Raw genomic sequence first — 55,616 nt, forward strand, 5'->3', positions numbered from 1 at the left:
CCTTCCGTACCCACTTCCCGGGCCACGCGGGTCACTTCCGAGGCGAAGGAGTTCAGCTGGTCCACCATCGTGTTGATGGTGTTCTTCAGCTCCAGCACCTCGCCCTTCACGTCCACGGTGATCTTGCGGCTCAGGTCGCCATTGGCCACCGCGGTGGTCACATCGGCGATGTTCCGCACCTGGCCCGTCAGGTTCGCGGCCATGAAGTTCACGTTGTCGGTCAGGTCCTTCCAGGTGCCGGCCACACCCTTCACCTGCGCCTGGCCGCCCAGCTTCCCTTCGGTGCCCACTTCCCGCGCCACCCGGGTCACTTCCGAGGCGAACGAGCCAAGCTGGCCCACCATGGTGTTCACGACCTTGCCGATCCGCAGGAACTCGCCCCGCAGCGGGCGCTCCTCGTTCTCGAGGTCCATGGTCTGTGACAGGTCGCCCTTGGCCACGGCGCCGATCACGCGGGCCATTTCGGCGGTGGGGTGGACCATGTCCGTGATCAGGGTGTTCACCGCGTCGACGGCGAACGACCACGACCCCTGAGCGCCGGGCAGCTTGGCGCGGTGGCTGATCTTGCCCTGACGTCCCACCGTGTCGCCCAGCCGCTCGAATTCGCGGGTCATACGGTCATTGAGCTCGACGACGTCGTTGAAGGCTTCCGCCAGCTCGCCCGCGACACCCGTCAGCCCCCGCGGCATACGCACCGAGAAGTCGCCCCGGCGAAACGCGCGGAGCGCGGCAAGAAGCTGGCCGGTGTCGACATCCGTAGCCGCCGCTTGGGCGCGGCGCGGCTTGCTGGCCTTTGCGGTCTTCGCAACGACGTTGGCAGACATATTTCCCCCGAGGGCATGCGATTGCTGCTTGGGGGGAGATACCCGGCCGCCGTTGAACCTTCTGCAGGCTCATCACGACGCCAAGACACACCCCGCCCGCCTGGGACAACGTAGGCGCCTGCGGCGAGTTCCAGCTTGGCTGAAAATAAATTTTTCAGAGGGTTGCGTGGCGTGGAAGGTACTGCATCCGGCCCGCGCCGCCAACCGGGGCGACCTCGGAACTTGGCCTTCCGGGCGCCGTTTGGGCACGGGGCGTCAGGTCCCATGAAGCCTCAGGATTGGTGAAACCTCACGCGCATGTCGCAGCCCTATGACGCCGCAGCCTTTGAACCGCCGCCGGACGCCGAAGCGTTCTACGCCGAGAGCCTCCGGCTGCTGAACGAGTCGGGGATCCCCTACCTCCTGTCAGGCACCTACGCCGTGAGCGCCTATACCGGCATCGTCCGGCCGACCAAGGACCTCGACGTGTTTTGCAAGGCGGGGGACTATCCGAAGATCCTCGCCTACTTCCAGGAGCGCGGCTACCGCACCGACGTCGAGGACGAACGCTGGATCGCCAAGGTCTGGCAGGAGAACCGCTTCTTCGACGTGATCTTCGCCATGTCGAACGGCACCGCCCCTGTGACCGACGCCTGGTTCCAGAACAACGACACGATCAAGGTCTATGGCACCGTCGCCAAGATCACGCCGCCGACCGAGCTGCTGATCTCCAAGATGTTCATCCAGGACCGCTACCGCTACGACGGCGCGGATGTGGTCCATGTGATCCTGCGGGCCAACGACCACATCGATTGGCAGCGGCTCATGACCTACATGGAGCCGTACTGGGAGGTGCTGCTGACCCACCTCCTGAACTTCCGCTTCATCTATCCCACCGAGCGCGACCTGATCCCGCGCTGGGTGATGGACGAGCTCAGCACCCGCCTGCAGGCCCAGGTGGGTCTGCCGCCGGCGCGGGTTAAGGTCTGCCGCGGTCGTCTGTTCAGCCCGCGGGACTACGTCATGGACATCAGCGAATGGGGCTTCGCCGACGTCGTCGGCAAGGGCCTGGAGGAGCGGCATGAGCCTATCGCCTGACGGATCGTCGACGACCCCCTGAAGGTCGCGGCGATCGGCGACCTGCACGTGGGCGAAAACCATAAGCATCCCTACCGTGACCTGTTCTCGAAGATCAGCCAGGAAGCCGACGTGCTCGCCCTCTGCGGCGACCTCACCAACTTCGGCAAGACCCCCCGAGGCCGAGATCCTGGCCGAGGACCTGATGGCCTGCTCGATCCCCGTCGTGGGCGTGCTCGGCAACCACGACTATGAGTGCGGTCAGCCGCAGGAGGTCGCCCGCATCCTCCACCAGGCCGGGCTGAAGGTGCTGGACGGCGAAGCCTTCGAGATCGAGGGCGTAGGCTTCGCCGGCTGCAAGGGCTTCATCGGAGGCTTTGGACGCTACATGCTTTCGGCCTTCGGCGAGCCCGAGATCAAGTCGTTCGTCCAGGCCGCGGTCGACGAGAACCTCAAGCTGGAGACGAGCCTGCGCATGCTGCGCACCGAACGCATCGTGGTGGTCACGCACTATTCGCCGGTCGTCGAGACGGTCGAGGGCGAACCGCCGGAGATCTTCCCCTTCCTCGGCTCGGCGCGGATGGGCGAGACCATCGATCGCTTCGAAGGCGTGAAGCTCGCCTTCCACGGCCATGCGCACCGCGGCGCCTACGAGGGCCGCACGGCGCGAGGCGTCCCCGTCTACAATGTCGCCAAGCCGGTTCTGAACCGCGACGTGGGCGTGGAATACGCCCTCTTTGAGGTCTGAGGGTTCGAGGGTCTGAGCGCGCAGAGGCTTAGCCCCGGTCGGCGTCGCGGCTCCCGGGCCCGGCGTCCACATCCAGTTCCTGCAGCACGGCTTCCGGCGCGACCTCGCGGCTGATCTCTTCGATCTCGGGGCGGCGGACGTCCACCCCGACCTTCTCTGCGATCGCCGTCGTCAGCTTCACCAATTGCGTGATCTCGTACTCGGCGAGCAGGTCGATCTGCAGATCCAGAGCCGCCCGCTTGTCGGCCAGCGCCGAGATGCGGTTCTGGCTGATCAGCACGAAGGTCGAGAGGAAGATCGCCTCCACCGACGCAACTGTGGCGAGGATCACGAACGAGGGATCGAACGGCCGCAGGCCGGGCGCCGCGCCCAGATTGACCATGGTCCACGCCGCCACCAGGAGGAGGTGGACGTAGACGAAGATGAGTGAGCCGGTGAACCGGGTGATCCGCTCGGCGATCCGTTCACCGGGTTTCGCCGTCTCTTCCTCACGTCGGCGCTGCGCCCGCATCGCCTCGATGTTGCGGCGCAAGACCGCCGCCATGTCCTGCGCCCCACCGTCCGGGGCTGGGTAGGTGAGACCGCCGGGAGGGTCCGACGCGGTCATGACCGCCTCCGATCGAAGCTCAGGCGCTGAGGCGCAGTCCCTCTCCGCGCCGCTTGCCCGGCGCGCCGTCCCGCGCCTCGAACCATGCGATGGTGGCTCGCAGTCCCATCTCCAGCGGCGTCGACGGCTGCCAGCCCAGAAGCCGTTGCGCCTTCTCGATGTCGGGCCGTCGACGCCTCGGGTCGTCCGTCGGCAGCGGCCGGTACGCCACCTCCGAGGTCGAGCCCGTCAGCGCCAGGACCAGGTCGACCAGTTCCAGGATGGTCCGCTCGGCCGGATTTCCGATGTTCACCGGCCCCGGCTGCGGGCCGTTGTACTCCATCAGCCGGACCAGCCCGTCGATCTCGTCGTCGACGTAGCAGAAGGACCGGGTCTGCGAGCCGTCGCCGAAGACGGTGATGTCCTCGCCCGCCAGGGCCTGGCTGACCACGTTCGACACCACCCGGCCGTCGCTGGCGTCCAGCCGCGGTCCATAGGTGTTGAAGATCCGCACCACCCGCACCTCGGCCCGCCCGAGCCGGTCGTAGTCGAAGCATAGCGTCTCGGCCGCCCGCTTGCCCTCGTCGTAGCAGGCCCGCGGCCCCGTGCAGTTGACGTTGCCCCAGTAGCTCTCCGGCTGCGGATGGCTTTCGGGGTCGCCGTAGATCTCGCTGGTCGAGGCCTGCAGGAACCGCGCCCTGCTGGCCTCCGCCAGCTTCAGCAGGTGCTGGGTTCCCAGCACGCTCGTCAGCAAGGTGTGCTCGGGATCGGCCTGATACAGCGGCGGCGAGGCGGCGCAGGCCAGGTTGTAGATCCGGTCAAAGCGCATCTGCGTGACCTTCGCCGGCAGCGGATCCACCACGTCGGCCTTCACAAACGTGAAGCCGTCACGCCCCTCCAATTTGCGGAGGTTCTCGCGCCGTCCTGTCTGCAGGTTGTCCAGGCAGACCACGTTCGCGCCGTCGGCCATCAGGCGCTCGCAGAGATGCGAGCCCAGGAAGCCCGCGCCGCCGGCGACCAGCACCGTCTTCTGATGTCCGTTCTTCATGCGAAAACCCCTTCCGCCCGTCCCCGGTGTCCGGCGGTCGCCGCCGTGAGATGTGTTTCGAGTTCGGCCGCCCGGTGGGCCGCCGTGTGTCCATCGAGGATCCGCGCCCGCGCCCGTTCGGCCTGCGCGTCCCGGGCGGCCTCAGGCATGTGGAGGGCGGCCAACACCGCCTCAGGGCTCTCGGCCAGCACGATCTCCGCGCCTGGCGCGAACAGCGTCTCGAGGCCCTCCCAGACATCCGAGACGATCGGCGTCCCGCAGGCTCCGGCCTCGAAAAGCCGCACGCTCGGGCTCCAGCCGGCCGCGATCATGTCGGCGCGCGTGACGTTCAGCGTGAACCGGCTGGCGGCATAGAACGCCGGGTGATCCGCCGGCCCCACATGCTCCACCCGCTCGATGTTCGCCGGCCACGCGATGTCAGCCGGGTATTGCGGTCCGGCGACGCAGAACCTCAGCTGCGGCGCACGCCGGGCGGGCTCGATCAGCAGCCTCTCCAGGGTCGGCTGCCGGTCCGGGCTGTAGGTGCCGAGATAGCTCAGGTCCCAGCGCCGCTCGACCTGCAGAGGCCGGTAGGCGGCGTCGTCGACCGAGCAGTACAGCGCCCGCGCCGCCGGCGACCCGTAGCGCCGCTCCAGTTCGGTCAGCGTCGGCCCGCCGGTGAAGGACAGATAGACGTCGTAGCCGGCGATCAACTCGGGCGTCAGGTACTCGTGGTCGCCTGCCGCCAGCTTGGCGAGCGTCACCGGCGTGTCGATGTCGTAGAAGGCCTTCACGCCGCGGGCCGTCGCCTGCACCCAGCGGCCCACCTCGACGCCATCGGGCACGTAGGAGCCGACGATGACCGCATCGGCGCGTTCGACCTCGCCACGCCAGTGGGTCTTCAGCTCGTCGAGGTCGCGGTACAGCGCCAGCTGGCAGAAGTCCGGCTCGGCCAGGTCGCGGTGGCTGGCGTACCAAGGCACGTCCCGCTCCAGGAACGTCACCTGATGACCCCGCGCGGCGAAGGCTCGCAGCAGCGCCCGATAGGTCGTCGCGTGGCCGTTGCCCCACGAGGACGACAGCGAAAGACCGAGGACCAGGAGCTTCATGCCAAGCTCCTCTCGCGTTTGGCGGCGGCTTCCTGCTTCAGCAGGGCGTCCACCTCGACCGCGCGGCGGGCGTAGGTGTGTTCGGCCAGGATCCGCTGCCGCGCGGCCTCCCCGATCGCCCTCCCCCGTTCCGGCGTCAGCGCTTCCAGGTGCTCGGCCACGTCCTGGCCGTCGCGGGCGACAAGCACCTCCTCGCCGGGCGTCAGGAACAGCTCCACGCCCTCCCACGCGTCGGTGATCAGGCAGGCGCCCGCGCCCGCCGCCTCGAACACCCGTGTGGCCGGCGAGAAGCCCACGTCGGCCATGGAGTCCCGGGCCACGTTCAGCACCGCCAGGCCCGAGCGGTTGAAGGCGTTGTGATCGCCCGTGCCGACGTGGCCCAGCCGCCGGACGTTCTCCGGCATCGGCTTGTCGTCCCAGCCGGCGCCGCCCAGCACGAACCGCCGGTCCGGCAGCCTGGCCGCTGCGTCCAGGAAGAACCGCTCCACCCGCGCCTCGCGGTCCGGCAGCCGGTTGGCGAGGAAATTCAGGTCGCCCGCGAACCTCGGATCGGACGGCGCCGGCCTATGGGTGCTCGGGTCCAGCGCATTGTAGATCGGCCGGCACACACGGGCGCCTGCGCCTTCGTAGGCGCGCACCACCGGGGGGCCGCCGCCGTAGGTCAGCACCATGTCCAGCCTCGGCAGCACGCGGGCGAGCGTCGCTTCGTCGCCGGCCCTCAGCGCCGCCAGCGTGGCCGGCGCATCCACGTCCCAGAAGATCTTCACCGCATGCGGCCGCGCCTGGGCCATGACCCCGTCCAGCAGCAGGTCGTCGAAGACGCCGACGCCGCTGGCCTTCACCACCACGTCGGCCTCGGCCGCCGCGCCGATCACCGCCTCCGCCGCGGTCTCGGTGGCGGGGTAGACAACGACCGTCGCCCAGTCGGGCGGATCGATGTCGCGGTGCTTCTGCCGGTCGAAGGCGTCCGGCTCGTAGAAGGTGATCTCGTAGCCCCGCCGCGCCAGCTCGCTCAGCATGCCGCGGTAGTAGGTCGCCGCGCCGTTCCAGTAGGCGGACAGCAGGCTCGATCCGTAGAACGCAATCTTCATTCGACGGCTTCCACTTCCACTTCAGGCGCGGCCAGCCGGCGCACGACGGCCATCAGCTCGTCGGCACGGTGGGCGCAGGTGTGTCGGTTGCGGATGGTCTCGAGACCTGAGCGGGCCAGCGCCGCCCGCAGCTCCGGGTCGGCGGCGAGGTCGCGCAGGTGAGCGGCCATCTCGTTGCTGTCATGGGCGAACAGGAAATCCGCGCCGGGCCGGAACAGCCCCTCGCTGTCGGCCCACGGCGCCGAGACCAGCGGAATGCCGCAGGCCAGCGCCTCGAACACCCGGATGGTTGGAATGCCCGGCAGCACCCGAGTGTAGAACCGCCGCGGCACGTGCACCGTCGCCAGATGTCGGGCGAACACCTCCGGCGCACGGGCGTTCGGCAGCCAGCCGCGATAGCTGGCGCCGTGCCGCCGGATCATGGCCTTGGCGGCCTCGGGATAGCGGACGCCATAGATGTCGAGCGGAAGGTCTGCGGCCTTGGCCGGCGCAAACAGGAAGCTCTCCAGCTCAGCCGTCCGTTCCCCGTCGCCCCAGTTGCCGATCCAGACGAGGCCTGCACGCGCGCCCTCTTCGGCCGGCGGTCGGAACAGCGTCACATCCGCCGCCTCGTGCCAGACGAACACGCGCTGGCCCCAGCCCCAGCCGCGGTAGACCTCGGCCAGGGTTTCTCCGAACGCCAGCACGCCGTCATAGGCGTCGAGGTCGAACGCGCGGATCGCGTCCGGCTCGCTGACGGCGCGGTGATGGGTGTCGTGGAACAGCAGAGTGAAGCGCCCGCCCCTGGCCCGCTCACGCCCGATGGCGGCGACTAGCTTCGGATCGTTCCACTCGTGGACGATCACCAGGTCCGCCCCGTCGAGTATGGCGGCGAGGTCCGGCGTCGCGCCGAAGGTGGTCGAACTCAGCTCCGGATAGGCCGCCCTGTAGGGGTCAAGCCCCGCTTCTCCGTGGTCCGCCAGGAGGTTCTCGAGGCTCCAGGCGGCCTCAGGCTCGAAGACCCGGACATCGTGGCCCTGTCGAACCAGCTGCCGCAGCACGCCGCGTAGGAAGTGGGCGTTGCCGTGGTTCCAGCAGGAGGCCAGCGAGTGGGTGAAGTAGACGATCCTCATGCCGCCGCGAGCTCCGGATGAAGCTGGCGATAGAGATCGAGCACGCCGGAGGTCATGGCTTCGACCGAGTAGCGCTGCGCCCGCGCCAGCGCCTTGGCGGCCAGCGCTTCGCGACCCGCCGCGTCGTCGACAAGCTGTTCCAGCGCGGCGGCGAACCCTCGCGCATCCGTGGGATCGATGAAGACAGCCGCCTCGTCCCAAAGCTCGCGAAAGGTCGGGATGTCGGAGAGCACGAGCGCGCAGCCCGCCTGCGCCGCCTCCAGCACACCCAGTCCGAATGGCTCGTACAGCGCCGAGGAAGCGTAGACCGGAGCTCGCGCCAGCCACTCGGCCACGTCGTGCGACGACAGCCGGCCCAGCACCCGCGCGTGCTTCAGTCGCACGCCGGCGTCGTTCGGGCCCTGCTCCGGTCCCGCCGCATGGAGCGGCGCCGACATGAGGCTTGCCGCCTCGTCCAGGACGGCGAGATTCTTGCCCTCGTCCCACAACCGGCCGGAGGTGAAGACCATCCGCTCCCGGTGCGAGGCCTTCGCCGCGCCGGGGTTACGGCCGTTCCAGACGGCGTGCGGCCGCGGCAGGTCGTAGGCGGCCGCTGTCTCGTCGGCAAAGGCCCGGGTGGGGGCGATCAACGCGTCGCAGGCATGCAGGCCCTGCCAAAGGGCCTGGGTCCGCCAGCGGAAGTCCGCCGGCATCGGGCCGTCCTTCACCGCGCTCCACCAGGTGGCGAGACAGGAGTGGCAGACGCCGACCACCGGAGCCGGGAAGTCGCCGACGCTGGCGAACGCCGGGCTGTTCAGATGGATCAGGTCGGCCCGGACGCCACGGGCGAGGCCGCGCAGCGCAGCGCCGACCTCGAGGATCTCGGCGGGCTCGGTGGCCATCCAGTCGAGCGGCAGGCCGGTTTCGAGCAAGGTGAGGCCCGGAACGGCATGCGCCGCCCGCACCTGGTCCGGTGACGGCGCAGGCCCCACGACCGCCAGCGTGGTGCGCACGCCTGCGCCCCCGAGCGCACGGGCCAGATCGAGCGCATAGGTCCAGACGCCGCCCACCGCATCGGCGGTCATCAGGACGCGCATCACATGGCCTCGGCGGGTTGCCGCGCCGGGGCGTGGCCGCGTTCCACCGCCAGCCAGTCGGCCAGCGCCGCGACGCCTGCGCGCCATTCCCGCGGCTCCGGCAGTTGCAGCTCGCGACGCGCAAGCGAGGGATCGGAGACGTAGTAGCGCTGGTCCCCCGCCCGCCATTCGGAGAAGCCGCCTTCAACCTTTCGCCCGGTGAGCTCCTCGATGTAGGCGACGAGTTGCAGCAGGCTGATCGCATTGGCCGGCCCGCCCCCCAGGTTGAAGGCGCGCCCTGAAACCTGGCCGATCCGCTTCCAGGCGGACAGGTAGGCCTGCACCGCATCGCCAACGTCGAGGATGTCCCGCACCTGGCGTCCGTCGCCGTAGATGACGATGGGTTGGCCCTCGAGCGCGCGGATCAGGAAGTGGGCGACCCAGCCCTGGTCCTCAGTGCCCATCTGACGCGGACCGTAGATGCAGCTCATCCGCAGCACGCACGTCGGCAGGCCAAAGCTGCGCGCATAGTCCAGCACGTACTGATCGGCCGCGCCCTTGGAGCAGCCATAGGGCGTGTGAAAGTCCAGCGGCCGCTGCTCGGAAACGCCGCGCGCTCGCAGGCTTGCGTCCTGCGGGCGGTAGGCCTCTCCCACCAGGTCCAACGGCACGTCGGCCAGATCGCCATAGACCTTGTTGGTGCTGGCGAAGATGACGGGGGTGTTCTCCCGCCGCGCCGCCTCCAGCACGTTCAGCGCGCCGCGGACGTTGATCTCGAAGTCGTCGACCGGATCCACCAGGCTGGTGGTGACCGCCACCTGCGCGGCGAGATGGAAGACGACGTCGACCTTGCGCGCAGCTTCCGCGACCGCCCGGCCGTCACGCACATCCGCCCGCACATCGATGATCTTGGAGCCGTGCCGGTCCTGCAGCCAGGTGAGATTCCGCTCCACGCCCGGCCGGGCCAGCGCGTCGAACACCACGACCTCGCAGCCTTCGCCGGCCAGCCGGTCGGCGAGGTTGGACCCGATGAACCCCGCGCCGCCTGTGATCAGCGCCCTCATGCGACCAGCCCGCGCATCTCGAGCTCGCGGCGGGCCTCCTGCACGCGGTCCTCGGCCTCCTGTCGCGCCACCCACTCGGCCAGCTCGGCGAGACCTTCGCCGAAGTCCTCTTGCGCCTCGTACCCGAGGACGCCGCGCGCCTTCGCCAGATCTGGAATGCAGTGACGGATGTCCCCGGCCCGCGCCTTGCCTGCGATGTCAGGCTTCAGGTCCGGTCGGCCCATGGCCTCCGCCTGCAGGCGCGCAACCTCTTCGACCGTGCGATCGACGCCAGACCCGATGTTGAACACCTCTCCGTCGGCCTCAGGGTTGTCGAGCGCCAGGAGGAAGGCCCGGGCGACATCGCGGACGTGCACGAAGTCGCGTCGCTGCTGGCCGTCCTCGAACACCATCGGGGCCTGGCCGTTGGCGATGCGCGAGGCGAAGATCGCCAGCACACCGGTATAGGGATTGGAGAGCGCCTGACCGGGGCCGTAGGCGTTCCAGAGCCGCAGCGCAGACCCGCCCATGCCGTACTGTCGGGTCAGGGTCAGCGTCAGCCGCTCCTGCACGAACTTGCCGATCGCGTAGACGGACTTGAGGCCGTTGGCCTTGGTCTCGGGCGTGTGGACGGGGACCATCGGCCGGCCCTCGGCGTCGAGCGGATCCCAACTGCCGTCCGGATTGCGGCCGCCGCGCACCACGTCCTCCATCAGGACGCCGTCCCGAGTGCGGTAGAGGCCCTCGCCGTAGATCGACATCGACGAGGCGACGACCACGCGTTCGACCGGATTGTCGATCAGTTGCTGGAACAGCACCGCCGTTCCGTAGTCGTTGACCGAGGTGTAGCGGTCGACGGCGTACATGCTCTGCCCGACCCCAACCTCGGCTGCGAGGTGGATCACCTGGTCGACACCCGAGAGCGCCTTCAGCACAGCGGCCTCATCGCGGACGTCGCCAACGATGAGCTCGGCGTCGGCCGCCAGTTCCGTCGGCCGGCTGCGGGTCGGATGCACCTGCTCGATCAGGCTGTCGAGGATACGGACGTGGTCGCCGCGCTGCAGCAGCGCCTGGGCGACGTGTCGGCCGATGAAGCCGGCTCCGCCGGTGATCAGGATGGTCTTGGCCACGGCGCTTAGCCCCTGGCCGTGGTGGGTGTTTGGTTTGCTTGCATGGGTCCCTCGGCGTCCACTCCCGCCAAGCTAACCCTTCATCTACATGTAAGTTCCGGCACCTGATCAGTATTCAGATCAGGCTTTACCTTATGTCGGCGACGCGACGGGATCAAGATTAGCATTTGCAACATAGCAAATGAGATAATTGTCCGCCGTACAATTGTTATCGAGGTTCCGGCGCTGAGATTTGCGAGGAACAAAGCTTTGGCAAAGCTGTTTCCGAGGTACTTACGTGCGAGGGGTTTCGATGAGCCGCAGGAAGCTTCGAGTGGGCATCGTCGGCGTGGGCAACTGCGCTTCGTCATTTGTCCAGGGCTTGACGCACTACGCCGATGCGCCAGCCAACGAGCCGCCGCCAGGCCTCATGCACGTGGAGCTGGGCGGGTACCACGTCGGCGACATCGAGGTCGCCTCGGCCTTCGACATCCACGCGGGCAAGGTGGGCCGCGACGTGTCCGAAGCGATCCTCGCGGAGCCCAACAACACCCTCGTTTTCGCCAGACCTCAGGCGACGGGCGCGACGGTCCGCCGGGGACCGACCCTGGATGGGCTGGGCCGCTATCTCGCCGGCGACATCCCCGAAGCGGACGGCCCCGCCGTAGACGTGGCGGAGGAGCTTCGCCGCACCGGGACGGATATCCTGGTCTCATACCTGCCGGTGGGGTCCCAGGCGGCCACCGAGTTCTATGCAGCTCAAGCGCTGGAGGCCGGTTGCGCCTTCGTGAACTGCATCCCCGTCTTCATCGCGTCCGATCCCACGTGGGCCAAGCGGTTCGAGCAGCGCGGGCTCCCGATCATCGGGGACGACATCAAGAGCCAGGTCGGCGCCACCATCGTCCACCGCGTGCTGGCCAACCTGTTCCGGGAACGCGGCGTGCGGATCGACCGCACGTACCAGCTTAACTTTGGCGGCAACACCGACTTCAAGAACATGCTGGAGCGCGAGCGGCTGCACTCTAAGAAGGTGTCCAAGACCCAGGCCGTCACCAGCCAGTTCGACGTGCCCCTCGACGCCGACGATGTGCATGTCGGCCCCAGCGACTTCGTGCCGTGGCTGTCCGATCGCAAGTGGGCCCACATCCGCCTGGAAGGCACGACGTTCGGCGGGGCGCCGCTCAACATCGAGCTGAAACTGGAGGTCTGGGACAGCCCCAACTCCGCCGGCATCGTCATCGACGCGGTGCGGTGCGCCAAGCTCGGCCTGGACCGCCGGCTGGGTGGTCCCCTGCTCGGCCCCTCGAGCTACTTCATGAAATCGCCGCCCGAGCAGTACACCGACAACGAGGCGCGCGAGCGGACCCTGGAGTTCATCGCAGGACCGGGGCCGGCGGCTCCGAAGGTCCGCGCCAAGGTGCGGCTGGCGTCCTGATGACCGGTCTGTCCCAGGCGGAGATCCGCGACCGCGCGGCCGAGCTCGGCCCGTGGTTCCACAACATCGACCTCGGTGGCGTGCCCACCGCGCCCGACCATTTCCTGAACGACTATCCCAACGTGAAGTGGCGTCGCTTCCAGCACGCCATCCCGGAAGACCTGACCGGCCGGACCGTGCTGGATATCGGGTGCAACGCGGGCTTCTACTCCATCGAGATGAAGCGCCGCGGCGCGGACCGCGTCCTAGGCGTCGACTTCGACGACCGGTACCTCGAACAGGCCCGTTTCGCCGCCGAGGTGAAGGGCGCCGACATCGAATTCCGCAAGCTGTCGGTCTATGACGTCGCCGACCTGGGGGAGCGGTTCGACATCGTCCTCTTCATGGGCGTGCTCTATCACCTGCGCCACCCGCTGCTCGCGCTGGACCTGATCCACGACCATGTCGCGGGCGACCTCATGATCTATCAGTCGATGCAGCGCGGCTCGCCCGAGGAGCCGCCCGTCCGGGCGGATTACGACTTCTTCGAGCAGGATCACTTCGACGCGCCGGGCTATCCCAAGCTGCACTTCATCGAGCACGAGTACGCGGGCGACTGGACGAACTGGTGGGCGCCGAACGCCGCCTGTTCGGCCGCCATGCTGCGCAGCTCCGGCTTCGAGATCCTGGAACACCCCGAGGAGGAGGTGTTCGTCTGCCGCGTGACCGAACGGCCGAAGCCGTGGGGCGCGGTGTACCCGGCAAGACCGAAGACCAATGGCGCTGGGAGGGGAGCCGCATGATCGAGGCCGCGAAGATCTGGAACGAGCCGAACAACAAGTCGCACTGGGACCCGAACCTCGATCCGGAGTGGGACCTGTTTGCGCGCATGACGTGTCTGGCGGGCCAGGCCATCGCGGCGGAGAACTCGGCGCTCACGCGGGTGCTTGGCGGCATGTCGCCGATCGACCCGCATTTCGTCCGGCGCCTCGAGGCCCGCGGCGTCCTGGAGAACATCGACGTGGTCGCGGTCCACGGCTTTCCGTTGGACTGGAACCTGTGGTCGATCGACGAGTGGCCGTCGAAAGTGGATGAGATTGCGGCCGTCACGGACAAGCCGATCTGGATCACGGAGGTCGGCGTCTCGTCCTTCGGCTCCGAAGAGGTCCAGGCGTGGGGCGTGAGGAAGACGGCTGAGCTGCTGATCGGCAAGGTCCCCTCGATCCACTGGTACTCGCTGTACGACCTGCCCCGGACCTGGGAGGCCACCACCCGTCACAAGGAAGCCGAAGGCTCGTCGTACTACCGGCACTTCCACATGGGCCTGCTGCGGGAGGACGGCTCTCCCAAGCCGGCGGTCGAGGCCTACGCGCCCTATGCCGCCGAGATGGGCCTCTGCCAGTGGTTCCACTTCGAGGATCACCGGCTGGAGGACGCCGTCGCCTGGATGAAGCGGCTGGGCGTCCGGCAGCTTCGAACGGGCCTCTCCTGGGCCGACAGCTTCCGCCCGGACGCCGACCGCTGGTTCGATCGGCAGATGGAGGCGCTGGAGGACTTCGACGTCACCGTCACCTTCTGCTTCACGCCTGAGCACAGGGGCATCGAGCCGCATCACACGAGCCCACCGCAGGTCGCGGAGGAATTCGCGGAGTTCTGCGCGCGGATGGTGCGTCGCTACGCGCCGGCGTCCGCGACCCGGGCGTCCTACGCGGCGGAATAGGATGCGCCGGTCGGGGCCGAACTTCAGCTGGATCACACCCGACCTCGCCGTCGGCGGCGCCTTTCCCCGCGGTCACGCCAGGGCCCTGGCGCGGGACCACGGCGTCGGCGCCGTGGTGGATGTGCGCGTAGAAGAATGCGACGACCCGGAGGAGCTCGCCGCGTGCGGGCTGATGTTCCTGCACCTGCCGACCGAGGACCTGCGCGGCGTCAGCCAAGCGATGCTGGACGAAGGCGTTCGCTTCGCCCGCGACGCGGCCTCGCAAGACCGGCGCCTGCTGATCCACTGCCAGCATGGTATCGGCCGCTCGGCCACGGTGGCTTTGTGCGTGCTGGTCGACCGAGGCCTTTCACCGATGGACGCCCTGATCACCGCCAAGGACGCCCGAGCCCTCGTCTCCCCGAGCCAGTCCCAGTTCGAGGCCTGGGCGGCCTGGATGCGGCGACGCAAGCCTCACCTGCCGGCGCCCAGCTATCACGAGTTCGGCTGCGTCGCTTACCGCCACCTCGCCCAACAGGCCTGAGCCATGCTGGTCTACGGCGACCGCCACCGGGAGGTCGCGACGCGGGACATCCTGTCCTCCGGCGATTTCTTCCAGGCCGCCGAACTGGCGCAGGGGCTGGTGGACGCCGAGTTCCAAGCCCGTGGGATCGATGAGCTGACGCCCCTTCACCTCGCCGCTGTGGAGCACCTGCGCGAGCTCGCCGCCGGGCGCGCCGCAGACGCGCTGACGCGGCGGATGCTGCCGCGGCGCGTCACGGTGAAGGAGCCCGAGGGCTACGCCTTCTACGCGGTTGCGCCTGAGGCCTACGCCGACGCCGCGAGGCAGGTGGCCTGGCCCTCGCCGCCCCTGGTCATAGGACTGCGCAGCATCGGACTGAGCCTGGCGGCGGTGGTCGCGGAGGCTGTCGGGGCGGACTTCGTCGTCAGCGTACGACCGGTGGGGCCGCCCTTTCGACGCGAGCTACGCCTGTCGGACCGACTTCGCGCTCGGCTCGCCGCCCACGATGGGCCCTACGCGGTGGTCGATGAAGGCCCGGGACTGTCAGGGAGCGCCTTCGGCGCGGTCCTGAGGGAGCTCGAAAGGCTTGGGGTCGGACCGGAGCGCATCACGCTGTTCCCCAGCCACGCCGGCGCCCCGGGCGCGGAGGCCTCTGCGGACGTGCGCCGCCTCTGGAACGCCGTCCGCAGGGTCGTCGCCCCTCCCTTGGGCATCGATGGCCTGTTCGATGATCTCATCGGCCCGACCGCGCAGGTCGAAGACTTGTCGGGCGGCGCCTGGCGGCGGGGGCGTGGGCTGCCGTCCTTCCCGCAGCAGGAGCGGCTGAAGTTCCGCCTCAGCACGCCGCAAGGCGTCTGGCTGGCCCGGTTCGCAGGGCTGGGCGAGGCCGGCGGCGCAAAGCTGAACCTGGCCAGGAGGCTCCACGCGGCAGGCATGGGGCCAGAGCCCGTTGCGCTCCGTCAAGGCTTCCTGCTGAGCCGGTGGGTGGACGGCGGGACCGCCCGGCCGTCGGCCAGCGAACTCGCCGCCTACCTTGACCTGCGACGCCGCCAACCCGCGGAGCCGGGCGCCTCACTGGAGAGCCTCGCCGAGATGGTCAGGGTCAATGCCGCCGAGCTGGGACTGAAACTGTCGCCGGAGCCGCCCGCCGACGCCGGATCGCCCGTCGCGATCGACGGCCGGCTGCACGCGTGGGAATGGCTGCGCACGCCAGAGGGTCGCCTCGTCAAGGTCGACGGCCTGGATCATCACCGAGCGCACGACCTCATCGGTGGACAGGACATCGCGTGGGACGTCGCGGGCGCGGCCGTGGAACTGGGTCTGGACGATGTCGGCGTGGACGCCTTGTGCGCCCGGCTGGGCGCGAACGCGAGGCTCGTAGCCTTCCATCGCCTCGCCTACCCCGCCTTCCAGGCCGGCCTCTGGAGCTTCGCCGGTGACCCTGCGCAGGTCGCCCGCTACCGCGGCGTCCTGGCAACCGCCGCGGGCCTGGACGGTTCTCCGACGGAGAGGAGCCGGACATGCCTGAGCCGCCAGACCTGAATCCCGGGGACGAGGTGAAACCCGGCACGCCACAGAGCGGCGAACATGTCTGCCCCGCCTGCAGCGGCTTCGGCCAAGTCGCCGGCGCGCCTTGTCGTCAATGCGGCGGGACCGGGCGTATCACCGCTCTGATCGGCGACGCATAGCTGCGCCGAGGCGCTGAAGAGCGCCCGCCAAAAAAAACGGCCGCGTCCGGAGACGCGGCCGAAAGTCATAGGGAGGAAACGCCCAAAAGGGCGAGACCTTCATGCGCCTTTGCTGCACTGCACGCAAGTCACAAATTCATGTCGGTGTGAAATCTGGCGTTACCCCACCCAGTCGCGGGCGAGACGACGCGACGCCAGTGCGAACAGCGCGGCGCTGACCAGATAGAAGCCGAGACCGCAGTAGATGGCGTAACGTAGCGATTCCGCTCCGAAATGTGGTGTCAGCGCATCTGACACCGCCCCGAAGAACCAGGTGCCCAGGCCGAGGCCGATCAGGTTGTTCACAAACAGGAAGCAGGCGGAGGCGGTGGAGCGCTGCGCCGGTGCGACAAGATGCTGCACCGCAGTAATGACCGGCCCCAGCCAGACCAGGTTCAGGCCCGTCGGGACGATGAACAGCAGGAACGCCAGCCAGAGCGACTTGGCCTGGATGGCGAGGAAGAAGCAGGGCAGTGCGACCAGGAAGGCCACCGCCGGCACGAGCAGATAGTAGGCTGGCTTCGCCCGTCCCAGCCGATCGCCGAGGTAACCGCCCAGCCAGACGCCGGCGACCCCGCCGATCAGCGTCATTGACCCCAGGAAGAGCGAGCGGTCGACGAGGTCCATGCCGAGGCTGCGCTCGAAGAACGAAGGCAGCCAGAAGGCGACGCCGTATCCGCAGACGGACGACGCCGCCGCGCCAAGCGAGATCAGCCAGAAGGTGGGCTTGCGCAGAAGCTCCCGCACTCCGGCCGGCGCGGCGGGGGCCGAGACGGCCGGCGCGGCGGGATCCGACATGGCCGCCGCCGGCGCCAGCGTCGCGCCCTCGCGCGGCGGCTCCTTGACGATAATCCGGAAGATCGGCGCCAGCGCCACGCCCGCAAGTCCCACGATGATGAACGCCGCGCGCCAGTCGATGCTGTGGGCGATCAAGCCGCCGAACAGTATGCCGAGGGACGAGCCGATCGGGATGCCGAAGGAGTAGGCTGCGAGCGCCCTCGCCCGCTGCTCCTTCGGAAAATAGTCGGCGATGAGCGAGTACGCGGGGGCCACGCCGCCGGCCTCGCCGACACCGACGCCCATCCGGCACAGGAACAGCTGCCAGAAGCCGCCCGCGAGGCCACAAAGTGCGGTGAAGGCGCTCCAGAGCGCCAGCGCCCCGGTCATGATCCAGGTGCGGCTCCACCGGTCCGCCAGCCAGGCGATGGGGATGCCGAGGCCGGTGTAGAACAGCGCGAACGCAAGCCCGCCCATGAGGCCGAGCTGGCTGTCGGTGAGGCCGAGCTCCTGCTTGATGGGACCGGCGAGGATGCCGAGGATCTGCCGATCGAGGAAGTTGAAGGTGTAGGCGAGGATCAGGACCGCCAGCACGACGATCCGATAGCCGCCGCTCACGCTGCGGGCGTCTTGAGCCATGGTTGCTCCGGAAACGGGAAACGCCCGGCTCCTGGGAGCCGGGCGTCCGCTGATACTAGAACTTCGCTTCGAGCGAGAGCGTCACGGTCCGCGGCGGGCCGTAGTAGGCGGTGATCGAGTTGCCGAAGGTGCCGCCCGGGAAGTTGTAGCCGCCGATGCGGTACTCCTCCTCGGTCAGGTTCTTGCCGTGCAGGCCGATACGGTACCTGTCGTCGGCCGAGGTCCAGACAACGCTGGCGTCGACCAGCCAGTAGCCGTCCTGGTCGAGGACCGAAGGCACCTCGAACATGCTGAAGGACGAGCGGTAGGAGGCCGAAGGGATGAAGGCCAGCCGACCGCGGTCGCCCATGTCATGGGTGTAGGTGAGGTTCACCGAGCCGTTCCATTCGGGCGTGTTCTGGAACACGCGCCGATCGGCGAAGTCCTCGATCTGGCCGGTCAGCGGGTTCAGCGCCTGGTACTCGTCGAACTCGGCCTTGATGTAGCCGAGCGAGAAGTTGGCGCGCAGCGCGTCCGTCAGCACGGCCGACCCTTCCAGCTCGGCGCCGTACATGTGCGACTTGCCGACGTTCAGCACCTGGCTGGCGATGCGGACGGCGCCGCCCACAACCACCGGCGTCTGAAGCGTGACCTGCTGGTCCTTGTACTTCGCGTAGAAGACCGCCGAGTTCAGCGTCAGGCGACGATCGAAGAAGTAGCCCTTCAGGCCGCCTTCGAACGAATCGACGGTCTCGGGGTCGTAGCCATCCCGCGAGTCGGGCGTCAGCGAGGTGTCGGCGCGCATGTCGAAACCGCCCGACTTGAAGCCCTTCGAGTACGAGACATAGCCCGTGAGGTCGTCGTTGAGGTCGTAGCTCGCGCTGACCCGCGGCGTGAACTTCTCGAAGGTCTTCGAATTGGTGAAGTTCGTCAGGTACGGCGCGCCGACGCCGGCGGCCGGCACCAGGATCGCCTGGCTGTTGCCGAAGATCGGGCTGCGCAGGCCCAGGTAGTTGGCGCGGAAGACCTGTCCGGTCTTCTCGTCACGGGTGAAGCGTCCCCCGACCGACACCTTGAAAGCCTCGGTGACGTCGAAGCTCAGGTCGCCGAACGCCGACCAGCTTTCAGTGTCCACGTAGCCGGCGCTGGCGACGGTCAGGTTCGCGCCGCCGAGCACCGTGTCGAAGGCGCCGGCCGCGGTGGCGTTGAGGTAGTACAGGCCGAAGACGCCCTGCATCCGGTCGCCGGTGTAGAGCAGCTGCAGTTCCTGGGTGAACTGGTGGTCGTTGTAGCGGGCCGGAACATCCAGGTACGCGAACGGCTCGTTGTCGAAGTCGATCGTGCCCTCCGTCTCACCGGCGCGGTAGGCGCTGATCGACTTCAGGGTGATGACGTCCGAGACATTCCACTCGCCCAGGAACGACACGCCACGGGTCTCGACCTTGTTGTAGTCGCCCGAACCGGCGCGGGTGTCATAGACGTCGTCCAGCACGGTCGCCGTCGGGACCGGCTGGCCCAGGATGTTCAGACCCGGGACTTCGCGGTGGCCGTGGCGCGGGTTCGAGCGATCGGTGACGATGTCGCCGGCCAGGCGGAAGAACAGGTCCTCGGTCGGCGTGAACTCCAGCGTCGCGCGCGCCGCCGAGACGTCCTTGTTGTAGTGCTCGGCGCCGGTGTTCAGGTTCTTGCCGAAGCCGTCGCGGTTGAAGGTGGCCCAGGTCAGGCCGACGCCCACCATGTCGTTCACGCGCGCCTTGGCCGAGGCGACGAAGTCGCGCTGGTCATAGGAGCCGACGGCGCCGCGGAGCTTCAGCTCCGGATCGCCTTCGATCTTGGCCGTCACGTACTTGATCGCGCCGCCGATGGTGTTGCGGCCGTAGAGCGTGCCCTGCGGGCCGCGCAGGACTTCCACGCGCTCGATGTCGAAGATGTCGAGCACCGCGCCTTGCGGGCGGGCGACGTAGACGTCGTCGATATAGAGGCCGACGCCGGGCTCGAAGCCCCACAGGGGATCCTGCTGGCCGACGCCGCGGATGAACGAGATCAGGGTCGAGTTCGAGCCTCGCGCGACCTGCACGGTCGTGTTCGGCGTCGACTGCTGGAGGGTGGTCAGGTCGACCGCGCCGGTGACGGCGAGCCGCTCGCCCGAGATCGCGCTCACGGCGACGGGCACGTCCTTCAGCGATTCCTCGCGACGACGGGCGGTGACCACCAGCTCCTCGACCGAGCCGGCTTCCTCGGCGCCGGTGGCGATCTGAGCTTGGGCGATAGCCGGAATGGCGGACCAGGCGGCGCCCACGAAGAGGGCCGCCTTCACGAAGGCTTTCATCTGCATCCTCCCGACGGCGCCGTGCCCGTCCCCCCTGTGGGGCGGTCGACGCCGCGAAATTTCACCGACAGGCGAATTAGTCGCGAGTGTTGGGTGATCCGCGCGCGAAGCGCCACCCGCAGAGCTACGGTTCGGTCCTGTTTTTGATCAGGTGATGAATTTCCGCCACAGTGGCGCTGACGCCGGAGTTCAGGCCTTGCGCGCCACCACCTCGCTGATGCCGGCGGCGCAGTAGGCGTAGAGGCGGCCCCCTGACGGCCTCCAGATCGGTCGAACGGCAGAGCCCGTCCGAGAGCTGGTCGATACGCCCCGTTTCCGACAGCGTCAGCATCATCGCCCCGGTGAGGAACTGGTAGCACCAGTAGAGGTCCCGCACCTCCGCCTGCGGCAGGGCTTCCTTGAGCGTGTCGACCAGCGCATGCACCACCGGATCGAAGAAGCGGTGCATGGTCTCGCCGCCCCAGGCGGGGGTGTTGTTCACGAGCGCCACGAGACGGAAGTAGTTCTTCCAGCCCTCGTCGTTCGTCATCGACAGCTCGAGCAGAGGGCCGATGAAGGCCTCGATGATCCCCTCGACCTCGAGGCCGCCGGGATGCGCCGCCTTGTATGCGGCCATCGCCTTCAGACGGGCGGCGTTGAGGATCTCGGCCCGGCGCGCGAAGACGCTGTCGAACAGCTCGCGCTTCGCACCGAAATAATAGTGGATCAGCGCCGTATCGACGCCCGCCTCGGACGCGACCTGGCGCACGGTCACGCCGTAGAAGCCGTGCCTGGAGAACAGCGCCTCGGCCGCGTCGAGGATGGCCTCGCGCAGATCCGGGCCCTGCCCTTTCGGCCGCCGCCCCCGAGCCGCGCCGCCCGATCGTCCGTCCGCTCGCGCCATGCGCCTCCGCTCGCCCCCGGTCCCGCGCTAGGCCGGAAGGGCGGCCGGGGTCAAGCCCGGCGACGGCTCAGGCGGGCGCGTCAGGCGACCGCGGCGTGGAACAGATAGCCCCCGCCTCGCAGGGTGCGGATCAGGTCGCCGCCGGCCTCGCAGGCGTCGAGCGCCTTGCGCAGCCTGGCGACCCGCGTGTCGATCAGGCGTGGCGTCAGACCGCCGGCGGCGGCGCCATGCAACAGCGCCATCAACTCGGGCCGGTAGAGCACCTCGTTCGGACGCTCGCTGAAGATCTTCAGCAGTTCCGCCTCGCTGGGGCTGAGGCGCACACAGCGGCCCGTCGGGCCGGTCAGCAGGCCCGTCAGCATGTCCAAGGTCCAGGCGCCGGCGGCCTCGTCGCGCGCCGAGGCGCGGTGCGCGCGCCGCAGGAGGGCCCGGGCGCGCGCGAGCAGCTCCAGCGCGTGGGCCGACTTGTGCAGATATTCGTCGGCCCCCGATTCCAGGCCGGCCACCCGGTCGAGGGTGTCCGCGGCGGCGCTGAACAGCATCAGGGGCACGCCGGCCTCCTCGGCGAGACGATTGCAGAGGGCCAGGGGATCCTCGCCGGGCATGACCGTCTCGAGCACGATGAGACTGGGCTGCGACAACGCCCTGGCGTTCTCCAGCTCCGCGAGGGTGTCGAACCGACGAACCTCGAAGCCCGAGCGCCGTAGCATCTGGATGTGGGTCTCGACCGCGGCGGCGTCCGGGTCGGCCCAGAACACCACCGGCAAGCCGGGCGGCCTCGCCGCGGCTGCGGCCAAGGTTGCGCCGGTCGGACGGAAGGCCAGCCGTCGCGCAGGCTGCGGCCAGGTCCGTGCGCGGCCGAGGCTGGGGTCGTCGGAGCTTTGGGCGAGCGAGCCGGCCATGGAGACCTCCTGATGCGTCGCCGGAGAGGATAGCCGGACCCCAGGAACCCGTGTGACGAAATCTCGTCACATCGTGGTTGAAGCTCGCTCAACATTACGAAAGATTTAGTCACTCTGACCGCCCCCTAGGCATCTGTCTTCTTTTTGCAACATCTGCGAAGTAACAGCCCGTGCCTAAGTCTTGGATAGGCCCCGCCCCGCCCGCGCGTGGCCGAGGCGGACATCCCTGAGTTTCTTCGCGATTCCAGAGGCTTGTGACGGACGGCGCTTCGGTGCCCGCCGTGAAGGCGAATAGAATTCAACTTGTCGGCTCGACAAATTCACTCAAGGCGGTGAACGGCGCTCACTAGCGTCCGGCCCATCGGCGCGCAGCCCCGGCTGGCGCCCGATTTCTTTTGGGGCTCGGCCCGCGACCTGCGGGGCCGCTGGAGGATATTGACCTTGAAAATCAAGTCGATGCGAGAACGCCTGCTGGCGTCTTCGATGATCTGTGGCGCGGCCATGCTGGGCCTGGCTTCGCAAGCCCAGGCCCAGGAGGCCGGCGAAGTCGCCGAGGTCGTGGTCACCGGCTCGCGGATTCCGCAGCCGAACCTGACGAGCGCGAGCCCGGTGACGGTGCTGGGCGCGCAAGACGTCGCCACCCGCGGCATCACCCGCACGGAAGACCTGGTGAACCAGCTTCCGCAGGTGTTCGCAGCCCAGGGCTCGAGCTATGCGAACGGCGCGAACGGCACCGCCTCCGTCGATCTTCGCGGTCTCGGCGCGAGCCGCACGCTCGTTCTGATCGACGGCCGACGCCTGCAGCCCGGCACGCCCGGCGCCGCCAACGGCTCCCAGATCGCCGCCGACCTGAACTTCATCCCCGCGGCCCTCATCGAGCGCGTCGAAGTGGTGACCGGCGGCGCCTCGGCGGTCTACGGCGCCGACGCCGTCGCCGGCGTCGTGAACTTCAAGATGCAGCGCAACTTCGAAGGCGTGCGCATCGACGCCCAGTACTCCGGCTATCAGCACACCAACAGCAACGACTTCATGCAGGAAGTCATCCGGCGCCGGCAGGCCGGCGCGCTGCGTCCGCAGGATTACGCCCTGCCCGAGAAGGACGTCTGGGACGGCGGCACGACCGACCTCAACATCGTCATCGGGCTGAACTCGCCCGACGATCGGGGCAACGTCACGGCCTACGCGGGCTACCGCAATGTGAAGAAGGTCGTTCAGGCGGACCGCGACTACTCGGCCTGCAACGCCAACTTCTCGACCAACGCCACGCTGTCGTTCAATGGCTTCGCCTGCGGCGGCTCGGGCACGACGGCGCCGGCGCAGTTCATCACCGCCGGCGGCAACGGCTCGTCGCTGACGCTCGACCCCGGCGCGCCGGGCGGACGCGCGTTCCGGGCCTACAACGGCGCTCGCGACGCCTACAACTTCGCCCCGACCAACTACTTCCAGCGCCCCGACGAGCGCTACACCATGGGCGCCTTCGCGAACTACAGGTTCAGCGACAAGGCCGAGGTCTATGCCGACCTCATGTTCATGGACGACCGCACGGTGGCGCAGATCGCCCCCTCGGGCATCTTCGGCCAGGCGATCAACATCAACTGCGAAGGCAACCCGTACCTGACGGCCGCGATGGCGGCCCAGATCTGCGCGCCGACCATCGACCAGTTGCCCGACGACGTGACCAATCCCGCCACGATCGGGCTGAACACCGACGCCAGTGCGGCGACGCCGGGCCAGCAGGCCAGCCTCGTCATCCTGCGCCGCAACATCGAAGGCGGCGGCCGCCAGGCGGACCTGCGCCACACCGACTACCGCGGCGTCATCGGCATGCGCGGCGAGTTGGTGTCGGGCTGGAACTATGACGTCTACGGCCAGTACGGCGTCGTCGTGTACCAGCAGGCCTACTACAACGAGTTCTCGCTGGCCCGTTCGGCCCGGGCGCTCGACGTGGTCATCGACCCGGCGACCGGCCAGGCGGCCTGCCGTTCGGCCGTGGCCTCCCTGGCGGGCTCGAACTTCGATCCGGCGTGCCGTCCCTACGACATCTTCGGCATCGCGGGTCCGAGCGCCGACGCCCTCAACTATGTGCAGACGCCGGGCTTCCAGAACGGCGAGTACGTCCAGTCGATCGTCAGCGCCAACGTCACCGGCGACCTGGGCCAATATGGCGTCAAGACGCCCTGGGCGAACGACGGCGTCGGCGTCGCGTTCGGGACGGAATACCGTCGCGAACGCCTCGACCTGAACACCGACGTGGCGTTCCAGACGGGCGACCTCGGCGGTCAGGGCGGCGCGACGCTGCCGGCCGGCGGCTCATACGACGTGTACGAGCTGTTCGGCGAGGCCCGCATCCCGCTGGTCCAGGACCAGCCGTTCTTCCACAACCTCTCGGCCGAGGTCGGCTACCGCTGGTCGGACTATTCGCAGGGCTACAGCACCGACACCTACAAGCTCGCCGGCGACTGGTCGCCGACCCAGGACTTCCGCCTGCGCGCCAGCTACAACCGCGCGGTCCGCGCGCCGAACGTGGTCGAGCTGTTCGCCACGGCGAACGTCGCGTTGAACGGGCTGACGGACCCCTGCGAAGGCGACGACCCGACCTTCACCCTGGCGCAGTGCGCCCGCACCGGCGTGACGGCCGCCCAGTACGGCAACATCGCGCCGAACCTGGCCGGCCAGTACAACGGCCTGCTCGGCGGCAACCCGGACCTGGTCCCGGAAACGTCCGATACGGTGTCGTTCGGCCTGGTGCTGACGCCGAGCTTCATCCCCGGCTTCACCGCCTCGATCGACTGGTTCAACATCCAGGTCGAGGATCGCATCGGCCAGATCGGCCAGGACACGATCCTCCAGCGGTGCGCCACGACTGGCGACACCTTCCTCTGCAGCCTGATCAACCGGGCGCCGGGGACCGGGTCGCTCTGGCTCGGCACCGCCGGCTACATCGTCGACACCACCTTCAACACCGGCAAGCTCGAAGTGGAAGGCGTGGACATCGAGGCCAACTACCGCTTCGACTTCGCCGACTTCGGGATGACGCGCGGCCTGGGCGACTTCGGCGGCCTGTCCTTCAACTTCCAGGGAAGCTACCTGAAGGACTACCTCGTCACGTCGCTGCCGGGCGACGACCCGTTCGATTGCGCGGGCCGGTACGGCTCGATCTGCACCGGCTCGGCGACCACCGCCTCGGCGCCGCTGCCCCAGTGGCGGCACAAGCTGCGCACCACGTGGCGGGCGCCGTGGGATTTCGAGGTCTCGGGGACCTGGCGCTACACCGACTCGGTCAAGGTCGACGCCGATATCCCGGGCTCCGGTCCGACCCACGCCCAGGGTCCAGACGCCAAGCTGGCGGCCCAGCACTACTTCGACCTGGCCGCCAGCTGGTCCGTACGCGAGAACGTCACGCTGCGCTTGGGCGTGAACAACGTCTTCGACAACGACCCGCCTCTGGTGGGCTCGGGCGGCACGGCGATCAACAACTGCCCGTCGGGGCCCTGCTCGGGGAACACCTTCCCGCAGACCTACGACGCTCTGGGCCGATACATGTTCTTCGGCGTCCGGGCGGACTTCTAAGCCCCGCCGGGAGAAAAGGTGCGGGCGGCGACTTCGGTCGCCGCCCCGCTTCCACGGATCAAGACGAAGGGCGGCGACCGCGAGGTCGCCGCCCTTTTCGCTTGCTGCGGATGCGATAGGTCAGGCCGCGCGGGGCTGCAGTCGGGCCGCCAGGGGCTCGGCGGCCAACGCCTCGCAAAGCCGGTCGGCGAACGCATTGATGAGCTCGCCCTTGGCGGAGCCCGTATTCCACAGCGCCCAGTAGCCCTCGGGCAGATAAGCCTCGACCTCGCTGACCCGGATTAGGCGGCGCAGCTTGAGGTCTTCCTGCACCACCAGCCAGGGCGCGAGGCAGACGCCGACGCCTGCACGCGCCAACTCGACCGCCACAGGCGTGTCGTCGACCTTCAGGCCTTCGGCCGAGGACGGCGCTTCCACGCCCGCGGCTTCAAACCACAGCCGCCACGGGCGCGTGTGGCAGTGGATCAGCGGCGCATTCAGCACCTCCTCGGCGCTCACCGGGATGCGGCCGAACAGGCCCGGCGCGGCGACGGGAACGAGGGTCTCGCGGGCAAGCAGCCGCGCCTGGAGGCCGACCGGCGCAGTGGCGGCCTGCATCACCAGCACGTCCACCGCGCCCGAGAGCAGATCCGAAACGCCGCCCTGGGCGCGCAACTCCAGGTCCAGATCCGGACGGCCGGCCCTCAGGTCCGCGAGGCCCAGCGCCACGGCTTGTCGCATCAGGTCGCCGGGGGCGCCTACGCGCAGCAGGGCGCGGTCGGTGCGGGCCGGCATGTCGAACGCCTGGGAGATCATCTCAAGACTGAGACGGAGGCGGCCGGCGAAGATGCGACCAGGCTCGGTGAGCAGGACCGACGGACCGGCGCGCGTGAACAGGTTCACGCCGAGCCGATCCTCAAGGGTTCGGATGGCATGGCTGATCGCGCTGCGCGTGAGATTCAGCTCCTCAGCGGCCTTCGAAAAACTCTGATGCCGGGCCGCGGCCTCGAAGGCCGCTATGGCCCGGAGAGACGGCGGTCGCACCGGCATCTCGTCCACTCCCACTCATGCGTCTGGGAATGGTCGCCGAACGTCGGACTTTGTCAGTCGAATTGCTGCCAATGGCGCCGTGGCGGCGACAAACGGCTGGAAAATCTGCGAGCGGTCGGAATTCCGCGATCAGCGGTCTTTGGCCGCGGCGCAGTTCGGTGAAGTATCGTCACACTGGGCGACTTCGGGAGTCAGGCCGCTGCCGCGTTTCTACAGGTATCTGATCGCGAATCTGGCGCTGTGGGCGGTCACCTATACCCTGCTCACCACCCTGATCGTCATGATCCAGCCCATGCCGCATCCGGTGGATTCGGCGATCCGCCGCGCCGTGGTCATGCTGTCGGCCGCGGGCTTCTGCGTCGGCGTGGGGCTGGTGCTGGACGCCGGCTCGAGGCTCCGGCTGCCGCTGAAGCTCGGCCTGGCCGCCCTCTGCGCGGTTTCGGGGCCCTGTACTATGGCGCGGTCAATCACCTGGCGTTCTACGTCGTCTGGCCTCGTTGGGGCGAGATCACCTGGTGGATGAGCTTCGTCTCGACCGGCTTCTGGGCGATCTGGGTGTTCCTCGCCTGGACAGCCGTCCACTTCGCTCTCGGCTACGAGGACCAGCTGAAGGAGAAGTCGCTGCGGCTGGAGCGAACCCAGACCCTGGCGGCGCGGGCGCAGAACCAAATGCTTCGCTACCAGATCAATCCGCACTTCCTGTTCAACACCTTGAACGCGCTCTCCGCCCTCATCCTCGCGCGCGAGACCGAGCGCGCCGAGAAGGTCGTGCTGATGCTTTCCGGCTTCCTCCGCTACACCCTCGAGAAGGAACTGCCCGAAAAGGTACCGTTGCACGAGGAACTCGACGCGCAGCGGCAATATCTGTCGATCGAACAGGTCCGGTTCGAGGATCGCCTGACATTCCGCGCCGAGGTCCCCGACTGCGTCCGTGACGCGCTCGCCCCGTCGCTGATCCTGCAGCCGCTGGTGGAAAATGCGGTGAAGTACGGGGTCGCCCGTTCCAGCCGCCCCGTGACCATCGAGCTGCGGGCCTGGGAGACCTCGGGCCGGTTGTGCCTCTCGGTGGCGGACGATGGCGACAACAGCGCCCATCAGGCCTCGCCGAAGCTCGGCCTTGGTCTGGAGAACGTGCGGTCTCGCCTGGAGGCGATGTACGGCGGCGCCGCGGGCCTGGTGTGCGGCCCGCGTCCGGGCCGGGGCTGGGAGTGCCGCCTCGAGCTGCCCCTGGAGCGCGCCGCGTGACCACGCCGCTCCGCCTGCTGCTGGTCGACGACGAACCCCCGCCCTGCGCCGACTGCGTATGCTGCTGGCCGAGATCGAGAACGTGGAGATCGTCGGACAGGCGGCCGATGGCGAGGAGGCGCTCGCCGTGCTGGAGACCGCGCCGGTCGACATCGTCCTCCTCGACATCAAGATGCCGGGGTTGAGCGGCCTCGAGCTGCTCTCGCGCTTCAAGGCCGCGCCGCCCGCCTTTGTCTTCATCACCGCCTACAGCCGCTTCGCTGTCGACGCCTTCGAACTGGCGCCGACCGACTACCTGCTGAAACCGGTTTCGATCGAGCGGCTGCGCCAGGCGCTGACCCGCGGCCGGGCGGAGATCGAGTCCCGGCGCGCCGCCCAACGGCTGGCCGAACTCGAGGCGGCGCTCGCGCGCGGCGCGCCCGAGGAGGCCGACGAGGACGGCTTCCTGACCGAAGTCTGGGTCAAGGCGCGCGGCGAACGCGTGCGCCTGCATCTCGACGCGGTCGACTGGATCGAGGCCGAGGGCGACCACATCCGGGTGCACAGCGGCGGGCGCAGCTTCCTGCTCCGCCTCTCGATCCGGCAGCTGGAACAGCGGCTCGATCCGCGCCACTTCGTGCGCGTGCATCGCTCGGCCCTCGTGCGCGCGGAGCGGATCGTGCGGGTGGCGCGCGCCGAGGGCGGGCAGGCCGTGCTGACCCTGGAGACCGGGGCCGAGGTGCCGGTCTCGCGCCGCTACGCGCCCCGCCTGAAGCAGTTGGCGCGCCGCCCCGCCTGACGGCTAGCCGACGGTGAGCCAGTCGCCAGGCAGGCTCGACATCTGGACGCCCACCAGGATCACCATGCCGCCGCCGCCCATGTTGACCACGGTGTCGGCGCCGGACTGCGTCAGGGTGTAGGTCGTTCCGGCCGGCAGGTTCAGCCTGTCGCCTTCGGCGAAGTTGAAGTCCTCGATGCGGTCGATCCCCGCTTCGCCGACGCTGTGGAAGCGATCCGCGCCTGCTCCGCCGAACATGGTGTCGGCGCCACGGTCGCGGCGACGAAATCGTCCCCCCGCGCCGCCGTGGACAGTCGTCACCTTGGCCGCCCCCCACCCAGCCATCGCCACGCCGCCGTAAACGGTCTCATTGCCAAGGTTGCCGAAGATCACGTCGTGGTCGGGGCCCGGCGCCCAAAGAGCGGGCGCCCGGCGCCGCGCGCGCAGGCGTTCGGCGCGCGGTTCCCACGGCGCAGCGTTCGGCAGGGCGCCCTCGCCGGTCGGGATCGGCCTAGTCGAGACATGCGCGTGCTCGTCGTCGATCCGGATCCCGCCCGGGCGGCCCTGGTGGCCGAGGGACTGTCCGGCGTCGAGCCGCTGGAGGTCCGTCATGCCGCGACGTTCGCAGCGGCCGAGACGGCCGCCTTCGAGCCGGACGTGATCGTGGTGGCGTCCGACAGCCCCGATCGCGACACCATCGAGAGCCTGCGCGAGGCGACGGAGGCCAATCCGCGGCCGGTGGTGATGTTCGTCGACCGCTCCGAGCCTGGCCTGGCCGAGCAGGCTGTGCGGGCCGGCGTGTCCGCCTACGTCGTCGACGGCCTCGCGGCCGCCCGCGTGCGCTCCGTTCTCGAGGTGGCCATGAGCCGGTTCCAGCTGATGAACCAGCTACGTCAGGACCTCGAGAAGGCGAAGGCGGACCTCGCGTCCCGCAAGACCGTCGAGCGCGCCAAGGCCGTGCTGATGAGGGAGCGGGGCCTGGACGAGGACGCCGCCTACCGGCTGTTGCGCAAGCTTTCGATGGACACTGGACGGCCGCTCGGGGCGGTGGCCGCCGACCTGCTGGCCTACGCGGGCGTACTGAGGGGGGACACGCCATGAAGGTCAGGCTCGGCTATGCGCCGCTGAGCGACAGCGGGGCGGTGATTGCGGCCGAAACGCTCGGCTTCTTCGCCGCGGAGGGCCTGGAGGTGGAGCTGACGCGAGAGGTCTCCTGGGCCACCTTGCGCGACAAGGTCACGCTGGGCGCGCTCGCCGGCGCCCCCTTGCTGGCGCCGATGGCGCTGTCCGCAGGGCTGGAGCCGCCCGCGCCAATCATCGCTCCGCTGGTGATCGCCCGCGGGGGGCGCGTCGATCGCGCTCGCCAGGCGGCTCGGCGACGCCGCAGGCCTCGCCGACATCGTCCGACGCCGCGCCGTGGAGGGTGCGAGCCCGCTGACGCTGGCGGTCGTCTACCCTTACTCGCTCCACAACTACCTGCTGCGCACCTGGCTGGTGTCGGCCGGCGTCGCCCCCGATCGGGACGTGCGCCTGACGGTGGCGGCGCCGTCGCGGATGGCTGAACTCCTGGTCAGCGGCGTGATCGAGGGCTTCTGCGCAGGCGAGCCTTGGGGAACAGCCGCGGAAGCCGCAGGCGCCGGCCGCGTCGTGGCGCGCGCGGCGGCCATCCTGCCCGGCGCGCCGGACAAGGTTCTGGGATTCTGCCGCGCCTGGGCCGAGGCCGACGCGCAGCGGTTCTCCGCCGTCATCCGCGCGGTCAGGCGGGCGGCCGCCTGGTGCGCAGCAGGAGAGAACCGCGCGTCGCTGGCCGATCTGCTGGCCGAGCGCCTGGACCAGCCGGCGGAGGTGATCCTGCCGGGACTGACCCACATAGACTTCGCCGCGGACCCGGCCGAGCCGGGCGAGGCCTCAGACCTGCTGGCGCACATGCGCCGCTGGGGCCACGCGCCGGCGGATCTGGACGGCGACGCCCTCGCCCGCGCCGTGTTCCGCGGCGATCTTTGCGCCTGATTTAGGCGCCCCAGGCCGTCAGGCGCCGCCAATTTGCGCGGCGGCGAAAATGAGCCTCGCTGCGCCGGCGCCGAAGATGACGGCCGCTCCGGGCGGCGCTCTCCTCTTGTGCAAGGCCCAGGACAACGGCGTTCGCGGCCTCGGACCGGCTCGATGACGAGCCCACCCGAACCCTCGGCGACGCCGCCTCACGTCCATTCCGATGCAGGGCCTTCCTATGCTCAGCCGTTCCTTCCTCAAGGCCGGACACCCGCCGACGCTGCTGTCCGCGTTCCTCTACTTCGACCTGTCCTTCATGGTCTGGGTGCTGCTTGGCCCGCTGGGCGTCGCCATCGCGAAGGACTTCGGCCTCACCGCGGCGCAGAAGGGCTTGATGGTTGCTGTGCCGGTGCTGTCCGGCGCCCTGCTGCGCCTCGTGGCAGGCGTGATGGTCGACCATATCGGGCCCAAACGGACGGGCCTGATCGGCCAGATCGTTGTGTTGACCGGCCTCGCTGTCGCCTGGCTGCTGGGCGTGAGCGACTACAGTCAGGTGCTCGCCCTCGGCGTCCTGCTCGGCGTGGCCGGCGCCTCGTTCGCCGTCGCGCTGCCGCTGGCGTCGCGATGGTATCCGCCCGAGCATCAGGGCCTGGCGCTGGGCATCGCCGGCGCGGGCAACTCGGGCACGGCGCTCGCGGCCCTCTTCGCGCCGGGCCTGGCGCAGGCGTTCGGCTGGCAGAACGTGATCGGCCTCGCCGCGCTGCCACTCACCGTCGCCCTCGTGGTCTATGCGATCTTCGCCAAGGACGCGCCGAACCGCCCTCTCCCCGAAGCGGCTGGCCGAGTACCTCTCGGTGCTCGCCGCGCGCGACGCCTGGTGGCTGATGGGCCTGTACGGGGTGACCTTCGGCGGCTTCGTGGGCCTGTCCTCTTCGCTGACGATATATTTCAACGCCGAGTACGGCTTGCCGGCCGTCACCGCAGGCTTCTTCACCGCCGCCTGCGTGTTCGCAGGATCTTTCCTGCGGCCGGTGGGCGGCGGCCTTGGCCGACCGGTTCGGCGGCGTACGCACGCTGTCGGTGGTCTATGTGCTGGCCGGCCTGGGCCTTGCGCTCGCCAGCTTCCACCACGCCAGCCCCTGGGTGGCGCTCGGGCTGATGATGTTCGCCATGAGCGTGCTCGGCATGGGCAATGGCGCCGTCTTCCAACTCGCGCCGCAGCGCTTTGGCCGGGAGATCGGGGTGGTCACGGGCCTCGTCGGCATGACCGGCGGCATCGGCGGCTTCTATCTGGCCGCCAGCCTCGGCTGGGCCAAGCAGGCCACCGGTTCGTATCAGCCGGGGCTCCTCGCCTTCGCCGGCCTCGCCCTGCTGGCCTTGCTCGGCCTCACCGGCGTGAAGGCGCGCTGGCGCCGGACCTGGCCCGATCTCGCAGGCGCCGGCGGCGCGCTGCGGCTCTAGGAGGGGCGTCATGGCCAAGCAGAGACTGGTCGTCATCGGCAACGGCATGGCCGGCTGTCGCGCGGTGCAGGAGGTGCTCAAGCGCGATCCCGACCGCTACGACATCGCGATCCTCGGCGCCGAGCCCCGCGTGAACTACGACCGCATCATGCTGTCGCCGGTGCTGGCGGGCGAGAAGAGCTTCCGGGACATCGTCCTGAACGACGAGGCCTGGTACGCCGACAACGGCATCGCCCTGCACGCCGGTCGCCGGGTCGTAGCCATCGACCGCGACGCGAAGGTGGTCCACGGCGAAGGCGGGCTGAAGCTCTCCTACGACAGGCTGATCCTCGCGACGGGCTCCGACCCGGTCCGTCTGCCGCTGCCCGGCGCAGACCTTGCGGGCGTCGTCACCTTCCGCGACCTGGACGATGTGGAGGCCATGATCGCCGCCTCGTCCAGGCCCGACGCCCGGGCCGTGGTGATCGGCGGCGGGCTGCTGGGCATCGAGGCCGCCTACGGCCTGGCGCGCCGGGGTATGGCCGCGACCGTCGTTCACCTGATGGACGTGCTGATGGAGCGCCAACTCGACGCCTCGGCCGGTTTCCTGCTGACGGAGGCGCTGGCGTCCAAGGGCGTCGAGACCGTGCTGGACGCCCTTTCGGAGGAGATCCTGGGCGAAGGTGGGCGCGTCACCGGGCTTCGCCTGAAGGACGGACGGGTGCTTGCCTGCGAGCTCCTGGTGATGGCCGTCGGCATCCGTCCGAACGCGGCGCTCGCGCGGGCGGCCGGCCTGGACGTCAACCGCGGCGTGGTCGTCGACGACCGGCTGCGGACCTCCGACCCCGACATCTTCGCCGTCGGCGAGTGCGTCGAGCATCGCGGCCAGTGCTACGGCCTGGTGGCGCCGATCTGGGACATGTGCCGGACCCTGGCCGACACGCTCACCGGCGGCGACGCCGCCTACGAGGGCTCGGTGCTCTCGACCCGCCTGAAGGTCTCAGGGGTCGACGTCTTTTCGGCCGGCAAGTTCGCCGGCGGAGAGGGCTGCGAGGACATCGTGTTCCGCGACGCCGGCCGCGGCGTCTACAAGCGTATCGTGCTGGAGAACGGCCGCGTGGCCGGCGCGGTGCTGTTCGGCGACGTGCTGGACGGCGGCTGGTACTTCGACCTGATGCGCCAGGGCGCGGAGGTGGGCGACATCCGTGAGACCCTGGTGTTCGGTCAGGCGGTGACGGAGGGCCTTCGGGGCCTCGACCCTAGCGCCGCCGTTGCGGCCATGGCCGACACGGCCGAGGTCTGCGGCTGCAACGGCGTCTGCAAGGGGACCATCGTCGAGGCGATCATGGCCCAGGGGCTGACCACCCTGGAGACCGTCCGCGCCCATACCAAGGCCTCGGCCAGCTGCGGCTCCTGCACGCCGATCGTCGAGAGGATCGTGCAGGCGACCCTCGGCGACGCCTACCAGGCAGGCTCCGGCCCCGCGCCGGTCTGCGGCTGCACGCACAAGGGCCACGACGAAGTGCGACGCCGCATCGTGGCCGAGGGCCTAAAGTCGATCCCAGCTGTGATGCAGGCGCTGGAATGGGCGACCCCGGACGGCTGCGCGTCCTGCCGACCGGCGCTGAACTACTACCTTCTGTGCGCCTGGCCCGGGGACTACCGCGACGACCGGCAAAGCCGGTTCATCAACGAGCGCGTTCACGCCAACATCCAGAAGGACGGCACCTATTCCGTGGTCCCGCGCATGTGGGGCGGCATGACCAGCGCCGCCGAGCTGCGCGCCATCGCCGACGTGGTCGACAAGTTCGACATCCCCAGCGTGAAGGTCACCGGCGGCCAGCGCATCGACCTCTTGGGCGTGAAGAAGGACGACCTGCCCGCCGTCTGGGCCGACCTGAACCGGGCGGGCATGGTCTCGGGCCACGCCTACGCCAAGGGCCTGCGCACCGTGAAGACCTGCGTCGGCACGGACTGGTGCCGGTTCGGCACCCAGGACTCAACCGGCCTGGGCGTGCGGCTTGAGAAGTTCATGTGGGGCTCCTGGACGCCCGCGAAGGTGAAGCTGGCGGTGTCCGGCTGCCCTCGAAACTGCGCCGAGGCGACCTGCAAGGACATCGGAGTGATCTGCGTCGACAGCGGCTATGAGATCCACGTCGGCGGCGCAGCGGGGCTGCACATCCGCGGGACCGAACTGCTCGCCAAGGTCGCCACCGAGGAAGAGGCGCTGTGGACCATCTGCGCGGTCACCCAGATGTACCGCGAGCAGGGCTGGTATCTGGAGCGCATCTACAAGTGGATGGACCGCGTCGGCCTCGACGCCATCCGGGCCGAGGTCGGGGACGCCGAACGCCGACGCGCCCTTCACGACCGCTTCGCCTATTCCCAGCGGTTCTCGCGCATCGACCCCTGGGCCGAGCGCGTCGCCGGCCGTGACGCGGCCGAGTTCAATCCCCTCACCCGACGTCTGGAGTTCGAACCGGCCAAGGAGCCCGCATGAACGCGCTCGTGAAGGATCCAACCGTGTGGACGGACGTCGGCGCGGTCACCGACGTACCGGTGCGGGGCGCCCGGCGCATCCCCACGCCCGAGGGCGACATCGCCGTGTTCCGCACCGGCGACGGCCGGGTCTTCGCGCTGAAGGACCGGTGCCCACACAAAGGTGGGCCGCTCAGCCAGGGGATCGTGCACGGCCACGCCGTGGCCTGCCCGCTGCACAACTGGTCCATCGACCTCGCCACCGGTGAGCCCATGGGCGCCGACCGCGGCAAAGGCTGCACGCCCGTCGTGCCGCTGAAGCTGGAGAGTGGTCGCCTCCTGCTGGGGCGGGTGTGAAGACCACGTGCCCCTACTGCGGCGTCGGTTGCGGGATCGAGGCCGAGCCGGAGGGCCGCGCGCTGGCCGCGGCGGGTGACGCCTCGCATCCGGCGAACCTGGGCCGGCTCTGTTCCAAGGGCGCGGCGCTGGGCTCGACGGTGGGTCTGGAAGGCCGGCTGCTGGCGCCGATGATCGGCGACCGGCAGGTCGCCTGGCCCGACGCCGTCCGGCATGTGGCGCGCAGGTTTCGGGAGACCATCGCGCGGCACGGGCCAGACTCGGTGGCCTTCTACGTCTCGGGCCAGTTGCTCACCGAGGACTATTACGCCGCCAACAAGCTGATGAAGGGCTTCATCGGCTCCGCGAACATCGACACCAACTCGCGGCTCTGCATGGCGAGCGCGGTGGTCGCCCATAAGCTGGCCTTCGGCGCCGATCTCGTGCCCGGCTGCTACGAGGATCTCGATCTCGCCGACCTGGTGGTCTTCTGCGGCCACAACGCCGCCTGGACGCATCCGGTGCTGTTCCGGCGTATGGAAGCGGCCCGGTCGCGCGGGCAGCGGCACGTGGTCATCGACCCCCGCCGGACCGACACGGCCGAAGGCTGCGACCTGCATCTCGCCATCGCCCCGCAGACCGACGTGCGGCTGTGGAACGGGCTGCTGGCCGACCTCCTGCGGCGGGGTGCGGTGGATCGCGGCTATGTCGCCGCGCACGTCTCCGGCTTCGCCGAGGTGGAGGCGGAACTCGCCCGCACGGACCAGTCGACAGCGGCCGTCGCCCGCGATTGTGGCCTCGCCGAGGCTGACCTGGAGACCTTCTTCCGCCTGTTCGCCGAGACGCCGCGGACCGTCAGCCTGTTCTCGATGGGCGCCAACCAGTCGGCGCAGGGTGTCGCCAAGGGCCTCGCCATCCTCAACGCCCACCTCGCCACCGGGCGCATCGGCAAGCCCGGCGCCTGCCCGTTCTCGATCACCGGTCAGCCCAATGCGATGGGCGGCCGCGAAACGGGCGGCATGGCGACGACGCTGGCCGGCCACATGGACTTCGACCCCGCCGACCGCGCCCGGGTCCAGCGATTCTGGGGCGCCCCGACCATCGCCGAGCAGCCCGGCCTGAAGGCCCTCGACATGTTCGAGGCGATCCGGGCCGGTCGGATCAAGGCGTTGTGGGTCATGGCGACCAACCCCGCCGTCAGCCTGCCGGACGCCGGCAAGGTGCGGGAGGCGCTGGCGGCCTGCCCCTTCGTGGTCGTCTCGGATGTCATGGCCGAGACCGACACCGCGGCGTTCGCTCACGTGCGGCTGCCCGCGCTGGCGTGGGGCGAAAAGGACGGCACCGTCACCAACTCCGAGCGCCGCATCTCGCGCCAGCGGCGGCTGTTCGCCCCGCCGGGCGCGGCCCGTGCGGACTGGCGGATCGTCGCCGACGTGGCGGGCGCGATGGGCTTCGGAGACGCCTTCAGCTGGCGCAGCCCCGCCCAGGTCTTTCGGGAGTGGGCGCGGCTGACGGCCTATGAAAACACCGATCGGACGCTGAACCTCGGCCCGCTCGCGACCATGACACCCGAGGCCTACGATGGCCTGGAGCCGGTGCAGTGGCCGGTGACCGCGGCCGGCGGCACGCCCCGCCTCTTCACCGACGGCCGCTTCGCCACGCCGGATGGCCGGGCCCGAATGCATCCCTTGATCGCGACCGGCCCTGCCGAAGCCACCGATCCGTCCTGGCCGCTGGCGCTGAACACGGGCCGCGTCCGCGACCACTGGCACACGCTGACCCGGACCGCCCTCGCGCCCGAACTCTGCCGCCATGCGCCGGAGCCGTATGTCGAGATCCACCCCGATGACGCCGCATCACAGGGCGTGACCGAGGGCGCCCTGGCCCGCATCGCCACCCGGCACGGCGAAGCTGTCGCGGTGGCCCGGCTCAGCCATCGTCAGCGCCGTGGCGCGATCTTCATGCCCATGCACTGGACGACGGCCTACGCGCCGTCGGGCCGGGCGAACCCGCTGGTCGCGCCCAATGTGGATCCGCGCTCGGGTCAGCCGGAGTTCAAGCATACGCCTGCGCGGGTGAGGCCCTATCGGGAGACCTGGCGTGGATTCTTCATCGCCCGTGAGCCCTGGTGCGCGCCGAAGGGCCTCGACCTGATCTGGCGGCGCATCCCGCAAACGGACGGCCAGCTGCACGAATTCGCCGGCCGCGGCGACAACACCGAGCGCGAGGCGGCGCGCAAGGCCCTCGTCCAGGGCGCCCCTGCTGAGGTGCTCCGCTACGAGGACCCGGCGTCCGGAACCGTCCGGGAGGCCTTCCTGCTGGGGGGCCGTCTCGAGCGCGTGCTGTTCACGACCGCCGGCGGCGCGTTGCCGCCTCGCGATTGGCTGGCCGAGCTCTTCGCCGCGGAGACCCTTTCACCGCCGGAACGCTCCGCGCTGCTGGTCGGCCGCGCGCCGGGGCGGGCTGTGGACGCCGGGCCGCTGGTCTGCGCCTGCCGCAGCGTGCGGGCGGCTCGGATCGAGGCCGCCATCGACGCGGGGGCCGGCAGCGTCGACGCCGTCTCCGAGGCCACGGGCGCGGGCTCCTCCTGCGGCTCCTGCTGTCCCGAAATCGCCCGCCTGATCGCCACGAGAGCCAAGCCCGAGGTGCGCCATGCCGCGTGAAGTCCAGCCCGGCCGCGTTCGGCTGGTGGGCGCCGGCCCGGGGGCCGCGGACCTGATGACCGTGCGCGCGATGCGCGCCGTCCAGGGCGCCGAGGCGCTGCTCTATGACGCTCTCGTCAGCGACGAAGTGCTGGCGCTGGCGCCCGCCACCTGTCTTCGGATCCAGACCGGCAAGCGGTTCGGCCGCGCCAGCCTGCAGCAGCAGACCATCAACCGGCTGATGCTGCGGCTCGCGCGACGCGGGCTCGAGGTCGTCCGGCTGAAGGGCGGGGATCCGTCGGTGTTCGGACGCGTCGGCGAGGAGGCCGCGTACCTGCGGGCCGCTGGTGTCGAGGTGGAGATCGTGCCCGGGATCACCGCGGCCAGCGCCGCGGCCGCTCAACTCGGTTTCCCGCTGACTCATCGCGGCGAGGCGCGCCGCCTGCTTATCGCGACCGGCATGCGGGCCGATGGTCCGGCCCAACCTGCCCGGCGCGGCCGACGCGGGAACGACGCTCGCGCTCTACATGGGCCGTCAGGCTCTGGACGCCGCCGCCGACGCGCTTCTCGTCGCCGGTCGGTCACCGGGCACGCCGGTCCTGGCGGTCGAGAACGCTGGCCGTCCAAACGTCCGGGCCGTCGAGGCGCGGCTCGGCGACCTGCGGCCACTGGATGCGCTGGCCGACAGCGATGCTCCGGTCGTGTTCCTGATCGGGGAGGTCGTCGCCCAGGCGAGGCTGGCCGAGGCCAGCGGCGACCGCGTCCTGAACGTGAGCGCGGCCTGACGCGATAGGGCGGCCCCCGGAACTTGCGGATGGAACCCTCGCCACGGGGGGGCGGTTCGGGCTCGTCACTCGCAGGCGCCAGGGGCCGCGGGTCGCCGTCAGGCGGCCTTCTTGTCCCGCCCGTTCGACAGCAGGGAGATCAACGCAGCTGCCGCCGTCAGCGCCGCGGCGGCGGACGCGAGCGGATGTTCCTTCACCTCCTGGGCCGCCTTGCGCGCCAGTTCCTTGGCTGGCGCCGGCGTGCGGGCGATCGCCTCTTCCGCGACCGCCTGGCCGCGGCGCGCGAGCTCCTCGGCCGCCTGACGCACCGCAACCGAAGCCTTGGCGACCGCCTTCTCGGCGTCCTCGCTCAGGCCGTCGGCCGCCTCGCGCAGGGCCTTGGCCACATCGTCGAGCGTATCGTCGACTTCGTGGCGGATCTTCCGGGAAAGCGACTTCTTCGACATGGGATGCTCCTTGGTGCGGGATCGGAGGTCGGACGAAGCCTGATCGGTCCAGCCCAGCTTCGCCTTGATCTGCGTCAAGCGCGGGCGCGGGCTTCGCGCAGGCGGCGCCGGATGGCCTCGGCGTCATCGTGCACGCGCTCGTGCGCATCGCACACGTCCAGACGACGAGCGCAGGCCGCGCCGAGTTCGGCGCGCAGCAGGCCCAGGGCCCGCGGCGGCGCCATGAGCGCGAGCCGCTCGAAGGCCCCCCGCTTGGCCGCCGCCTCCAGCTCGGCGGCCACCCGCCGCAGGAACCGGCGCTCGGACTCATGGTCCATGTCGCGGGCGCCGGCGCCATGGCGTCCCGGCCCTCCGCTCTCGTGAACCGTGGTCATATGACGGTGCGACTTCGGCTCGTCTTCGCCGTTGGACTGGAGGCGCATCTCCTTGCGCTCGCGCACCTCGCCGGCGCGGACGCGTTCTTCGAACACGCGCGCCTCGACCGCATCGGCCGCGACGATCCAGGTGGTTCCGGTGAGTTCCATGACCCAGGTCTCCTTGCTTCGGGACCTAGGTAGACGCGCCGGTGAAGCCAGGCTGTGACGCGGATCAAACCGCGGCCGCCGGGGCCTCCGTATGTTTACTTAGGGGCGTACGCTTAGGGTAACGCCACGAATTTTCCGGCCGGGCGGCCGCGCGTACCCCTTCCTCATCAGGAAGGACGCCCCGATGACCCTCGCCTACGACCTCGAAGACCCCCGCACCGCCCGCCCCGCCGCCGCGCTGACCGAGGTGATGGACCGCCTGGGCTCGAAGGCCGCCTTCGACCGCGACGAGGAGATCTACGCCCAGGACGACGAGGTGGACTACCTCTACCGCCTGGTTTCGGGCGTGGTCCGCACCACGCGGGTCAACGCCGACGGCCGCCGGCAGGTGGGCGACTTCTACTATCCGGGCGACCTGTTCGGCCTGGAGGTCGGCCCGGATCACCAGTTCTCGGCCGAGGCGCTGACCGCCTGCGAAGTGCAGATGGTTCGCCGCAGCTCGGTCCGCGCCTTCGCCGGCGATGTGGAGCTGGACCGCGCCATCCTGGCGGCGACCCGTCGGGAACTGCAGCGCGCCCAGGATCACGTCCTGCTGCTCGGTCGCCGCAGCGCCCGCGAGAAGGTCGCTGCCTTCCTGATGAGCCTGGCCGACGGCCGCGACGGCGACGGCGCCGAACTGCCGATGGGCCGGCAGGACATGGCCGACTACCTGGGGCTCACGATCGAGACCGTCTCCCGGATGCTGACGCAGTTGCAGGACGAGGCCATCGTGGCCTTCCCGACCTTCCGCCGCTTCCAGATCACCCGGCGCGAGGCGCTGGCCGCCCTCGTCGACTGATCCACCGCTCGCTCCCGCCTTCGGACTGGCGCGCCCGCCCGCATCAGGCGAGCATGTCGCCGGAGGTGGGCGGATGAGCAGCGGACATTCCCAACGATCGCCGGATCCTGTGATGGGACGCGTCGCGATCGCCGGCGCGCTGGTCGTGCTGGCTCTCCTGGTGCTGCGGCTCGCCGACGTGCTGCTGCTCGCCTTCGGCTCGGTGCTCACCGCAGTTCTCCTGCACGCCCTGGCCGATCCCCTGGTGCGCCGGGCGTCGATGCCACGGCCATGGGCCCTGTTCGCCGCCGTCGTCGGTCTTGTCTTGGCGACGGCCGCCACGCTCTGGCTGTTCGGGCGCGAAGCGGCGATCCAGCTGGCGGCGCTCAGCGAACTGATCCCGCGCGCCTGGCGAGCCCTGGAGCTCGACCTCTCCCGCTCGATCCTGGGCGCCTACATCCTCGACGACCTGCGGCGGCTGCAGCACGCCGACGGGCTGGTGATGCAGCTCGGCCCCAGACTGATCCGCGACTCGGCGACCGCCGCCGCGGCCGCGCTCATCGTCATGTTCGCCGGTCTTTACCTGGCCTTCCACCCCCGCACCTATCTCGGCGGCCTCGTGCGTCTCACGCCGCGCAGTTGGCGCGCGCGGACCGAGACGGTCCTGCTGGCGTGCGGCGCCGCGCTGAACCGGTGGCTGGTGGGCCAGCTGATCTCGATGCTGCTGGTCGGCGTGACCACCGGCGTGGGACTGTGGCTGGCGGGCGTGCCGTCACCGCTCGCGCTGGGCGTGGTTGCGGGGCTCGGCCAGTTCGTGCCGGTCATCGGGCCCATGGTTTCGACGATCCCGGGCTTGATCCTCGCCGCCAGCGCCGGCTGGGACACGCTCGCCTGGACGGCGGTCGTCTACATCGGAGCCATGCAGCTCGAGGCCAACCTCTTCACGCCCCTGGTGCTGCGCCAGATGGTGGAACTGCCGATGGCGGTGACGCTCTTCGCCGTGCTCGCCATGGGGGTTCTGCTGGGGCCGCTCGGGGTGCTCTTCGCAACCCCGCTGGCGGTGGTGGTCTATGTGGTTGTGCGCATGGTGTACGTGGAGGATGTGCTTGGCGACCGATCTGAAGCCTAGGCCCATCGGCGCGGAGACCGCGCCGGTCACGCACCTGCGGCTGAACCGCGCCCTGGGCTATGGAGTGGCCCTGGCGGCGACCGTGGTGTGCGCCGGCGCGCGCGTGGCGCTGGAACCGGTCTATGGGGATCGTGCGGGGATTCCTCCTCTTCGTGCCCGCCTTGATGGCCGCCGCGGCGGTCGGCGGCATCGGGCCGGCGCTGGCCGCGACCGTCCTGGCGGTGGTCATCAACGGCGTGTTGCTGGGCGAGGCTCTCGTCCGCGAGACCTCCAACATGATCAGCCTGGTCGTCTTCCTGGGCCTCGGCGTCGCGAGCGGGGTCGCCGGCTCACGGCTGCGTCACACGGCGGCCCACACGGCGCATGCCCTGGACGACCTGGAGGCCCGCGAAGCCCACCTGCGGTCGATCCTCGACACCGTGCCCGACGCGATGATCGTCATTGACGAGCGCGGCGTCATGCACTCGTTCAGCGCCGCGGCCGAGCGGCTGTTCGGCTGGACCGCGGCCGAAGCGATCGGGAAGAACGTCAGCATCCTGATGCCCAACCCCTACCGCGACGCGCACGACGGCTATCTGGACCGCTACATCACCACCGGCGAACGCCGCATCATCGGCATAGGCCGGGTGGTGGTCGGCGAACGCAAGGACGGCTCCACCTTCCCGATGGAGCTGGCGGTGGGCGAGATGCGCTCGGGAGATCGGCGGTTCTTCACCGGCTTCGTCCGCGACCTCACGGAGCGTCAGGAGACCGAACGGCGCCTTCAGGACCTGCAGTCCGAGCTCGTGCACGTCGCCCGGCTGACCGCCCTGGGCGAAATGGCCTCCGCCCTCGCCCACGAGCTGAACCAGCCCCTGTCGGCCACGTCGAACTATGTGAAGGGCTCGGTGCGCCTGCTGGACCGCGAGCCGCTGGACAAGGCCAAGATCCGCGAGGCGCTCAACCAGGCGGGCGAGCAGACACTGCGGGCCGGCCAGATCATCCGCCGGCTCCGCGACTTCGTCTCCAAGGGCGAGACCGAGCGGCGGTTGGAAAGCCTGCCGCCGATGCTCGAACAGGCGGGCGCCCTGGCCATGGTCGGCGCCAAGGAACGCGGCGTGCGGCTCCGCTTCGAGGTCGACGCGGACGTGGGCCTGGTCCTGGCGGACAAGGTGCAGGTCCAGCAGGTGGTGCTGAATCTCATGCGGAACGCGATCGACGCCATGGAGGGCATGCCCCGGCGGGAGCTCGTGGTGGGCGCCCGGCCCTATGAGGACGATATGGTCGAGGTCTGGGTCGCCGACAGCGGGCCGGGCGTGAGCTCGGAGGTCGCAGATCAGCTGTTCCAGCCGTTTGTCACCACCAAGCGGGAGGGCATGGGCGTCGGTCTCTCGATCAGTCGGACCATCGTCGAGGCTCACGGCGGCCGCATCTGGGTTGAGCCCAACCCCTCCGGCGGTGCTATCTTCCACTTCACGCTTCGGCGCGTGCGGGACGAGGAGTTGAGCGCAATTGAGTAGCAGTGTTGTCCATGTCATCGACGACGACGAAGCCATGCGGCAGTCGCTGGAATTCCTGCTCGACACCGCCGGCTACGCCGCACGGACCTACGAATCGGGACCGCAGTTCCTGCAGCATCTTCCCGGCCTCGAGCATGGCTGCATCCTCACCGACGTCCGGATGCCGGACATGAACGGTCTCGAGCTGGTCCGCCGCCTGCAAACCCACGGCGTGACCTTGCCGGTGATCGTGCTGACGGGACACGGCGACGTGCCCCTCGCCGTCGAGGCGATGAAAGCCGGCGTGCGGGACTTCCTGGAGAAGCCCTTCGACGACGAGGTCCTGCTGGCGGCGGTGGCCTCGGCGATGGACAGCGGCGACCAGGCCCAGAAGGAGGACGCGGAGCGGCAGAAGTTCGAGACCATGCTCTCGGCGCTCTCGCCGCGCGAGAAGGACGTGCTGCACGGCGTGGTCGCGGGCAAGCCGAACAAGGTGATCGCCCACGAGCTCGGGATCAGCCCACGCACGGTGGAGGTCTACCGCGCCAACGTCATGACCAAGACCGGCGCCGGCAGCCTGTCGGACCTCGTCCGGATGGCCCTGCTCGCCCGCTTCTGAGATTGCGTTCCGTCAAAGCGCTCGCGCGAAGCGTGGTCCATACGTGGTCTCATGCGCGCGACGACGCCCCCTCATGAACTGCCCCTCGTTGTCGTGGCCGACGACGACGTCGCCCTCTGTGCGGCGCTGAAGTTCGCATTCGAGACCGAGGGCTATCGCGTCGAAACCTGCGGCAGCGGCGAGGCCCTGCTCCAGTTGCAGCTTCCCCGCGAACGCGCCTGCCTGATCGTCGACGAGCGGCTGCCGGGGCTGACCGGCCTCGACGCGTTGTCGCAGTTGCGGCGCCGGGGCGTGGATCTGCCGGCGTTCGTGATCACCACCAATCCCTCCGCGTCGGCGCGCCTTGCGGCGGAGACCCTGCGCGCGCCGATCATCGAGAAGCCGCTGCTCGGCGACGGACTGCTGGACCGGATACGCGGCGCCTGCCCGCCCGACGCCTGATCGCGGCGGCCCTCGAGGCCGCGCTCACCAAGGTGCTGAAGCCCAACCAGAGCTTGCGGGAGCCCACATCTACGGCCGTCAGCTCTTTCGCCAAGGGCCTGGACGCCCGCGCGCCGCGGATGGCCGCCATGCTGAACCTGGAGGACGTGCGCCGCCAACGGCCGGCGCGCCGCTCCGGATCGCCACCTCGGGCTCTCCCAACGCGTTCGCCGGGCGCGGCCGCTTCACCTGGCGTGACTACGCCATCGCCGTTCTCAAGCGGCCTGCGACCGAGCTGGTGCATATCGGGCGTGTCGCGGAGGGGCTCGAGGCGGCTAAGGCGGCGGCGCTGCAGGAGGCGGGCATCGACCCTGCCCGCTACGTCTTCGCCGGCTGGGCCCGGAGCCTCGGGGAGGAACGGGTCGCGCGCAAGGCGGACGTGTACCTGTCCAGCTAGCCCGAGACCGGCAGCAAGGCCAAGCTGGAGGCCGTGGCGGCGCATCTTCCGGTGATCGTGCCGCTGGACGACGATGCTCCGCCGCTCATCCGCTACAGCCTGCCGCTCGACCACTGGCTGCCGGTGTCGGGTCCGGACGAGGTCGCCGCCGCCCTGGATCGCGCTGTCGATCTCGCCGCGCGGATGCGTGCGCCGGACGAACTGGCCCGGCTGGACCGCGAACTCGCGCGGTTCGACGCCTATGTGGCCATGCGACCGCTGCCGACGCTTAAGGCGCGACCGGGACGGGGCGGAAGTCCAGGTCGTGGTAGTCGTAGCTGAAGTCGGCGACCGGGGAGACAGCCTTCATGGTGATCCTCGTCGGCTTTCCGGCGGCGTCGAGGTTGAAGGTCACGAAGGCGGGCTCGGTGATTCCGTCCTTCCATCGCGCCACGAATGTGTCGTAGGCCCAGTGCTCCAGCGGCCCGGTCATGCCGGGCGTCTGGCGGAAGTCGATGACGAGCTTGCCGCCCGCCTCGGTGATCGAGATCGGCCCGTACCACGGATCGGCATAGGCGCCGGCGTAGCCCGACAGCGGCAGAGAGGGCTGGGAGACTGGCCGAGACTGCTGGGCCGCCTTCGCCGCCTTCAGGCCATCGGCCCAGCGCTTCTCCATGAAGTCGTCATACGCCTTGGGCCAGTCGCGTTTCGGCAGGCCGAGATAGTGGTCGAGCAACTCGTTGGTGAGGCCTGGGATCATGGCGTTCTCCTCCGAGTTCACCATCATCGCAAAGCCGATGTTCTTCTCCGGGATCAGCACAAGGACGGCTCGGAATCCCAAGGTCCCGCCGCCGTGGCTGATGATCTTGTGGCCGCGGTAGTCCTTCACGTTCCAGCCCAGCGCATAGGTGCTGAACTGGGCGCTCGCCTCGGCCAGCGGCCCGGGCAACGGGCTTGCGTTCATCAGCACGACGGGCTTCCACATCTCGCGCGCGCTGGCCTGGCTGAACACCTGGGCGCCTGAGGCCGCCTTTCCCTCTGCGAGCTGGACCTGGATCCACTTGGCCATGTCGTTGGCGCTGGACGAGATCGCGCCGGCCGGCCCCGCGTTCTGGCCCAGCGCGACCGCCTGCTCGTCCAGCGGCTGCTGCGCGCCCATGCCGCGGAGTTCGCCGAGCTGGCCGTGCGGCAGGGCGCGGTTGGACACCCGCCACCGATCGGGGTCGTTGGTGACGGAGTTGGCCATGCCGGCCGGCTTCAACAGCCGCTCGCGGACATAGACTTCCCAGGTCTGGCCGGTCTTCGCTTCGACCAGCTGGCCCGCGACCGCATAGAGGATGTTGTCGTAGGCGTAGGAGGACCGGAAGCTGGTGGCAGGCTTCAGGTAGCGGATCCGCCGCACCACCTCGGCGCGGCTGATGTTGGTGGCCGGCACGAACATCAGATCGCCCTGCCCGAGACCCAGGCCGCTCCGGTGGGCCAGCAGGTCGCGCACCGTCATCTCCCGGGTCACCCAGGGATCGTACATGCGGAAGTCCGGCAGGTGATCGATCACCGGGTCGTCCCACTTCAGCCTCCCCTCGTCGACCAGGGTCGCTAGCGCGGCGGCGGTGAAGTGTTTGGTCACCGAGCCGATCTGGAACAGGCTGTCGGCGTCCACCTTCTGGCCGCTGCCCAACAGCTTCTCGCCATAGCCCCTGGCGAAGGTGACCTTGCCGTTCTCGACGATGGTCACCGCAAAGCCGGCTGCGTCGAGTTGGCGTCGGACGGACTCCACGCGCTTGTCGAAGCCAGGCGGCGGCGCCGCGAGCGCGGCGCCGGGGATCATCAGCGCGAGGACGACGAGAAAACGGCGCATCCGAGAGTCCTTTCGGGTCAGGCGGCGACGGCAGGCTGCGCGCGGCCCGACCACAGGCGCCACAGCCCCCAGGTCATCAGCGGCAGCACATAGACGGCGAGGATCAACCAAGCGAGCAGGCGGTAACCCTGTCCGATGAGGGCGACGAGGCCGAACCGGTCGGCGATGAAGATCGAGCCAACCAGCAAGCCGGCGGCCACGGCCAGGCGAGCGGTCCGAGGGAAATCGCTGCGGCGGGCGTGGCTCCAGACATGCCCGATGCGTTCGTTGACCGCGTGGACGGCCCCGACCCCGGTCTCCAGCAGGGCCGCAAAGATCATCGCCTGGAAGAGCAGGTGGAAGACGGGCAGGTCCAGGCGCCGCAGCAGGACGTCGGACGGCAGCGCCTCGCCCGCGATCTGCGGCGCGTAGGCCGCCATGCAGATGAAGAAGATGGCGGCGGGGAGCATGGCCAGGGGGGCCGGCCAGCAGGCCGGCGACGACCGCGTCCCGCCGGCTTGTCAGGTGTCGCAGCACCGGCAGGATCACCACCGCGCAGACGATGTTGTAGCCCGCGTAGGTGACGCCGCCGGCCACCCATCCGTCGATCGGCGTCGGCCGCGCGAACGCCTCTGCGATACGCGGTCCGAAGGCGCCCAGCGCGAGCACGAGGAACACCCCGTAGACCGCGTAGAGGAACATCGAGGCATACTTGAAAAGCCGCTCCACGGCGGATCCGCCGAACGCCACGACCCCCGCGACCGCCAGAGTGAGCGCGAGGGCGCCCACGATGGCCGACCAGCCGAACACCGCTTGTCCGATTGCCCCGGCCGCAGCGCCGATCACTGCGAGGATGAGGATGCTGAAGACGACGTAGGCGATCTCGAAGGCGATCCAGAAGGGTCCCAGGAGATGACGGAAGAAGGTCCGGTAGTCTTCGCTGGCGGTGGCGCGGGCGAACAGAAAGGTCGCGACGCAGACGGCGCTCCAGATGAGCGTCGCCAGCGCCATGGCCATCAGCCCGCCGCGCGGACCGCTCGGCAGGAAGAACTCGGCCAGCTCGCGGCCGGTGGCGTAGCCGCCGCCGATCACCACCGCCTTGAAGGCGAAGCCGGGCAGCAGGAACCGCTGGAACCACGACGGCCCTCTGGCGGCCTGGCTGCTCACGCGAGGCAGGCCTCGACCAGCCGGTCGAACGCCGCGCCGCCGCGCATCGGGTCGGCGACGGGCAGGTTCAGCAGCCGCGACGCCCGCGACATGACGTCCTCAGCCTCCTCGGCGGTCATGGCCGAGGTGTTGAAGCTCAGGCCGGCGCAGCGGATCGCGGGATTGGTCAGTCGGCCCATCATCAGGTGGGTCTCGATGGCTTCGGTCAGTCCCGGCGTCGGATAGTTCGGAAAGCCGAGCAGATGGGCGCGGCCCGGCTCGTGGCACAGCACGATGACGTCGGGCTGGCTGCCATGCAGCAGGCCGAGGGACACCGCCGAATAGGCGGGATGGAACAGAGAGCCCTGCCCTTCGATGACGTCCCAATGGTCGGGCGCGGCGTCGGGGCTGAGCAGCTCGGCCGCCCCGGCCTCGAAATCGGACACCACGGCGTCCATCGGCATCCCGGCGCCGGCGATCATGATCCCCGTCTGCCCCGTGGCCCGGAAGTCGGCGGCGAGTCCGCGCTCACCGAAGGCGCGGGCGATCGCCAGCGCCGTGTACTTCTTGCCGAGGGCGCAGTCGGTTCCGACGGTGAGCAGGCGCTTTCCGGTGCGCTTGCGCCCCGTGGCGACGGGCACGCCAGGAGGCGGCTTGCGCACATCGATGAGACGGCGCCCCAGGCGGTCGGCCACCGCCTTGAGTTCACGGATGTCCTCGAGCTTGGCGTGCATCCCGCCGATGAGGTCCAGGCCGGCCTCCAGCGCAGCCACCAGGCTCGGAATCCAGGCGGGGCTGATCACGCCGCCCGGGTTCGCGACCCCGATCACCAGGGCGCGGGCCCCGCGGCGACGGGCCTCCTCGGGGGTCATCCGCGGCAGCCCGGTCGTCACCGCCTCGTCCGAGCAGGCCAGCTCGCCGACACACCGTTCGCCGGCCCAGTCACGCAGGCCGAAGGCCGTCTTGGCGTAGCCGGGCTCGGTGATGTCGCCCACGAACAGCAGGTACGGCTGCGGCAAGCTCACGACGGCCGGCTCCAGGCGCGCAGTCGCAGCGGTCATGCGGAGGCTCCCGCCGCGAGAAAGGGTTCGAAACGCATACAGGGTCCTTCGGGCGCGGACGAGCGCCCCGGTCGGACGGCGGCCGGCAGGCGACGCCCGCCGCCGCCGCGGCATCAGAACTCGGCCGTCACCGCCACCCCGACCGTTCGAGGCCGGATCACGCCGACGCCCATGGCGCCGTTCGGATAGACCGGCAGGCCGTTGGCGATGGGCGCGGCGGTCGACACCAGGCCGTCGCTGTCGAAGACGTTCTTGGCGTAGGCCTCGATGGTGAAGCGGTCGAGGTCGACCCCAGCGCGAAGGTCGACCACCTGGTAGGCGTCGATTTCGCGCTGGCGGCCGTTGGCGCCGCGGAAGGCCGCGTCGTAGGCGCCCGACTGATCCGAGACATGACGCACGGAGCCCCCGACGAAGGCGTCGGTCGCGCCGTTGAGCGCCCAGCGGTAGTCCGCGTTGAGGCCCAGCGTCAGCTTCGGCGTGAACGGCAGTCGGTCGCCGTCAAGCCCGCCGACCAGCGGATCGGTGTCGTCCTTGAGCTTGGCGTTTGTGTAGGCGCCGTTCACGCTCAGAGACAGGCCCTCCATCGGGCGAAAGGCGGCGTTGAACTCAGCGCCCTGGCTCTTGGCCTTCCCCCCGTTCACATTCACGCCGAAGCCATTCACCGAGGCGAACAGCTGGATGTCCTTCCAGTCGATGTGGAAGGCCGCCACGTCCAGGCTCCAGCGACGGTCCGCGCTCTCGGCCTTCAGGCCCACCTCGTAGCTCATCACCGAGTCTGAATCGTACGACCGCGGCACGGTCGGCGGCGCGTTGGGCGGCACGACGTTGGGCCCGCCGGGTCGGAATCCCTTGGCGACGCGGGCGTAGACGGAGGCGTTCTCGCTCAGCTCGAAGCGCGGGGCGATCGAGTAGGTGAAGACCTCCTCCGAGGACTTCGAGGAGAAAGACTGCGGGCCGCCGGCCAGCACGCCGTCCCCGGTCTGCGCCGCACTCTGCTCGTTGCGGCTCCAGCGGCCGCCGACATCGACATCGAGGCGGTCACCGAGATGGGCGGTGACGTTGCCGAAGACGGCGACTTCCTCATAGTTCGAAGGCAGTTGCACCGCGCCGAGGACAGGCAGGCCCGCGATGTCGGTGAGCGTACCGGGCTGCACCGCGCGGAATTCCTGACGGATCAGGCCGTCTTCCTTGTTGTAATAGGCGCCGGCCAGCCATTCGATCGGGCCTTCGGCCTTGGAGGACAGCCGCACCTCTTGGGTCAGCTTCTTCAGGTTGGTGTTCTGGGCCAGCAGAAACTCGTTCGGCACGCCGAAGATGGCCTGGATCAACCCGCTGAGGTTGAAGGTCAGGTCGTCGCGCAGCGTCTGCTTCTGCGTACTGTAGCTGGTGGACGACGTCAGATCGGCGAAGCCGAGGTCCGCGTTCACTGTCGCGTTGTAGACGCGATAGTTCACGTCCGAGAACTGCGGCACGAACTGCGACTGGGAAAGCCTGTCGTAGAGCGGCTCCAGGGTGGTCGCATCCGCCTCGGCGATCGTCGGCGCGTCGGTCTCGATATTCTGCGCGATCATGGACAGTCGGACCGAAAGCGTGTCGAGCGGTGCGAACAGCAGCGACGCGCGCCCGCCGTAGCTGCGGCCATCGTCGATGTCCTTCTCGACGTCGGACCCGGCCGTGCCGATGGAATCGATGAAGCCTGCGGTGTCGCGGTACGAGCCGGAGGCGCGGAAGGCCAAGGTATCGCCGAACGGGACGTTGATCACGGCCGCCGCGCCGTAGGATTCCCCGCCGCCCTTCGTGGTCTCGAGGTTGGCGCGAGCGCGCATGAGCTGCTCGCCGAGGCGGGGTTCGTTGGTGACGAACTTGAGGACGCCGCCCAGCGAATTGGCGCCATAGAACGTGCCCTGCGGCCCTCGCAGGACTTCCACACGCGCCACGTCGAAGGTGTCGAAGTCACCGGCGAGGATCGCGCCGTTCGCCAGGCCCGTGCTCGAGCCGAACGGGGTCTCGTCGACATAGACGCCGACAGTCGAGGCGACGCCGCCGGTGTTGACACCGCGGATGACGAGACGCGCGTTGCCGGGGTTGGCCTGGACCACCTGCAGGCCCGGAACCAGCTTCAGATAGTCGGAGAACGTGGTCGCCTGCAGATTCTCCAGGTCGGAGCCGGACACCACCGAGATCGACTGCGGCACCTCGATCAGCGCCTGCTCGCGCTTCTGGGCGGTGACCACCAGCTCTTCGACCGCGGCCGGCGCGTCGGCCGCCCACGCGCCGCCGGTCGCCGTCAGCGCCGCCACCGCGGCCGAGGCTGCGAGCACGGACCGCTTCGCATGCATTCTCATCGTCACCCCCTCCATCTGGTCGTCGGCCGGCACGCGTCCCCAACCCTAGCGAGGGGAGACGCCGCCTCTCCCCGGCGCAAACCTCCCGCCCGGGAATTATCCATTGAGACCACGATGATCCCAATTAGAGAATTGTCAACACGATGACGGCGGATCAGAGAATTGCGCCGCAGTCACAGGACGGCGCCCGCCGTCTTGGCGAGCGGGCGAAGCGCAAAGAGCGACAGTGACGACAAGCCGGCCACCCCGCCCATGAGGGCGAAGAAGACCGGCGGACCGAGAACGGTCCAGAGCGTCCCGAGCACGCCGGCGAGCAGGTTTCCCGCGAACGCCGCGAGGAACCAGGCTGCGACAGCGGTGGCGGCCAGGCCCGCCGGCGCGAAGCGCGCGAAGAGGCCGAGGCCTACCGGAAGGATGAAGAGCTCGCCGGCGGTCAGCACGGCGAAGAAGCCGACCAGCCACAGCCAACTGGCCGCGCTCTGCCCTGTCGCACTGACGGCGGCCAGCACCACGAAGGCGGCGGCGACGCCGGCCGCGCCGAGGCTCATCTTGCTCAAGGGCTGCGGTTCACGCCCCCGGGCGGCTTGCCGGCTCCAATGCGCCAGGAGGAACGGCGTCAGCGCGAAGACCAGCAGCGGGTTCAGCGACTGGAACCAGGTCATCGGAATCTCGAACCCACCGCCGACGACCCGGTCGACGCCCTGGTCGGCCCAAAGCGCGACCGTATTGCCCATCTGCTCGTAGGCGGCCCGGAACACGACGACCGACAGGCCGACACCCACGAGCAGCATGGTGAGGGGCATGTTGGCCCGGCCGCGCGCCGGCCCCTCGCGCGCCGCGCGGGGCGGATCGGCCGGCAGATAAGGGCGCCCCAGGATGTAGATCGCCAGGCCCGCCAGCATGCCGATGCCGGCGACGCCGAAGCCGTAGTGCCAGCCGTAGAGCTCGCCGATCGTGCCGCAGACCAGAGGCGCCAGGAAGCCGCCGAGGTTCACGCCCACGTAGTAGACGTTGTAGGCCCGCACGCGGCGGGGGTCGTCCGGCGCGTAGAGGCCGCCGATCTGGCTCGGCAGGCTCGGCAGAAAGAAGCCGTTGCCCAGGGCGATGCAGGCGAGCGCCGCATAGAGCGCCGGCTCGAACGCCATCAGGAAGTGGCCGAACGCCATGATCGTCCCGCCGAGGATGACCGCCTTGCGGCGGCCGAGCCAGCGGTCGGCGACGAGCCCGCCGAAGATCGGCGTCAGGTACACGACTGCGGTGTAGAGGCCGTAGACCAGCGACGCCTGGGCCTGGGCCATCAGCAGCTGCTTGGTCATGTAATAGACCAGCATCGCGCGCATGCCGTAGAATGAGAACTTCTCCCACATCTCGGTGAGGAAGAGCACGGTCAGCCCGCGGGGCTGACCGAACCAGGACGGTTGCCCGGCCGATGCGAGGCTCATGGGGCGCTGCCCCAGCCATGTTCGGGATAGCTGATCCGGCCGTCGACGTACGAGACGCTGGGCAGGCGGTCCTGGGTGATGAAGATCGGGCCGTCGAGGTCGACCACCTCGCAGAGCTGGCCCAGAAGATAGGCGGGGCCCATCGCCAGGCTGGTGCCCACCATGTTGCCGACCATCACGCCCAGGCCGAGGCGCTTGGCCTCGCGCGCCATCGCGAGCCCCTCGGTCAGGCCGCCGCACTTGTCCAGCTTGATGTTGATGACCTGAACCCGCCCGACGAGCGGTTCGATATCATCGAAGCTCAGGACGCTCTCGTCTGCGGCGATGGGGATGGGGCATTTCAGGCCGTCGTGGTGGTCCTCGCGGCCGCGGGCGAAGGGCTGCTCCAGCAGGCGGACATCGGCCTCGACGAGGGCCGGCGTAAGCACCTCCAGGCTGTCGGGATCGAAACCCTGGTTGGCGTCGACGGCGATCCAGGTCTCGGGCCGGGCGGCGCGCACGGCGCGCACGCGCTCGGCGTCCAGCTCGGCCTCGCCGGTAAGCTTGAGCTTCAGCGCGCGGGCCTGGGCGTAGGCCCTGGCCTTGGCGGCCATGACCGCAGGTTCGGCCGCGCCCACCGTGAACGTGGTGACCAGGGACTGCGGCCGCTCCAGGCCGGCCAGCTTCCATACCGGCTGGCGCCGCCGCTTGGCCTCCAGATCCCAGAGCGCGCAGTCTAGCGCGTTGCGGCCGCCGCAGGGGGGCATGAGGCGGCGGAGCCCTTCCCGATCGAGCCCGGCCTCGATCTCGGAAAGCGCAGCTTCAACGGCCGAGATCATCGCAGGCACGTCGTCGCCCAGGTAATAGACGCCCGAGGCCTCGCCCTCGCCGACCGCCCCCTCCTCACGCAGGCGGACGACGACCACCGGCATTTCGGTGAAGACGTAGCCGGTGATGCGGAACGGCTCGACCAGATGGACCGGCTCTTCGGCGACGGTCAGGGCAAGGCGGGGGGCGCAGGGTGGTCATGCCACCTCCGGGAATGCTGGGAGACCAAGGATGCGGGCGCCCGGCGGCAGCCGGACGCCCGGGCGGGATCAGTAGTTCACGCCGAGGCCGACGAGATGGAAGGCCACTGCGACCCAGAGCAGGACCGCCGTCGCGGCCAGGATCGCCAGACTCCACAGCTTGGCGAACCAGCTGCGTCGTCCGCGCCAGACGACCGAGACGTTCCAGATCGCGATCAGGAAGCCGGCGACCACGCCGATCGTGCCCAGGATGTGCAGCGCGTAGAGCACCGGGTCGAAGGCCGAAGACATGAGCTTGAGGTCGCTCATCATGCCGAGCACGGTCCCGACCCAGGCGGCGATGGCTCCGGCCGAGGCGAGCGCGCCGATGCGTACGGCCCGGAACGCGGTCGCCTCGCGCCCCTCCAGCGGGAAGGCCCCACGGTAGCGCCGCCGCACGATGGCGGCCACCGGCCACAGCACGACGGTCAGCAGCAGGATGCCGAAGCTGATCGCCGCGGCCGGGGTCAGCCACGCGGCCGATTTCGCGACGGGCGCGCGCTCGAACATCATGAAGGGCGAGAAATCGTCGACCGACCACCGGACGACCTTGCCGTCCTTCACCTCGGCGGCCAGCCGGCTCTTGCCGCCGACCTCGGCCCAGACGAAGGGCGCGATCTCGCGGTACTTCTTCGGCGCCCCGCCGAAGTCACGCAGCAGGGACGCACTGATCGTGCCGTCCTCGTTGGCGCTCACCTTCACGCCGCCCAGCAGTTCCAGGATGCTGACGAGGCTGCTTTCCACGCGGCGCGAGTTGATCCAGGAGCCCGAGATCAGCTTGGCGTGCTCGGCGGCGGTCTTGGCGTCCACCCGGCCCTCCGGCCCGGGGCCCGGCAGGTAACGGTCCGAGAATTCGCGGAAGAGCGCAGCGCGGATGTTGCCCGCCGCGCCTTCCCGGCCCGAACTGTTCATCGAGACGTAGAGGCCGACGCCGTCGTCCGGATAAAGGAACAGGTAGGTGTGGAACCACTGGGTGTCCCCGCCGTGGGCGATCACGCGCCGTCCGTTGGTGTTCTGCTCGTAGAAGCCCAGCGCCATGCGGTTCAGCGGCGGCACGACGGTGCGCGTGGTGGCGTGCATCATCCGGGTCGTCTCCGGAGACAGCAGCGGACCGCCGCCCTGAAGATGGGCGATCATGAACTTGGACATGTCCGCGCCGGTCGCGGACAGCGAACCGGCGGGGGCGAGCGGGATCAGCTCGAACTTCTTCGCCTTGCCCGCCGAGGCCTTGTCGTAACCCTTCGCCATCAGCGGCTCGAGCGCGGGCGGCAACGGCTGGCGGAACGTCGATCGGGTCATGCCGAGCGGCGCGAAGATGTTCCGATCGAGGTAGGTGTCGAAGTCGAGGCCGGAGGTCCGCTCGACCACATAGCCCGCCAGCGCCGTGGCGTAGTTCGAATAGGCCGGCTGCGCGCCCGGCGCGAAGATCTGCCGCGGCGTCCATCGCTTCAGCACCTGCCCCAGGGACACGGCGGCCTTCGGATCCTCGGTAATCAGGCCTTTCACCGCCTCCTCGAAGCCGGCGGTGTGGGTCATGACGTCCCGCATCGTAATCGGCTTGCCGCTCTTGTGGGTCGGCATCTTGAAGTCGAGGTAGGTGTTGATGTCGGCGTCGAGGTCGATCTTGCCCTGCTGGACCTGCTGCATGACTGCGGTCCAGGTGAACAGCTTGGAGACCGAGCCGGGCCGGAACAGCGTGCGGTCCGGGTCGACCGGCGTGAGCTTCTCGACGTCGGCGTAGCCGTAGCCCTTCTGCACCACCACCTGGCCATCCTTGACGACCACGACCACCGCGCCGGCGACATCGCCGCTCTTCAGCGCATAGGGCATGTAGCCGTCGAGCCAGGCTTCGACATCCGGGGCCGACAACGGCCGTGCGGCGGCGCCGGGGATCGGCGCGGGCGCCGTCGTCGTCTCGGCGTCGGGTTGCAGAGGCGGCGCCAGTGTCGGCGCCTGCGCCGCCGCCGGCGCGGCGACGATCGCCCAGGATGCGAACAAGGCCGTGGCCTTGGCTAATAGACGCATGCGAACCCCCTATGGCCGCTGGAGCTGAAACGATCCTGGTCCGGCGATAGTGATCCCCATTAGAGAATTGTCAACGGCCACGGCTGAGTTCCGCCGCGCGCGCCGGCGGGCGAATGTGCTGGACGCCGCGTGGGGTTTTTGCAGAATCGGAAAATCGGCCCGCGAGGGACTTTGTCCTGATCAGGATGGAGCCGCGGCTCCTGCGAGAGGATCCACGTTTGACCGCCCGCCACCCCACGCTTGGTAGCCTTCTTCGCAGCCTGCGGTCCCGCAACGGCTGGACGCTGAAGGAGATGAGCGAGCGAACCGGCATCCCGCTGTCGACGCTCTCGAAGGTTGAGCATGACCGGCTCACCCTCACCTACGACAAGCTTCTGCAGCTGTCCCAGCGCCTGAACCTGCGAATGTCGGAGCTCTTCGCCGAACCGGACGCGGCGCCGGAGGCTCGATCACCGCCCGCCGCTCGATCGGCCGGCTCGACGGCGCAATCCGGGTCAACACGCCGAACTACGACTACTACTACATGTGCCCCGAGCTGCGCCGGAAGCGGATGGTGCCCACGGTGACCCGCATCCGCGCCAAGAGCGTCGAGGAATTCGGCGAGCTCGTGCGGCACCAGGGCGAGGAGTATATCTACGTGCTCCAGGGGCCGGTGGAGATCCACACGGAGTTCTACGACCCTGTCGTGCTGCAGACGGGCGAGTCCATCTACATCGACAGCACCATGGGCCACGCCTACACGGCGCCCGAAGGCACCGACGAGGCGGTCGTGCTGGGCGTCTGCTCCAGCGCCGAGGAGGACCTGATGGAGTCCCTCATGGAGTTGCACAACGACGACGCGCCGCTGGCGCGGGCCGCTAGCCGCTAGCCGCTAGCCGCTGGCCGATCAGAACCAGGGCGCGCCGCTTAAGGCGTGGCCGAAACGGGTCTGGATGATCTTCT

53 protein-coding genes and 3 pseudogenes (2 of these 56 running past the window's edge) are annotated in these 55,616 nt (G+C 69.4%); 31 read left to right on the plus strand and 25 right to left on the minus strand.

Going from position 1 to position 55,616, the window contains the following annotated elements; genetic code table 11:
- Nucleotides 1–824: the beginning of a HAMP domain-containing protein gene (locus LRS10_RS19690; protein ID WP_257838718.1), read on the minus strand. Its footprint begins 5,038 nt before the window's first position; 824 of the gene's 5,862 nt are visible here — the first part of the coding sequence; its start codon is at nt 822–824; its stop codon lies beyond the left edge, outside the window.
- A gap of 297 nt (nt 825–1,121) precedes the next feature.
- On the opposite strand from LRS10_RS19690, the gene LRS10_RS19695 reads away from it, so the two are divergent.
- The 3 genes from LRS10_RS19695 to LRS10_RS19705 are packed head-to-tail and all read left to right on the plus strand — an operon-like array spanning nt 1,122 to nt 2,628.
- Entirely contained in the window at nt 1,122–1,901 is a 780-nt protein-coding gene (locus tag LRS10_RS19695) for a nucleotidyltransferase family protein (RefSeq protein WP_257838719.1), read from the plus strand.
- A gap of 48 nt (nt 1,902–1,949) precedes the next feature.
- A complete protein-coding gene (locus LRS10_RS19700) occupies nt 1,950–2,135 on the plus strand; it encodes a hypothetical protein (RefSeq protein ID WP_257838720.1) in 186 nt (61 codons plus the stop codon).
- Nucleotides 2,086–2,628 carry a metallophosphoesterase gene (locus tag LRS10_RS19705; protein ID WP_257838721.1) on the plus strand — a complete coding sequence of 181 codons (543 nt, stop codon included), beginning with the start codon at nt 2,086–2,088 and terminating at the stop codon, nt 2,626–2,628. The genes LRS10_RS19700 and LRS10_RS19705 overlap by 50 nt, the downstream gene beginning before the upstream one ends.
- A 28-nt stretch (nt 2,629–2,656) precedes the next feature.
- Here the strand turns inward: LRS10_RS19705 and LRS10_RS19710 are convergent, their stop codons facing one another.
- From LRS10_RS19710 to LRS10_RS19745, 8 genes are read right to left on the minus strand one after another with little or no spacing between them, the layout of a single operon-like run.
- Nucleotides 2,657–3,235, minus strand: coding sequence for a DUF1003 domain-containing protein (locus LRS10_RS19710; protein ID WP_257838722.1), 579 nt, complete (start codon nt 3,233–3,235; stop codon nt 2,657–2,659).
- Between the two features lie 19 nt (nt 3,236–3,254).
- The gene (locus LRS10_RS19715; protein ID WP_257838723.1) at nt 3,255–4,262 is read right to left on the minus strand and encodes a UDP-glucuronic acid decarboxylase family protein; all 1,008 of its coding nucleotides are present in this window, start codon (nt 4,260–4,262) and stop codon (nt 3,255–3,257) included.
- A complete protein-coding gene (locus tag LRS10_RS19720) occupies nt 4,259–5,350 on the minus strand; it encodes a glycosyltransferase (RefSeq protein WP_257838724.1) in 1,092 nt (363 codons plus the stop codon). Before LRS10_RS19720 ends, LRS10_RS19715 begins: the two co-directional genes overlap by 4 nt.
- Nucleotides 5,347–6,441, minus strand: coding sequence for a glycosyltransferase (locus LRS10_RS19725; RefSeq protein WP_257838725.1), 1,095 nt, complete (start codon nt 6,439–6,441; stop codon nt 5,347–5,349). The genes LRS10_RS19720 and LRS10_RS19725 overlap by 4 nt, the downstream gene beginning before the upstream one ends.
- Complete coding sequence (locus LRS10_RS19730) at nt 6,438–7,553, minus strand: glycosyltransferase (protein ID WP_257838726.1); 1,116 nt, start codon at nt 7,551–7,553, stop codon at nt 6,438–6,440. Before LRS10_RS19730 ends, LRS10_RS19725 begins: the two co-directional genes overlap by 4 nt.
- Nucleotides 7,550–8,629, minus strand: coding sequence for a glycosyltransferase family 4 protein (locus LRS10_RS19735; RefSeq protein ID WP_257838727.1), 1,080 nt, complete (start codon nt 8,627–8,629; stop codon nt 7,550–7,552). Before LRS10_RS19735 ends, LRS10_RS19730 begins: the two co-directional genes overlap by 4 nt.
- The gene (locus tag LRS10_RS19740; RefSeq protein ID WP_257838728.1) at nt 8,629–9,672 is read right to left on the minus strand and encodes an SDR family NAD(P)-dependent oxidoreductase; all 1,044 of its coding nucleotides are present in this window, start codon (nt 9,670–9,672) and stop codon (nt 8,629–8,631) included. The genes LRS10_RS19735 and LRS10_RS19740 overlap by 1 nt, the downstream gene beginning before the upstream one ends.
- Complete coding sequence (locus tag LRS10_RS19745; protein WP_257838729.1) at nt 9,669–10,781, minus strand: NAD(P)-dependent oxidoreductase; 1,113 nt, start codon at nt 10,779–10,781, stop codon at nt 9,669–9,671. Before LRS10_RS19745 ends, LRS10_RS19740 begins: the two co-directional genes overlap by 4 nt.
- A gap of 292 nt (nt 10,782–11,073) precedes the next feature.
- On the opposite strand from LRS10_RS19745, the gene LRS10_RS19750 reads away from it, so the two are divergent.
- The 5 genes from LRS10_RS19750 to LRS10_RS19770 are packed head-to-tail and all read left to right on the plus strand — an operon-like array spanning nt 11,074 to nt 15,938.
- On the plus strand, nt 11,074–12,195 hold the full coding sequence (locus LRS10_RS19750) for an inositol-3-phosphate synthase (RefSeq protein ID WP_257838730.1): 1,122 nt from the start codon (nt 11,074–11,076) through the stop codon (nt 12,193–12,195).
- On the plus strand, nt 12,195–12,977 hold the full coding sequence (locus tag LRS10_RS19755) for a TIGR04290 family methyltransferase (protein ID WP_257838731.1): 783 nt from the start codon (nt 12,195–12,197) through the stop codon (nt 12,975–12,977). Before LRS10_RS19750 ends, LRS10_RS19755 begins: the two co-directional genes overlap by 1 nt.
- Nucleotides 12,974–13,894 (plus strand): beta-xylosidase, encoded by a 921-nt coding sequence (locus LRS10_RS19760; protein WP_257838733.1) that lies wholly within the window; start codon nt 12,974–12,976, stop codon nt 13,892–13,894. The genes LRS10_RS19755 and LRS10_RS19760 overlap by 4 nt, the downstream gene beginning before the upstream one ends.
- Before the next feature lies 1 nt (nt 13,895).
- Nucleotides 13,896–14,417, plus strand: coding sequence for a dual specificity protein phosphatase family protein (locus tag LRS10_RS19765; protein ID WP_257838734.1), 522 nt, complete (start codon nt 13,896–13,898; stop codon nt 14,415–14,417).
- Nucleotides 14,418–14,420: 3 nt separating this feature from the next.
- Nucleotides 14,421–15,938: a hypothetical protein gene (locus tag LRS10_RS19770; protein ID WP_257838735.1), complete on the plus strand. Its 1,518-nt coding sequence runs from the start codon at nt 14,421–14,423 to the stop codon at nt 15,936–15,938.
- 305 nt (nt 15,939–16,243) lie between these two features.
- Here the strand turns inward: LRS10_RS19770 and LRS10_RS19775 are convergent, their stop codons facing one another.
- The 4 genes and pseudogenes from LRS10_RS19775 to LRS10_RS19790 all read right to left on the minus strand — a co-directional run bounded on the left by LRS10_RS19775 (nt 16,244) and on the right by LRS10_RS19790 (nt 21,632).
- Nucleotides 16,244–17,539, minus strand: a complete 1,296-nt coding sequence (locus LRS10_RS19775) for an MFS transporter (RefSeq protein WP_257838736.1) — start codon at nt 17,537–17,539, stop codon at nt 16,244–16,246.
- A gap of 55 nt (nt 17,540–17,594) precedes the next feature.
- Complete coding sequence (locus tag LRS10_RS19780; protein ID WP_257838737.1) at nt 17,595–19,847, minus strand: TonB-dependent receptor; 2,253 nt, start codon at nt 19,845–19,847, stop codon at nt 17,595–17,597.
- 189 nt (nt 19,848–20,036) lie between these two features.
- A pseudogene (locus LRS10_RS19785) lies at nt 20,037–20,730 on the minus strand (TetR family transcriptional regulator).
- Between the two features lie 80 nt (nt 20,731–20,810).
- Complete coding sequence (locus LRS10_RS19790) at nt 20,811–21,632, minus strand: response regulator transcription factor (protein ID WP_257838738.1); 822 nt, start codon at nt 21,630–21,632, stop codon at nt 20,811–20,813.
- 441 nt (nt 21,633–22,073) lie between these two features.
- On the opposite strand from LRS10_RS19790, the gene LRS10_RS19795 reads away from it, so the two are divergent.
- Nucleotides 22,074–25,202, plus strand: coding sequence for a TonB-dependent siderophore receptor (locus LRS10_RS19795; RefSeq protein WP_257838739.1), 3,129 nt, complete (start codon nt 22,074–22,076; stop codon nt 25,200–25,202).
- A gap of 120 nt (nt 25,203–25,322) precedes the next feature.
- Here LRS10_RS19795 and LRS10_RS19800 read toward each other — a convergent pair whose 3' ends face one another.
- Nucleotides 25,323–26,231 carry a LysR substrate-binding domain-containing protein gene (locus tag LRS10_RS19800; protein WP_257839215.1) on the minus strand — a complete coding sequence of 303 codons (909 nt, stop codon included), beginning with the start codon at nt 26,229–26,231 and terminating at the stop codon, nt 25,323–25,325.
- Nucleotides 26,232–26,310: 79 nt separating this feature from the next.
- On the opposite strand from LRS10_RS19800, the gene LRS10_RS19805 reads away from it, so the two are divergent.
- The 3 genes from LRS10_RS19805 to LRS10_RS19815 are packed head-to-tail and all read left to right on the plus strand — an operon-like array spanning nt 26,311 to nt 28,254.
- Entirely contained in the window at nt 26,311–26,754 is a 444-nt protein-coding gene (locus LRS10_RS19805) for a hypothetical protein (protein WP_257838740.1), read from the plus strand.
- Nucleotides 26,751–27,476, plus strand: a complete 726-nt coding sequence (locus LRS10_RS19810; RefSeq protein WP_257838741.1) for a sensor histidine kinase — start codon at nt 26,751–26,753, stop codon at nt 27,474–27,476. The genes LRS10_RS19805 and LRS10_RS19810 overlap by 4 nt, the downstream gene beginning before the upstream one ends.
- Before the next feature lie 58 nt (nt 27,477–27,534).
- Nucleotides 27,535–28,254 (plus strand): LytTR family DNA-binding domain-containing protein, encoded by a 720-nt coding sequence (locus LRS10_RS19815; protein ID WP_257838742.1) that lies wholly within the window; start codon nt 27,535–27,537, stop codon nt 28,252–28,254.
- Nucleotides 28,255–28,257: 3 nt separating this feature from the next.
- Here LRS10_RS19815 and LRS10_RS19820 read toward each other — a convergent pair whose 3' ends face one another.
- On the minus strand, nt 28,258–28,626 hold the full coding sequence (locus tag LRS10_RS19820) for a hypothetical protein (protein ID WP_257838743.1): 369 nt from the start codon (nt 28,624–28,626) through the stop codon (nt 28,258–28,260).
- Nucleotides 28,627–28,755: 129 nt separating this feature from the next.
- On the opposite strand from LRS10_RS19820, the gene LRS10_RS19825 reads away from it, so the two are divergent.
- From LRS10_RS19825 to LRS10_RS19860, 10 genes and pseudogenes are all read left to right on the plus strand, one after another.
- On the plus strand, nt 28,756–29,334 hold the full coding sequence (locus tag LRS10_RS19825) for an ANTAR domain-containing response regulator (RefSeq protein ID WP_257838744.1): 579 nt from the start codon (nt 28,756–28,758) through the stop codon (nt 29,332–29,334).
- Nucleotides 29,331–29,513 (plus strand): annotated as a pseudogene (locus LRS10_RS25350) (ABC transporter substrate-binding protein); the annotation flags it as partial. The gene LRS10_RS19825 and the pseudogene LRS10_RS25350, both read left to right, overlap by 4 nt.
- A gap of 118 nt (nt 29,514–29,631) precedes the next feature.
- Nucleotides 29,632–30,243, plus strand: a complete 612-nt coding sequence (locus tag LRS10_RS19830; RefSeq protein ID WP_257839216.1) for an ABC transporter substrate-binding protein — start codon at nt 29,632–29,634, stop codon at nt 30,241–30,243.
- A 217-nt stretch (nt 30,244–30,460) separates the two neighbouring features.
- Entirely contained in the window at nt 30,461–31,381 is a 921-nt protein-coding gene (locus tag LRS10_RS19835; RefSeq protein ID WP_308237987.1) for an MFS transporter, read from the plus strand.
- Nucleotides 31,312–31,683: a hypothetical protein gene (locus tag LRS10_RS24595; RefSeq protein ID WP_308237988.1), complete on the plus strand. Its 372-nt coding sequence runs from the start codon at nt 31,312–31,314 to the stop codon at nt 31,681–31,683. The genes LRS10_RS19835 and LRS10_RS24595 overlap by 70 nt, the downstream gene beginning before the upstream one ends.
- A gap of 10 nt (nt 31,684–31,693) precedes the next feature.
- On the plus strand, nt 31,694–34,162 hold the full coding sequence (gene nirB, locus LRS10_RS19840) for a nitrite reductase large subunit NirB (protein WP_257838745.1): 2,469 nt from the start codon (nt 31,694–31,696) through the stop codon (nt 34,160–34,162).
- Nucleotides 34,159–34,497, plus strand: coding sequence for a nitrite reductase small subunit NirD (nirD, locus tag LRS10_RS19845; protein ID WP_257838746.1), 339 nt, complete (start codon nt 34,159–34,161; stop codon nt 34,495–34,497). The genes nirB and nirD overlap by 4 nt, the downstream gene beginning before the upstream one ends.
- Nucleotides 34,494–37,139: a nitrate reductase gene (locus LRS10_RS19850; RefSeq protein ID WP_257838747.1), complete on the plus strand. Its 2,646-nt coding sequence runs from the start codon at nt 34,494–34,496 to the stop codon at nt 37,137–37,139. Before nirD ends, LRS10_RS19850 begins: the two co-directional genes overlap by 4 nt.
- A gap of 55 nt (nt 37,140–37,194) precedes the next feature.
- Nucleotides 37,195–37,542: pseudogene (locus tag LRS10_RS19855) on the plus strand (uroporphyrinogen-III C-methyltransferase); the annotation flags it as partial.
- Nucleotides 37,543–37,588: 46 nt separating this feature from the next.
- Nucleotides 37,589–37,903: a hypothetical protein gene (locus LRS10_RS19860; RefSeq protein ID WP_257839249.1), complete on the plus strand. Its 315-nt coding sequence runs from the start codon at nt 37,589–37,591 to the stop codon at nt 37,901–37,903.
- A gap of 98 nt (nt 37,904–38,001) precedes the next feature.
- Here the strand turns inward: LRS10_RS19860 and LRS10_RS19865 are convergent, their stop codons facing one another.
- Complete coding sequence (locus LRS10_RS19865) at nt 38,002–38,349, minus strand: hypothetical protein (RefSeq protein WP_257838748.1); 348 nt, start codon at nt 38,347–38,349, stop codon at nt 38,002–38,004.
- 74 nt (nt 38,350–38,423) lie between these two features.
- Nucleotides 38,424–38,873, minus strand: coding sequence for a host attachment protein (locus LRS10_RS19870; RefSeq protein ID WP_257838749.1), 450 nt, complete (start codon nt 38,871–38,873; stop codon nt 38,424–38,426).
- A 184-nt stretch (nt 38,874–39,057) separates the two neighbouring features.
- On the opposite strand from LRS10_RS19870, the gene LRS10_RS19875 reads away from it, so the two are divergent.
- The 7 genes from LRS10_RS19875 (at nt 39,058) to LRS10_RS19905 (ending at nt 44,114) form a co-directional block, all read left to right on the plus strand.
- On the plus strand, nt 39,058–39,711 hold the full coding sequence (locus tag LRS10_RS19875; protein ID WP_257838750.1) for a helix-turn-helix domain-containing protein: 654 nt from the start codon (nt 39,058–39,060) through the stop codon (nt 39,709–39,711).
- Between the two features lie 112 nt (nt 39,712–39,823).
- Nucleotides 39,824–40,819: an AI-2E family transporter gene (locus tag LRS10_RS19880; RefSeq protein WP_257838751.1), complete on the plus strand. Its 996-nt coding sequence runs from the start codon at nt 39,824–39,826 to the stop codon at nt 40,817–40,819.
- Between the two features lie 122 nt (nt 40,820–40,941).
- Nucleotides 40,942–42,318, plus strand: a complete 1,377-nt coding sequence (locus tag LRS10_RS19885; protein WP_257838752.1) for a PAS domain S-box protein — start codon at nt 40,942–40,944, stop codon at nt 42,316–42,318.
- Entirely contained in the window at nt 42,311–42,916 is a 606-nt protein-coding gene (fixJ, locus tag LRS10_RS19890) for a response regulator FixJ (protein ID WP_257838753.1), read from the plus strand. Before LRS10_RS19885 ends, fixJ begins: the two co-directional genes overlap by 8 nt.
- A gap of 93 nt (nt 42,917–43,009) precedes the next feature.
- Nucleotides 43,010–43,357 (plus strand): response regulator transcription factor, encoded by a 348-nt coding sequence (locus tag LRS10_RS19895; protein ID WP_257838754.1) that lies wholly within the window; start codon nt 43,010–43,012, stop codon nt 43,355–43,357.
- A gap of 277 nt (nt 43,358–43,634) precedes the next feature.
- A complete protein-coding gene (locus LRS10_RS19900) occupies nt 43,635–43,793 on the plus strand; it encodes a hypothetical protein (protein WP_257838755.1) in 159 nt (52 codons plus the stop codon).
- 33 nt (nt 43,794–43,826) lie between these two features.
- Complete coding sequence (locus LRS10_RS19905; protein ID WP_257838756.1) at nt 43,827–44,114, plus strand: hypothetical protein; 288 nt, start codon at nt 43,827–43,829, stop codon at nt 44,112–44,114.
- Here the strand turns inward: LRS10_RS19905 and LRS10_RS19910 are convergent.
- From LRS10_RS19910 to LRS10_RS19940, 7 genes are all read right to left on the minus strand, one after another.
- A complete protein-coding gene (locus tag LRS10_RS19910; RefSeq protein WP_257838757.1) occupies nt 44,062–45,630 on the minus strand; it encodes a serine hydrolase in 1,569 nt (522 codons plus the stop codon). The two genes, LRS10_RS19905 and LRS10_RS19910, sit on opposite strands and share 53 nt — an antisense overlap.
- A gap of 17 nt (nt 45,631–45,647) precedes the next feature.
- Nucleotides 45,648–46,079 (minus strand): hypothetical protein, encoded by a 432-nt coding sequence (locus tag LRS10_RS19915; RefSeq protein ID WP_257838758.1) that lies wholly within the window; start codon nt 46,077–46,079, stop codon nt 45,648–45,650.
- A gap of 693 nt (nt 46,080–46,772) precedes the next feature.
- Nucleotides 46,773–47,816, minus strand: coding sequence for a DUF1611 domain-containing protein (locus LRS10_RS19920; protein WP_257838759.1), 1,044 nt, complete (start codon nt 47,814–47,816; stop codon nt 46,773–46,775).
- 113 nt (nt 47,817–47,929) lie between these two features.
- Nucleotides 47,930–50,161 (minus strand): TonB-dependent receptor, encoded by a 2,232-nt coding sequence (locus LRS10_RS19925; RefSeq protein ID WP_257838761.1) that lies wholly within the window; start codon nt 50,159–50,161, stop codon nt 47,930–47,932.
- 173 nt (nt 50,162–50,334) lie between these two features.
- A complete protein-coding gene (locus LRS10_RS19930; protein ID WP_257838762.1) occupies nt 50,335–51,603 on the minus strand; it encodes a peptide MFS transporter in 1,269 nt (422 codons plus the stop codon).
- The gene (locus LRS10_RS19935; RefSeq protein WP_257839217.1) at nt 51,600–52,583 is read right to left on the minus strand and encodes a dipeptide epimerase; all 984 of its coding nucleotides are present in this window, start codon (nt 52,581–52,583) and stop codon (nt 51,600–51,602) included. Before LRS10_RS19935 ends, LRS10_RS19930 begins: the two co-directional genes overlap by 4 nt.
- A gap of 96 nt (nt 52,584–52,679) precedes the next feature.
- A complete protein-coding gene (locus tag LRS10_RS19940) occupies nt 52,680–54,674 on the minus strand; it encodes a serine hydrolase (RefSeq protein WP_257838763.1) in 1,995 nt (664 codons plus the stop codon).
- Between the two features lie 293 nt (nt 54,675–54,967).
- Between LRS10_RS19940 and LRS10_RS25355 the strand changes: the two genes are divergently transcribed.
- Nucleotides 54,968–55,240 (plus strand): helix-turn-helix domain-containing protein, encoded by a 273-nt coding sequence (locus LRS10_RS25355; RefSeq protein ID WP_374571045.1) that lies wholly within the window; start codon nt 54,968–54,970, stop codon nt 55,238–55,240.
- Nucleotides 55,228–55,542, plus strand: coding sequence for a cupin domain-containing protein (locus LRS10_RS19945; protein WP_257838764.1), 315 nt, complete (start codon nt 55,228–55,230; stop codon nt 55,540–55,542). The genes LRS10_RS25355 and LRS10_RS19945 overlap by 13 nt, the downstream gene beginning before the upstream one ends.
- Before the next feature lie 18 nt (nt 55,543–55,560).
- Here the strand turns inward: LRS10_RS19945 and LRS10_RS19950 are convergent, their stop codons facing one another.
- On the minus strand, nt 55,561–55,616 hold the end of the coding sequence (locus tag LRS10_RS19950; protein ID WP_257838765.1) for an Lrp/AsnC family transcriptional regulator. The gene runs 424 nt beyond the window's last position; the window shows 56 of its 480 coding nt (coding positions 425–480); its start codon lies off the right edge, out of view; it ends in the stop codon at nt 55,561–55,563.

The organism is Phenylobacterium sp. J426, assembly GCF_024699945.1.
Taxonomy (GTDB): Bacteria; Pseudomonadota; Alphaproteobacteria; order Caulobacterales; family Caulobacteraceae; genus Phenylobacterium.

Bases quoted from the DNA above. Each gene is read 5' to 3' on its own strand.
- LRS10_RS19775 (WP_257838736.1), bottom strand. From the start codon at position 17,539: ATGGCTCAAGACGCCCGCAGCGTGAGCGGCGGCTATCGGATCGTCGTG.
- LRS10_RS19705 (WP_257838721.1), top strand. From the start codon at position 2,086: ATGGCCTGCTCGATCCCCGTCGTGGGCGTGCTCGGCAACCACGACTAT.
- LRS10_RS19870 (WP_257838749.1), bottom strand. From the start codon at position 38,873: ATGGAACTCACCGGAACCACCTGGATCGTCGCGGCCGATGCGGTCGAG.
- nirD (WP_257838746.1), top strand. From the start codon at position 34,159: ATGAACGCGCTCGTGAAGGATCCAACCGTGTGGACGGACGTCGGCGCG.
- LRS10_RS19920 (WP_257838759.1), bottom strand. From the start codon at position 47,816: ATGACCGCTGCGACTGCGCGCCTGGAGCCGGCCGTCGTGAGCTTGCCG.
- LRS10_RS19800 (WP_257839215.1), bottom strand. From the start codon at position 26,231: ATGCCGGTGCGACCGCCGTCTCTCCGGGCCATAGCGGCCTTCGAGGCC.
- LRS10_RS19880 (WP_257838751.1), top strand. From the start codon at position 39,824: ATGGGACGCGTCGCGATCGCCGGCGCGCTGGTCGTGCTGGCTCTCCTG.
- LRS10_RS19790 (WP_257838738.1), bottom strand. From the start codon at position 21,632: ATGGCCGGCTCGCTCGCCCAAAGCTCCGACGACCCCAGCCTCGGCCGC.
- LRS10_RS19740 (WP_257838728.1), bottom strand. From the start codon at position 9,672: ATGAGGGCGCTGATCACAGGCGGCGCGGGGTTCATCGGGTCCAACCTC.
- LRS10_RS19755 (WP_257838731.1), top strand. From the start codon at position 12,195: ATGACCGGTCTGTCCCAGGCGGAGATCCGCGACCGCGCGGCCGAGCTC.
- LRS10_RS19760 (WP_257838733.1), top strand. From the start codon at position 12,974: ATGATCGAGGCCGCGAAGATCTGGAACGAGCCGAACAACAAGTCGCAC.
- LRS10_RS19730 (WP_257838726.1), bottom strand. From the start codon at position 7,553: ATGAGGATCGTCTACTTCACCCACTCGCTGGCCTCCTGCTGGAACCAC.
- LRS10_RS19695 (WP_257838719.1), top strand. From the start codon at position 1,122: ATGTCGCAGCCCTATGACGCCGCAGCCTTTGAACCGCCGCCGGACGCC.
- LRS10_RS19725 (WP_257838725.1), bottom strand. From the start codon at position 6,441: ATGAAGATTGCGTTCTACGGATCGAGCCTGCTGTCCGCCTACTGGAAC.
- LRS10_RS19940 (WP_257838763.1), bottom strand. From the start codon at position 54,674: ATGCGTCTATTAGCCAAGGCCACGGCCTTGTTCGCATCCTGGGCGATC.
- LRS10_RS19810 (WP_257838741.1), top strand. From the start codon at position 26,751: ATGAGCTTCGTCTCGACCGGCTTCTGGGCGATCTGGGTGTTCCTCGCC.
- LRS10_RS19765 (WP_257838734.1), top strand. From the start codon at position 13,896: ATGCGCCGGTCGGGGCCGAACTTCAGCTGGATCACACCCGACCTCGCC.
- LRS10_RS19715 (WP_257838723.1), bottom strand. From the start codon at position 4,262: ATGAAGAACGGACATCAGAAGACGGTGCTGGTCGCCGGCGGCGCGGGC.
- LRS10_RS19750 (WP_257838730.1), top strand. From the start codon at position 11,074: ATGAGCCGCAGGAAGCTTCGAGTGGGCATCGTCGGCGTGGGCAACTGC.
- LRS10_RS19770 (WP_257838735.1), top strand. From the start codon at position 14,421: ATGCTGGTCTACGGCGACCGCCACCGGGAGGTCGCGACGCGGGACATC.
- LRS10_RS19910 (WP_257838757.1), bottom strand. From the start codon at position 45,630: ATGCGCCGTTTTCTCGTCGTCCTCGCGCTGATGATCCCCGGCGCCGCG.
- LRS10_RS19860 (WP_257839249.1), top strand. From the start codon at position 37,589: ATGGTCCGGCCCAACCTGCCCGGCGCGGCCGACGCGGGAACGACGCTC.
- LRS10_RS19875 (WP_257838750.1), top strand. From the start codon at position 39,058: ATGACCCTCGCCTACGACCTCGAAGACCCCCGCACCGCCCGCCCCGCC.
- LRS10_RS19710 (WP_257838722.1), bottom strand. From the start codon at position 3,235: ATGACCGCGTCGGACCCTCCCGGCGGTCTCACCTACCCAGCCCCGGAC.
- nirB (WP_257838745.1), top strand. From the start codon at position 31,694: ATGGCCAAGCAGAGACTGGTCGTCATCGGCAACGGCATGGCCGGCTGT.
- LRS10_RS19720 (WP_257838724.1), bottom strand. From the start codon at position 5,350: ATGAAGCTCCTGGTCCTCGGTCTTTCGCTGTCGTCCTCGTGGGGCAAC.
- LRS10_RS19835 (WP_308237987.1), top strand. From the start codon at position 30,461: ATGCTCAGCCGTTCCTTCCTCAAGGCCGGACACCCGCCGACGCTGCTG.
- LRS10_RS19735 (WP_257838727.1), bottom strand. From the start codon at position 8,629: ATGCGCGTCCTGATGACCGCCGATGCGGTGGGCGGCGTCTGGACCTAT.
- LRS10_RS19885 (WP_257838752.1), top strand. From the start codon at position 40,942: ATGGGGATCGTGCGGGGATTCCTCCTCTTCGTGCCCGCCTTGATGGCC.
- LRS10_RS19780 (WP_257838737.1), bottom strand. From the start codon at position 19,847: ATGAAAGCCTTCGTGAAGGCGGCCCTCTTCGTGGGCGCCGCCTGGTCC.
- LRS10_RS19815 (WP_257838742.1), top strand. From the start codon at position 27,535: ATGCTGCTGGCCGAGATCGAGAACGTGGAGATCGTCGGACAGGCGGCC.
- LRS10_RS19915 (WP_257838758.1), bottom strand. From the start codon at position 46,079: ATGCTCCCCGCCGCCATCTTCTTCATCTGCATGGCGGCCTACGCGCCG.
- LRS10_RS19925 (WP_257838761.1), bottom strand. From the start codon at position 50,161: ATGAGAATGCATGCGAAGCGGTCCGTGCTCGCAGCCTCGGCCGCGGTG.
- LRS10_RS25355 (WP_374571045.1), top strand. From the start codon at position 54,968: ATGAGCGAGCGAACCGGCATCCCGCTGTCGACGCTCTCGAAGGTTGAG.
- LRS10_RS19930 (WP_257838762.1), bottom strand. From the start codon at position 51,603: ATGAGCCTCGCATCGGCCGGGCAACCGTCCTGGTTCGGTCAGCCCCGC.
- LRS10_RS19865 (WP_257838748.1), bottom strand. From the start codon at position 38,349: ATGTCGAAGAAGTCGCTTTCCCGGAAGATCCGCCACGAAGTCGACGAT.
- LRS10_RS19825 (WP_257838744.1), top strand. From the start codon at position 28,756: ATGCGCGTGCTCGTCGTCGATCCGGATCCCGCCCGGGCGGCCCTGGTG.